46 protein-coding genes and 1 pseudogene are annotated in these 57,671 nt (G+C 70.5%); 31 read left to right on the top strand and 16 right to left on the bottom strand.

Translation table 11 applies throughout. The features are described from left to right. Nucleotides 1–26 precede the first annotated feature (26 nt). Nucleotides 27–1,397, top strand: coding sequence for a hypothetical protein (locus OO70_RS44890; RefSeq protein WP_234337085.1), 1,371 nt, complete (start codon nucleotides 27–29; stop codon nucleotides 1,395–1,397). A gap of 22 nt (nucleotides 1,398–1,419) precedes the next feature. Beyond that, a complete protein-coding gene (locus tag OO70_RS44885; protein ID WP_043685564.1) occupies nucleotides 1,420–2,145 on the top strand; it encodes a hypothetical protein in 726 nt (241 codons plus the stop codon). On the opposite strand, the gene OO70_RS44880 is transcribed toward OO70_RS44885, so the two are convergent. Beyond that, complete coding sequence (locus OO70_RS44880) at nucleotides 2,132–2,554, bottom strand: NUDIX hydrolase (RefSeq protein WP_199827525.1); 423 nt, start codon at nucleotides 2,552–2,554, stop codon at nucleotides 2,132–2,134. The two genes, OO70_RS44885 and OO70_RS44880, sit on opposite strands and share 14 nt — an antisense overlap. Nucleotides 2,555–2,754: 200 nt before the next feature. Between OO70_RS44880 and OO70_RS44875 the strand changes: the two genes are divergently transcribed. Next, nucleotides 2,755–4,332 (top strand): hypothetical protein, encoded by a 1,578-nt coding sequence (locus OO70_RS44875; RefSeq protein WP_043685559.1) that lies wholly within the window; start codon nucleotides 2,755–2,757, stop codon nucleotides 4,330–4,332. A 44-nt stretch (nucleotides 4,333–4,376) separates the two neighbouring features. Here the strand turns inward: OO70_RS44875 and OO70_RS44870 are convergent, their stop codons facing one another. The 4 genes from OO70_RS44870 to OO70_RS44855 form a co-directional block, all read right to left on the bottom strand. After that, a complete protein-coding gene (locus OO70_RS44870) occupies nucleotides 4,377–5,237 on the bottom strand; it encodes a hypothetical protein (RefSeq protein WP_043685555.1) in 861 nt (286 codons plus the stop codon). Beyond that, nucleotides 5,234–10,480 (bottom strand): caspase family protein, encoded by a 5,247-nt coding sequence (locus OO70_RS44865; protein ID WP_043685552.1) that lies wholly within the window; start codon nucleotides 10,478–10,480, stop codon nucleotides 5,234–5,236. Before OO70_RS44865 ends, OO70_RS44870 begins: the two co-directional genes overlap by 4 nt. A gap of 98 nt (nucleotides 10,481–10,578) precedes the next feature. Then, the gene (locus OO70_RS44860; RefSeq protein WP_043685549.1) at nucleotides 10,579–12,312 is read right to left on the bottom strand and encodes a DUF2264 domain-containing protein; all 1,734 of its coding nucleotides are present in this window, start codon (nucleotides 12,310–12,312) and stop codon (nucleotides 10,579–10,581) included. Between the two features lie 78 nt (nucleotides 12,313–12,390). Beyond that, nucleotides 12,391–13,434 (bottom strand): rhamnogalacturonan acetylesterase, encoded by a 1,044-nt coding sequence (locus tag OO70_RS44855; protein ID WP_043685547.1) that lies wholly within the window; start codon nucleotides 13,432–13,434, stop codon nucleotides 12,391–12,393. Between the two features lie 187 nt (nucleotides 13,435–13,621). On the opposite strand from OO70_RS44855, the gene OO70_RS44850 reads away from it, so the two are divergent. Beyond that, on the top strand, nucleotides 13,622–15,289 hold the full coding sequence (locus OO70_RS44850; RefSeq protein WP_043685544.1) for a rhamnogalacturonan lyase B N-terminal domain-containing protein: 1,668 nt from the start codon (nucleotides 13,622–13,624) through the stop codon (nucleotides 15,287–15,289). Nucleotides 15,290–15,296: 7 nt separating this feature from the next. Here OO70_RS44850 and OO70_RS44845 read toward each other — a convergent pair whose 3' ends face one another. Beyond that, a complete protein-coding gene (locus tag OO70_RS44845; RefSeq protein ID WP_043685542.1) occupies nucleotides 15,297–16,709 on the bottom strand; it encodes an RICIN domain-containing protein in 1,413 nt (470 codons plus the stop codon). Nucleotides 16,710–16,917: 208 nt separating this feature from the next. Here OO70_RS44845 and OO70_RS44840 point away from each other — a divergent pair, with 208 nt between their 5' ends. Next, nucleotides 16,918–19,020: an autotransporter gene (locus OO70_RS44840; RefSeq protein WP_043685539.1), complete on the top strand. Its 2,103-nt coding sequence runs from the start codon at nucleotides 16,918–16,920 to the stop codon at nucleotides 19,018–19,020. Between the two features lie 2 nt (nucleotides 19,021–19,022). Here OO70_RS44840 and OO70_RS44835 read toward each other — a convergent pair whose 3' ends face one another. Beyond that, nucleotides 19,023–20,132, bottom strand: coding sequence for a hypothetical protein (locus OO70_RS44835; protein ID WP_043685535.1), 1,110 nt, complete (start codon nucleotides 20,130–20,132; stop codon nucleotides 19,023–19,025). Nucleotides 20,133–20,199: 67 nt separating this feature from the next. On the opposite strand from OO70_RS44835, the gene mmuM reads away from it, so the two are divergent. Next, entirely contained in the window at nucleotides 20,200–21,120 is a 921-nt protein-coding gene (mmuM, locus tag OO70_RS44830; RefSeq protein WP_043685532.1) for a homocysteine S-methyltransferase, read from the top strand. A 15-nt stretch (nucleotides 21,121–21,135) separates the two neighbouring features. Here the strand turns inward: mmuM and OO70_RS44825 are convergent, their stop codons facing one another. From OO70_RS44825 to OO70_RS44810, 4 genes are all read right to left on the bottom strand, one after another. After that, nucleotides 21,136–21,702 carry a hypothetical protein gene (locus OO70_RS44825; RefSeq protein WP_043685527.1) on the bottom strand — a complete coding sequence of 189 codons (567 nt, stop codon included), beginning with the start codon at nucleotides 21,700–21,702 and terminating at the stop codon, nucleotides 21,136–21,138. Between the two features lie 34 nt (nucleotides 21,703–21,736). Further along, nucleotides 21,737–22,183: a hypothetical protein gene (locus OO70_RS44820; protein WP_407702894.1), complete on the bottom strand. Its 447-nt coding sequence runs from the start codon at nucleotides 22,181–22,183 to the stop codon at nucleotides 21,737–21,739. A gap of 94 nt (nucleotides 22,184–22,277) precedes the next feature. Then, nucleotides 22,278–23,336 carry a LacI family DNA-binding transcriptional regulator gene (locus OO70_RS44815; protein WP_043685522.1) on the bottom strand — a complete coding sequence of 353 codons (1,059 nt, stop codon included), beginning with the start codon at nucleotides 23,334–23,336 and terminating at the stop codon, nucleotides 22,278–22,280. Nucleotides 23,337–23,604: 268 nt separating this feature from the next. Continuing rightward, complete coding sequence (locus OO70_RS44810; RefSeq protein ID WP_043685520.1) at nucleotides 23,605–25,194, bottom strand: carboxylesterase/lipase family protein; 1,590 nt, start codon at nucleotides 25,192–25,194, stop codon at nucleotides 23,605–23,607. A 208-nt stretch (nucleotides 25,195–25,402) separates the two neighbouring features. Here OO70_RS44810 and OO70_RS44805 point away from each other — a divergent pair, with 208 nt between their 5' ends. From OO70_RS44805 to OO70_RS44775, 7 genes are all read left to right on the top strand, one after another. Continuing rightward, nucleotides 25,403–26,416 carry a hydroxyacid dehydrogenase gene (locus OO70_RS44805; RefSeq protein ID WP_199827524.1) on the top strand — a complete coding sequence of 338 codons (1,014 nt, stop codon included), beginning with the start codon at nucleotides 25,403–25,405 and terminating at the stop codon, nucleotides 26,414–26,416. A 120-nt stretch (nucleotides 26,417–26,536) separates the two neighbouring features. Then, on the top strand, nucleotides 26,537–27,628 hold the full coding sequence (locus OO70_RS44800; RefSeq protein WP_043685517.1) for a LacI family DNA-binding transcriptional regulator: 1,092 nt from the start codon (nucleotides 26,537–26,539) through the stop codon (nucleotides 27,626–27,628). 223 nt (nucleotides 27,629–27,851) lie between these two features. After that, entirely contained in the window at nucleotides 27,852–29,183 is a 1,332-nt protein-coding gene (locus tag OO70_RS44795) for an ABC transporter substrate-binding protein (RefSeq protein WP_043685515.1), read from the top strand. A 10-nt stretch (nucleotides 29,184–29,193) separates the two neighbouring features. Further along, nucleotides 29,194–30,078, top strand: a complete 885-nt coding sequence (locus OO70_RS44790) for a carbohydrate ABC transporter permease (protein WP_043685512.1) — start codon at nucleotides 29,194–29,196, stop codon at nucleotides 30,076–30,078. Then, nucleotides 30,078–30,983 carry a carbohydrate ABC transporter permease gene (locus OO70_RS44785; RefSeq protein ID WP_043685511.1) on the top strand — a complete coding sequence of 302 codons (906 nt, stop codon included), beginning with the start codon at nucleotides 30,078–30,080 and terminating at the stop codon, nucleotides 30,981–30,983. Before OO70_RS44790 ends, OO70_RS44785 begins: the two co-directional genes overlap by 1 nt. After that, nucleotides 30,980–32,578, top strand: a complete 1,599-nt coding sequence (locus OO70_RS44780) for a family 43 glycosylhydrolase (RefSeq protein WP_043685508.1) — start codon at nucleotides 30,980–30,982, stop codon at nucleotides 32,576–32,578. The genes OO70_RS44785 and OO70_RS44780 overlap by 4 nt, the downstream gene beginning before the upstream one ends. A 179-nt stretch (nucleotides 32,579–32,757) precedes the next feature. Further along, the gene (locus OO70_RS44775; protein ID WP_043685507.1) at nucleotides 32,758–33,801 is read left to right on the top strand and encodes a LacI family DNA-binding transcriptional regulator; all 1,044 of its coding nucleotides are present in this window, start codon (nucleotides 32,758–32,760) and stop codon (nucleotides 33,799–33,801) included. 63 nt (nucleotides 33,802–33,864) lie between these two features. Here OO70_RS44775 and OO70_RS44770 read toward each other — a convergent pair whose 3' ends face one another. Next, nucleotides 33,865–34,716 carry an alpha/beta hydrolase gene (locus OO70_RS44770; protein ID WP_043685504.1) on the bottom strand — a complete coding sequence of 284 codons (852 nt, stop codon included), beginning with the start codon at nucleotides 34,714–34,716 and terminating at the stop codon, nucleotides 33,865–33,867. Between the two features lie 189 nt (nucleotides 34,717–34,905). Next, complete coding sequence (locus tag OO70_RS44765; RefSeq protein ID WP_043685502.1) at nucleotides 34,906–35,559, bottom strand: ThuA domain-containing protein; 654 nt, start codon at nucleotides 35,557–35,559, stop codon at nucleotides 34,906–34,908. 75 nt (nucleotides 35,560–35,634) lie between these two features. On the opposite strand from OO70_RS44765, the gene OO70_RS44760 reads away from it, so the two are divergent. Next, on the top strand, nucleotides 35,635–36,267 hold the full coding sequence (locus OO70_RS44760; RefSeq protein WP_043685500.1) for a VOC family protein: 633 nt from the start codon (nucleotides 35,635–35,637) through the stop codon (nucleotides 36,265–36,267). 68 nt (nucleotides 36,268–36,335) lie between these two features. After that, the gene (locus OO70_RS44755) at nucleotides 36,336–36,737 is read left to right on the top strand and encodes a VOC family protein (protein WP_043685498.1); all 402 of its coding nucleotides are present in this window, start codon (nucleotides 36,336–36,338) and stop codon (nucleotides 36,735–36,737) included. Here the strand turns inward: OO70_RS44755 and OO70_RS44750 are convergent. Both OO70_RS44750 and OO70_RS44745 read right to left on the bottom strand, forming a co-directional pair. Then, nucleotides 36,734–37,432, bottom strand: coding sequence for a helix-turn-helix transcriptional regulator (locus OO70_RS44750; RefSeq protein WP_043685496.1), 699 nt, complete (start codon nucleotides 37,430–37,432; stop codon nucleotides 36,734–36,736). The genes OO70_RS44755 and OO70_RS44750 overlap by 4 nt on opposite strands. 24 nt (nucleotides 37,433–37,456) lie before the next feature. Further along, nucleotides 37,457–38,392: an AraC family transcriptional regulator gene (locus OO70_RS44745; RefSeq protein WP_043685493.1), complete on the bottom strand. Its 936-nt coding sequence runs from the start codon at nucleotides 38,390–38,392 to the stop codon at nucleotides 37,457–37,459. An 81-nt stretch (nucleotides 38,393–38,473) separates the two neighbouring features. Between OO70_RS44745 and OO70_RS44740 the strand changes: the two genes are divergently transcribed. Further along, nucleotides 38,474–39,316, top strand: a complete 843-nt coding sequence (locus OO70_RS44740; protein ID WP_043685490.1) for an NmrA family NAD(P)-binding protein — start codon at nucleotides 38,474–38,476, stop codon at nucleotides 39,314–39,316. A gap of 55 nt (nucleotides 39,317–39,371) precedes the next feature. Here OO70_RS44740 and OO70_RS44735 read toward each other — a convergent pair whose 3' ends face one another. Beyond that, a complete protein-coding gene (locus tag OO70_RS44735) occupies nucleotides 39,372–40,532 on the bottom strand; it encodes a YihY/virulence factor BrkB family protein (protein WP_043685488.1) in 1,161 nt (386 codons plus the stop codon). A 528-nt stretch (nucleotides 40,533–41,060) separates the two neighbouring features. On the opposite strand from OO70_RS44735, the gene OO70_RS44730 reads away from it, so the two are divergent. The 15 genes and pseudogenes from OO70_RS44730 to OO70_RS44665 all read left to right on the top strand — a co-directional run. After that, the gene (locus OO70_RS44730) at nucleotides 41,061–43,514 is read left to right on the top strand and encodes a Pls/PosA family non-ribosomal peptide synthetase (RefSeq protein WP_043685486.1); all 2,454 of its coding nucleotides are present in this window, start codon (nucleotides 41,061–41,063) and stop codon (nucleotides 43,512–43,514) included. A gap of 40 nt (nucleotides 43,515–43,554) precedes the next feature. After that, entirely contained in the window at nucleotides 43,555–45,642 is a 2,088-nt protein-coding gene (locus OO70_RS44725) for a non-ribosomal peptide synthetase (protein WP_043685483.1), read from the top strand. Nucleotides 45,643–45,697: 55 nt separating this feature from the next. Next, entirely contained in the window at nucleotides 45,698–46,702 is a 1,005-nt protein-coding gene (locus OO70_RS44720) for a TauD/TfdA family dioxygenase (RefSeq protein ID WP_199827523.1), read from the top strand. Further along, on the top strand, nucleotides 46,699–47,727 hold the full coding sequence (sbnB, locus tag OO70_RS44715; RefSeq protein WP_043685480.1) for a 2,3-diaminopropionate biosynthesis protein SbnB: 1,029 nt from the start codon (nucleotides 46,699–46,701) through the stop codon (nucleotides 47,725–47,727). Before OO70_RS44720 ends, sbnB begins: the two co-directional genes overlap by 4 nt. A 33-nt stretch (nucleotides 47,728–47,760) precedes the next feature. Then, the gene (gene sbnA, locus OO70_RS44710; protein WP_043685478.1) at nucleotides 47,761–48,735 is read left to right on the top strand and encodes a 2,3-diaminopropionate biosynthesis protein SbnA; all 975 of its coding nucleotides are present in this window, start codon (nucleotides 47,761–47,763) and stop codon (nucleotides 48,733–48,735) included. 92 nt (nucleotides 48,736–48,827) lie between these two features. Then, on the top strand, nucleotides 48,828–50,462 hold the full coding sequence (locus tag OO70_RS44705; RefSeq protein ID WP_043685475.1) for an acyl-CoA dehydrogenase family protein: 1,635 nt from the start codon (nucleotides 48,828–48,830) through the stop codon (nucleotides 50,460–50,462). 206 nt (nucleotides 50,463–50,668) lie between these two features. Continuing rightward, a complete protein-coding gene (locus OO70_RS44700; protein WP_043685473.1) occupies nucleotides 50,669–51,958 on the top strand; it encodes a GAF domain-containing protein in 1,290 nt (429 codons plus the stop codon). Nucleotides 51,959–52,127: 169 nt separating this feature from the next. Then, nucleotides 52,128–53,387, top strand: a complete 1,260-nt coding sequence (locus tag OO70_RS44695) for a hypothetical protein (RefSeq protein WP_043685471.1) — start codon at nucleotides 52,128–52,130, stop codon at nucleotides 53,385–53,387. Nucleotides 53,388–53,424: 37 nt separating this feature from the next. Beyond that, nucleotides 53,425–53,997, top strand: a complete 573-nt coding sequence (locus OO70_RS44690) for a GNAT family N-acetyltransferase (RefSeq protein WP_043685467.1) — start codon at nucleotides 53,425–53,427, stop codon at nucleotides 53,995–53,997. A 127-nt stretch (nucleotides 53,998–54,124) separates the two neighbouring features. Continuing rightward, the gene (locus OO70_RS56945) at nucleotides 54,125–54,208 is read left to right on the top strand and encodes a putative leader peptide (protein ID WP_309500612.1); all 84 of its coding nucleotides are present in this window, start codon (nucleotides 54,125–54,127) and stop codon (nucleotides 54,206–54,208) included. 128 nt (nucleotides 54,209–54,336) lie between these two features. Beyond that, nucleotides 54,337–56,034, top strand: coding sequence for a nitrite/sulfite reductase (locus tag OO70_RS44685; protein ID WP_043685465.1), 1,698 nt, complete (start codon nucleotides 54,337–54,339; stop codon nucleotides 56,032–56,034). Continuing rightward, nucleotides 56,031–56,210, top strand: coding sequence for a hypothetical protein (locus OO70_RS44680; protein WP_043685462.1), 180 nt, complete (start codon nucleotides 56,031–56,033; stop codon nucleotides 56,208–56,210). The genes OO70_RS44685 and OO70_RS44680 overlap by 4 nt, the downstream gene beginning before the upstream one ends. Next, entirely contained in the window at nucleotides 56,207–56,917 is a 711-nt protein-coding gene (locus OO70_RS44675; RefSeq protein WP_043685461.1) for a phosphoadenylyl-sulfate reductase, read from the top strand. The genes OO70_RS44680 and OO70_RS44675 overlap by 4 nt, the downstream gene beginning before the upstream one ends. Next, nucleotides 56,914–57,504, top strand: coding sequence for an adenylyl-sulfate kinase (cysC, locus tag OO70_RS44670; protein ID WP_078651810.1), 591 nt, complete (start codon nucleotides 56,914–56,916; stop codon nucleotides 57,502–57,504). The genes OO70_RS44675 and cysC overlap by 4 nt, the downstream gene beginning before the upstream one ends. Next, nucleotides 57,501–57,671: pseudogene (locus tag OO70_RS44665) on the top strand (sulfate adenylyltransferase subunit CysD); the annotation flags it as partial. The gene cysC and the pseudogene OO70_RS44665, both read left to right, overlap by 4 nt.

Genomic DNA, 57,671 nt, shown 5'->3' with positions numbered 1-57,671 from the left:
TGAGAACGCCGGGAGCGCCCGGCCCGATGCCGCCCGACGGGAGTCCGCCGGCCCGGTTCGTGGGCTGGCTCGGCCGGTTCGGGTGTGTGGCCGCCGGATACGCGGTGTTCCAGTTCCTGTTCGAGGTGCTGCCCGACTCGATCGACGGCGAGCCCGCCAAGTATCTGATCGCCGGGCTGAGCGGCCTCGCCACGGCCGGGATGACCTGGCTGGCGGCGGCCCTGCTCCGGGCCCGGACGGCCGGTCCCGCGCCGCTCACCGCGCCCGCTCCCCCGGCACCGAACGCCCCCGGCCCGCTGCCGCAGGTGTTCACTTCGGCCTACGACACGCTCGCCGCCCAGGTCGCCGTGGTCGACGACCCGGTGCGCGGCCGTCTCGTCGGCTGGCCGCACTCCCTCCAGGAGCTGGACGGCCCGGTCCGGCCGACCTCCCTGGCCACGGCGTACGGGCTGCACATCGTGCTGGACCTGGGCGTGGCGGACGGCCGGCTGCACACCGGCGACCTCATCGACACGCTGTGGCGGCTACGGCTGCAGGGCGGCGGCTGGTCGGCCCGTTCGCAGGGGTCGGTGGCCCGCCCGGAGGTCACCGCGATGGTGCTGGGCGCGCTGGCCCGGGCGGGGGCGTCGCGGGAGCGGCTGGCGGACGAGGTGGCGCGCTGCGAGGCCGGCTTCACTCCTGAACTCGACGCCACGGGGCGGGCGTTGACCCATGTCGTCACCACCGTGATGCGCGGTCTGCTGCGCGCGGCACCGGACGCGCCGATCCTTCCTCTGCTGCGGGAGGCCCTGGTCGACGGCGCGCTCTCCGACCCGCAGCGCCAGCACCGCCGCTGCTGGAGTCACCGGCTCTCCCCACTGCCCTGGGCCGCGCATCCCGCCCAGCCGTCCGCTCTGCACACCGCTCAGGCCGTGGTTGCCCTGGACCGGGCTGCCCGTGTGCTGGGCGAGGGGCCCGTGGAGCGTTCGGCGCGCGAGGACGGGGTGCGCTGGCTGCTGGCCTGCCCGGCGACCGCGCACGACAGCTGCGTCGACCTGGCGAATCTGCGGGAGGAGGTGCGCCGACGCCACCCGGACGACTCCTCGCACCACGAGGTGCTCAACGTCCGGCACTTCACCGCGAGTTGGATCGTGCGCGCCCTGCTCACCCCGGGCGCCCAGGAGATCGCGCGGCAGGACGGTCTGGAGGAGGCGTGGCGGGAGCAGTTGAACGGGGCGGCGGCCGCGGTGTGGGCGGCGCAGACCGACGGCATCTGGTCCTGGAGCCGGGACGGGTCCACGTTCACAACGACCGAGGAAATGCGCCAGCCCATCTGGATGACCTACCAAGGGCTTTCGGCGCTGCGCGCACATGCCGTATGGATGTATCAGCCGGATACGCGAACGCGGCTGCTGTGAGCCGCGGTTGGGGAGTGAGTGCATGGGTGGTCGGCAGGTCCTGGCGGCGCGGCGGCTGCTGACCGAGGCGCTGGACGGCGAACTGTCCGACCACGAGACGGTGGCCGCCGCCCGTGCGGTCGTCGCCGAACTCGGCTCCCCCGAGCGCCTGTTGGAGCTGGTGGCCGAACTCGCCTCCGGCGAGGGCGATCCGGAGCACTGCGCCCGGCTTTCGTACCGTCATGTCCTGGGTTTCGACAAGCTGTTGCTGATCGACGGCGGCCCGCGCCACATGCTGCGCGCCCATCTGTGGCATCCGGGCGCGAAGTCGATCGGCGATGAGGACATCCACAACCACCGTTCCCCGCTTGCCTCTTACGTGGTCCGGGGCCGGCTCGCCATGGAGTTGTACGACGCGCGGGGCGACGGCGGGATCACGGCGGACCGGTACGAGGAGTCGCTGGCCGAGCGCAGCGCCGACTGGCGGTTGCGGCCGACGGGTCCCGCGCGGCTGCGGCTGACGCATGTGGGGCAGTACGCGGCGGGCAGCGCCTACGCCCTGCCCGCGCACACCCTGCACCGAGCCTGGTGCGACACGGACGTACCCACGGTGACGCTGTTCCTAGAGACGGGTGCCGGCCGGCGGCGCCACACCGATGTGTTCACGGCGGCGGGCCCGCATCCGGGGGCGGTCGCGAAGGTGCCGCTCGACGCGCGGGACTACCTCGCCGCGCTGAACGGCCTGGCGGAGTCGCTCAGAAGTTCGTGAGGGCCTGTCGTACGACGTCCAGGTTGTACGCGTCGATGTCGATGCCCGCGCTCGTGAGCCCGGCCGGCGGGAGCCAGAGGTACGCCTGGTCGGGCTCGGGCAGGGTGATGTCCCGGGTCAGCGGCCTGACCAGGAAGTTGTCCTGCCAGTTCTTGATGTCGCGGCCTCGGTACTCACTCACGAAGGACGATTCACCGATCTTGCGGACGATCTCGCCGAGGAGCCCGGTCTCTTCCTTCAGCTCCCGCAGCGCACCGTCCTCGGGCAGCTCGTCCGGCTCCAGCTTTCCGCACGGAACGCCCCACACGCGCGGCAGGAACCTCTCGGTCACGCTGCGCCGCACCAGGAGCACACGCCCGTCGTCGTCCATCACGACGGCAGCCGCCAGTCGCTTGTCGCCGGGGTCCATGGTCATGGTTCCTCGGTCCCTCGCCGGTGATGAGTCCAAAGGGTCTGATACCCAGGAAAGCATCCAACGTACCAGGATCGGCCCGCCTCGGCTGTGGAGCCGGTCTCACCTCCGAACCCTCCGGACGTCTCCGGGGCGCGTCGGAAATATTGCGCCCGACACCACGGCAACCTCCCCCGCGCGAGCGGCGACTTGGGGACATGACCAACGCAAGACGCACCACGACGCACCGTCGCCGTTCCCGCCGCCGCATCGCCCGCAAGCCGCTCGCGGGCTCGCTCGCCGTCGCGGCCCTGCTGGGCGGCGCGTGGTACGCGACCGCGGCGACGAACAGCGGCGGCAGCGGCGACTCGACCGCGGCGAAGACATCCACGTCCGCCTCCGCGTCCACCACCGCCTCGGCTTCCTCCGAGGCCGCCGCCGACGGCTCCACGTCCGCCTCCGGTACGGCGACCGCGTCCGCCTCGGCGAAGACCACGCCCCAGGCCGCCGCGAAGACCGCGACGGCCGCCAAGGCCGCGACCGGCACGCTCTCCCCGACCAGCACCACGGTGACGCTCGCCGCCAAGTTCCCCTATCTGACGGCCGGTTACAACAACACCCGCGAGTGGACGCGGACGTCCACGGCCGTGGCCCCCAACGGCACCCTGCGCGTGGCCTGGCCCGCCGCCGACGGCGTCCATGTCACCCCGCTCACCGCCGCCGGAACCCGCTCCGGCGCCGACACGGTCGTCAAGGGCGCCAAGGAGGTCGGCGGTCTGGTCGCGCACAACGACGGCTTCGCGCTGCTCACCCGGGTGGCCGACACCAACAAGTGGAAGGAGACGGCCGCCGCGATCATCCGCTACACCAACGGCAAGCAGACCTTCCGCACCAAGCTCACCGGCACCGCCTCGAACGACACCTCCCCCGGTCTCGACGGCCAACTCACCTGGAACGGCACCAAGTACGGCGCGTACTTCGTCGTGCACGGCGCGGGCGGCTTCGCCGACGGCCACTTCGGCGACAAGTTGACGTACATCAGCTCCAAGGGCGCCAAGCTGAGCGGTGGTTGGAGCTGGGGCTGCAGCCACAACGAGGGCATCGCGCTGCACGCCGAGACGACCGGCGCCTTCACCTCGCTCTGCTTCGACGACTGGCGCTCGGGCCTGTTCGTCTCCACCGGGATCGGCGCCCCGGACGTCGCACCGGTCGTGCAGCGCGAACAGTGCTGGGCAGGGTACTGCGGTGGTACCTTCCCCGGCCGCACAGGTGACCTGGTGAAGTCGGCGACCGGCCGCTACGCCACCGCCTTCGCCTCCCGCGGCGCCGCCTCGGCCAAGAAGAACTCCGCCGACTCCAGCGGACGCGGCTGGACGGTGACCCCGAAGACGAGCACCCACCAGGTCGCCGTCGCCTTCATGGCCAACCGCAACTCCGGCCCCGGCAAAGCGATTTACCTCACGAGCGCGGCAGGCACCGAGAACGTCAACGTGCACATCGCCCCGTACGGCAAGGACCGCCTCCTGGTCTCCTGGGAGTCCCTGAAGGGTGCCAAGTGCAACGCCGGCACCTGCACCGGCACCTTCACGGGCACCCACCTACGGCTCATCGACTGGAACGGCAAGTTCCAGAGCACGGACAAGGTGGTGACCGCCCGGATCAGCGGCGACATAGCGGTCCTGAAGAACGGCACGCTGACCTGGGCGTACGCGCCGGTCACTCCGACCTATGCGACCGCGCTCGCCGGGGCGTCGCCGACCGCCACGAGCCTCCGGATCGCCCGGCTGACTCCGTGAACCGGTAGTTCGTCCCCTTGAGGGCGAGGGCATTCACTTTTCCCTCAACCACTCGGCGTTCCTCTGAGGGCCGAGGCGATCGCGCGCCCTGTCTCACGTGCGGTGAGATAGGGCCGCACGTCGTGAGCCTTGGCTCCGTTGTGCACGAGGAGGTCGGTGACGCGGTCGCCGAACACCGTTGCCAGTTCCTTGGTCAGGGCCACGACATCGCCCCGGTCGGCGATGTTGGTCCAGTCCTTGACGGGGGCCGGCCAGCGGGCACGTCCGTCGCGCGGAGCCGGGACCAACCGGTCGAGGACGAGGCCACGTACCGCGAGCGGCGAGCCGAGGGTGACCAGAGTCAGGTCAGGCAGCTCGGGGTGGGCGCACAACGCCTCGTAGGCGACGGCGGTGCCCAGCGAGTGGGCGACGACGACCTCGGTCCGTTCGGTCAGGGCGGCGAGGAAGCGTTCCTGGACGGCGCCGCGCAGGTCAGGTTCGGTGAAGTAGCGGCGGACCTGACGGGCGTCGGAGATCAGCAGCCGATCGCTGAGACCGGCGAAGAAGGCCGAGTGGCTGAGGGCGTTGAGGGCGCGCTGCACCAGGTAGGGGGTACGGCCGCGCGCCGCCGCGTCCGGTCCGGGCACCCGGCTCTCCGCCCGGGCCGCCGCCTCCCACCAGGCCAGCAGCAGGTCCCGTTCGAGCCCGTCCTCGACGTCGGAGGCGTCCAACTCGGGCTCGCCGAGGCCCCGGTGGCCCGCGGGTCGGAACACATCGCCGTAGAACGCCATGGTCACCTCCTGCCGTTCCAGCGTGGCGCCGGCGCGGGTGACGCCGTCGGCGAGGGCCGGGTACCAGTCGGCGAGGAGGGACTGGGGGCCCTTGTGCTGCTGGGCTATGCCGTGGAGGAGGACGAGGCGGGTCATCGGGCCGCTCCCCCGCGGGGCTCCAGGGCTTCGCCGACGTTGAGGCCGAGGACCACCACGCCCATCTCCGTCGCCAGGCAGACATGTCCGGAGGGGGCCGCGGCCACGGCGTTGATGCCGCCACCCACGTCGAGTTCGGCGGTCCAGCCCGGCTGTCGGGTGTCCCAGACGCGCACCCGTCCGTAGTCGTCACCGGCGATGAGGAGCGGGACTCCGCGGATGTCCGCCGCTCTGAGGGCCCTGGCCCTGGAGGGGAACGGCTCCAGTTCGGGCCCTGCGACGACCAGGGTCTCCAGGTCTCGAAAGACCAGCCGACCGTCACCGCAGCCCACGCCGAGGAGCCCGCTTCCGTGGCGCACGAAGTCCACGCTGAACGCCCCCCGTTCGTGCCCCGTCAACGGCTCGCCGACCAGTTCGCCGGTGCGCAGGTCCCACAGTCGTACCGTGCCGTCGAGGGAGGCGCTGGCCAGGAGTTCCCTCTCCCCCGCCCGGACCGCCCGCAGGTCCATGACCTGGGCGGTGTGACCGGGCATCGATGGGCAGACGGGGGCCTGGGTACGCATGTCCCAGGCGTGCAGGGTGAAGTCGCCCGCGACGGACACGACGAACGCCTTGCCGTCGATGGTGTGCAGGGAAGTCCGCCAGGACGTGCCGAACCGCTTGCCGAGACGGCGGCGCGGCAGCAGGGTCCAAGCGTCCGCTTCCACCCAACTGCTCATCACGACCACTGTCTCGTCGTTCAGGCGGGCACCGGAGGCATGGAACTGGTAGTTGCCCGAGGTGATGTGGGGGGCGATCTGTGCTCCGGTGTCGAGGTCGTGGAAACGGACGCCGCCGTACCGGCTCCCGGTCACGACCATCGCCCCTCCGTCGGGTGCCGTGACAAGGTCCGCGGAGACCAGGCTGCGGTCAACCCCGCACAACGGCTCGCCAACCGGACTCATGCTGGTGATGTCCCAGACACGTACCTCACGGGTGAAGGCGGTCACGACGACCGGCGCTCCATCGACCGTGCCGAGTGCGGGCGGGCAGAACCGTGTGACGTCGTTCGTCCTCGTCATGCCCTCCAGCGGTGGGTCCAGGGCCGAGGCCATGTCCAGGTCCCACACCCGCACGCTGTCGTCGTAGGCGAGGGAGGCGACCAGGGTGCGACCGCCGATCCGGGCGAGCGCGCCGCACAGCACCCCGTTGGTGTGTCCGACCAGCGGTCCGCCCACCGACGCGCGGGTCGCGATGTCGTGGACGTACACCCCGTTGCCCTCACGGCTGGACAGGACAACGGGACGGTCCCCGAGGAAGGCGACTCCCAGGGCGCGGGAGTACAGCGAGAGTTCCTCCAGATCCAGGTGGGCCTCCAGGGTTCGTGTGCCCTGCGAGTCCACATGCCAGACGTACGCGTGGTCGAGGGCGGTCGCGACCGCGATCTGGAGCCTGCGGCCCACGCTGCGGACGGCCAGGTGCTCGACACCGCCGATGTGGGTGTCCAGGGGTGGGGACAGGGGCTCGCCCGTGGTCTGCCGCCAGATCCGGACCGTTCCGTCCTCACTGCCGCTCACCAGGACGGCGGCGCCGTCCAGCGTGCCGAGCGCGACACAACGCACCACGTTCGTGTGACCGGCCAGCGCGGGCCCCAAGGGCCGACCGGTCACCGGGTCCCAGCATCTGACCTGGGTGTCCTCGCCTCCCGTGACGGCCACGGGCCGACCGCACACCGTGCCCAGAGCCACGGCGGGCACACGCCCCTGGTGCCCCTCCATCGTGCGGCCGATCTGCTCACGGGTCCGCAGGTCCCACAGGCGGGCCGTGCCGTCGGCTCCGCCTGTGAGCGCCAAGGGGGCGCCACGGATCTCCTGGACGGCGAGGGCGTCCACCTGCCCGCTGTGACCGTCGTTCGGCTGATCGGCGGACAGGTCCCAGACACGCGCGGTCCGGTCGTTGCTGACGGTCACCGCCAGGGACGTGTCCCCGCGGGTGGTGAGGGCCGCCGCCGAGATGTCGTCCATGTGGCCGCGCAGTGGTGGCACCAGTTGGCGCAGGCTCGGCAGATCCCACAGCCGTGTCTCCTGCCGGCCACAGGTCAGCGCCACCGTACGGCCGCCGAAGCTTCCCATGGCGGCGGACAGTACCCCGCTGCGCTCGAAGTAGCGGTGCGCGGCGACCGGTTCACCGATCTGCCGACGCTCGGCGAGATCCCACAGGCCTATCGTGCCGGTCGTGTCCCCGACGAGCAGGAGGGTGCGGCCGTCCACCTCCCCCGTGCACAAGGCCTTGACTCCGCCTGCGGGCCCGATCAGCGGACTGCCGTCGACCCGCGCGTCACCGCCGTTCAGGACATCGCCGAGTTCCCATATTCGTACGGCCTTGTCGTCCCCGCCGGTGACGGCCAACGCGCGTCCATCGACCTTCGCCAGGACCGCGTCCCACACCGTGCGCCTGTGCCCGGCCAGTGGCGCTCCGAGCTGTGCGCGCTCGGCGAGGTCCCACAGACGTGCCGTTCCGTCACCGCCGGCCGTCAGCACCACCGTCCGGCCGGCCAGAGTGCAGACACGGATGACCCGGATCACATTGGTGTGCCCGGTCAGCGGAGAACCGTACGGCTGACCCGCGGAGAGGTCCCAGACCCGGACCGTACCGTCGACGCCTCCGGCCAGGACCACGGTGTAGTCGCCCAGTTCACCGATGGCGACCGCGCTCACCGCGACCCCCATCGCCAGCGGTTCGCCGATCTGCCGCTGAGTGGTGAGGTCCCAGACCCGGACCGTGCCGTCCCAGCTGCCGGTCACGGTGACAGGGCGTTCGTCGAGGTGGCCCACGGAGACGCAGGCGACGCTCCTGGTGTGCCCGCTGAGCAGCCGGTGGGCGCCACTGGCGGACCACCATGCCCAGCGCGCGGTCCACGGCAAGTCCACGCCGAGGTGCTCGACGCGGTCCGCCAGGCCGTCGGCCTCGCAGCGCCGCGCGGACAGTTGGAGGTCGGCCGCGCGGGCGCCGAGTGAGCGGTCGGGGGTCAGCCGGTGCGCCACCTGCTCGTAGGCGGTGCGGATGCGCCGTGAGGAGTCGCCGTCGACCGACGTCAACGCGCGCAGCAGGCCCAGGGGTTCGCAGGCGAGCAGAAAGCCGGGGTCCTCGATGAGCTCGGCCAGCCGGCCGGCGGCCGCGGCGTGGGTGGCCAGGTGCTGACGGACGTAGGGTGCCGCGGCGAGCCAGTCCCGTCTGCCGTCGGTGACGGCCGGGACGACGGACACGAGGGCGTCGACGACGGCTCGCTGGATCTCGGCCGTCGCCCGACCGGCCGTCCTGCGCAGATGCTCCGCCAACGCCTTGTGGTAGAGCCGGTACACCGAGCGCCGGTCGTCGTCGACCACCTCCGCCACATACGCCTCGGCGACGTCGAGGGCCCAGGAGACGTCCGCCTCGGTGCACTCGACGCCCGAGATCACGCTGCTGAGCCTGGTCCAGATGCGCCCGCGTGGCAGGCCGGTGCCCTCGGAGAAGGCGAGGGCGAGCAGCATGCGGCGGACCCTTGGCTCGTCGGGGCCGAAACGGGCGAGGTAGTCGTCGAAGGCCTCGCCGATCTCGCTGGGCAACTCGTCCGCCCAGCCCGGGCGTCGAGTGTCGACGGCGACGCGGTCCGAGCGCAGGGTGCGGGCGGTGGTCCGGGCGTAGAGGTATACGCCGGCGGCCCTGGCGGCGACGCCCGCGGCGACCGCGTGGGCGAGGTCGGGACGGTCACGGTAGGGGCTGTGGACCTCGGGCTCCTCCGTGGCGAGGAGCATCTTGGTGACGTACCCGGCGACGTCGCCCTGCTCCGCGCGATACCCGAGGATGTCGAGGTCGATGCAGTGGAAGGTGGGGCCGAGCGGGGTGACCAGTTCGTGGCGGGTGCCCACCAGCAGTCGTACGCCCTGGATCTCGGACATGGGCCGCAGCAACTCGCGGGTGATCCGACGGGGTTCGCCGTGCCCGCCGGCGTCGGCGGCCGTGTCGGAGCCGGCCTCGTCGACCGCGTCGACGACGATGACGACTGGCGGGCCCTTACGGCCGCGCCGGGTGAGTTCCTGGAGGAGGGCGGCGGAGCCGTCGACACTCACGCCCAGGTTGTCCGCGATGCGTTCGACGATCTCGTCGAGCCGCTTGTGGCGGGCGTGCACCGCGGACGTCACACAGCCCTCGGGGACGACCGTCGCGGGGTCGAGCGCGCCGAGGTCGAAGCGGGGGCGGTAGCCGGGATCGGACAGGGCGACGACCCGGCCGAGGACGGCCGACTTGCCGCAGCCCGGCCGGCCGGTGACGACCCGGCCCCGGCCGTCGCCCTCCTCACCGGTCAGCCACGCGGTGAGTTCGGTCAGGACACGGGCGCGCCCGCTGAAGTACAGGCCGTGCTCGGACTCGAACTCGACCCCGCGCGAGCGCGGCCCGAAGTGCTCGGCGAGGTCCTGTCCGGCCACCCGGCGCTGAACCTCCAGATCGGTGCCGATGGGCGGAAGCGCCTCCCGGTAGCCGGAGTTGGGCAGGAAGGGGGCCAGGCCGGTGACCAGTCCGCTGGCGAGTTCGGCGCGCTGGCCGAGGCCGTCCGCCTCGAACCGCTCGTTCACGGCCTTCACCAGTTCGGCGAGGTCGAGGTACTGCTGCCGCTGCCCGGTCCGCCCGGTGGTGATCTCCACGGCGGAACTCAGCGCCGCGACGAATCGCCCTTCCTCGGCGATGTCCTTGCGGCGGGCGGAGGCAAGGAACCACAGGCCGCTGGAGGTTCCGTCACCGCCGTGCCGGTAGGCGATCGACTGCAACGCGAGCGCGGCGGCCTCCGCACCGCCCGCCCCGCCGGCACAGGTGTCCAGGACGAGCAGCAGATGGCGCAGCTCGCCCCGGCACAGGATGCGGACGAGGTCCTCGGTGGCCAGGGCCGTGGTCGCCGCGTCCTCGTCGGCCCGGGAGTCCCAGCACAACAGATAGTGCCGGTCACGGTCCTGGACCAGGCCATGTCCGGCGAAGTACAGGACGACCACGTCGTCGGCGGTGAGGGCGGCGTCGGTCGACCAGTGCCGCAGCTTCTGACGGATCTGCTCGGCGGTGTCGTACTCCCCGAGGCCGGCCAGGACGGGCCGGTAGCCGAGATCGGCGAACAGTTCACGCACGGCGCGTACGTCCGCGGGAACCTGCCCCAGTTGTTCGTGCGCCGGGAGGTGGCAATAGCGGCCCACACCCAGCGCAAGGAAGAATCGCCGACCGACTCGCAGCGCCATCGTTCGCCCCCCGCAGCACTCCCGTCCACTGTAGCGGCGCGGTCACGCTCCGGGACCGTCCTTGGCACATGCCCAACGGCCTTGTTCCCGGGCTTTGTTCAGCAGGAGACCGCGAACTGGCCCGCTTCCAGCCGCACTTCGTGCACATGTCCGTCCGGCCAGCGGACGACGAGTGCGTCCGGGCCGGTCACCTCGACGGCGACCGCTTCCCTCAGCGGTGTGTCCGCCTCGGCGGTGAGCCGGGCGAGCGCGACGAAGAGGCCCGGCCCGGCGCCGACGATGCCGGTCAACTCGCGGACCGCACCGGCCTGTTCGTCATCGACGGCGCCCGGTACGGCCTTCACCTCCACCAGCCCCGCGACAGGCAGGAGTTCGGAGCGCAGACCGGAACCCGCCGCCCAGCCGGTGACCCGGATCGCCGTCCCTTCTGCCACCCCGGTCACGCGGAACGCCCGTACCTCCACCGCGCCACGCGCCAGCAGGACGCTCGTCACCTCACCGCCGGAACCCGTCCGATGCCGCGAGGCCACCCACCCCTCCCCCACCCCCAACGGCACAATCCCCGTCCGGCTCGCATCGCCGCCCACGATCACACTGTTGTCGTACGACGCCGAAGGCACCGTAGCCGTGGAATACGCCAGGCGCGTGTAGTACGGGTCGTAGCGGACGTCCTCGCTGCCGTGGTTGTGGAGGCGGACCAGGCCGTCCGAACTGGTCGACTGGAGCAGCCAGTTGGCAGGGGCGATCGGCGTGACCGCGTCCGCTCGTTCCGCCGGGCCCGGTTCCTCCGTCGCCGTCCACACCTCGTGGTCCGGCGGGAGCAGCAGGCCCAGGAAACCCTTGCTGGCCCAGTACGGGGAGGCGGGGCCCGAATAGCCCTGCAGGACAGCCTCGTCGGGGCCGTGCCAGCCCAGACTCAACAGTCCACGGTCGTCCACCGCGCCCCGGTCGAGGAAATAGCGGAGCGCCCCGGAGGCCAGCCGTCGTGTCTCCCCCGGCGACAGTGGCGTACGGCCCGTCAGTGCGCCGAGCCACAGCGGAGCGGTCGTCGCGAAGCGATACGTGAGGGACCGGCCCTGGTGCATCGGCGCACCGTCGCCGCCGAACAGGCGGGCGTAGTCGGCGAGATGGCGTTCCAGGCGGCCGCCGTAGAGGTCGAGGAGGCGGGGGTCGTCGGCGAGCCAGGCGTGCAGCACCGGGTAGAGGTGCATCGCCCAGCCGTTGTAGTAGTCGAACTTGCGGCCGTCGCCGTCGGTGTACCAGCCGTCGCCGAGATACCACTCCTCGATGCGCTCCAGGCCGCGGTCGATCGCCTTGCGGGAGGCGTCGGGCTCGTATCCGATCTCCTGGAGGAAGCCGCCGACCGTGACCGGGAACAACTCCCAGTTGCAGGGCCAGGGTTGGGCGGTGAGCGCGTCGCCGAGCCAGGCCGCCGCGCGGTGCCGTACCGGCTCGTCGAGGCGGTCCCAGAGCAGCGGGCGGGTCAGGCGCAGTGCGAGGGCGATCGAGGCCGCCTCGACCAGGGGCTGGCTGCGGTCCTCGATCGTCGGCCAGACGCCCGCGACGCCTGCCGCCAAGCCGTCCGCGTAGCGCTCGAGCGCCGTCTCGTCCCGGCGGAAGGCGGCAAGGAGCAGGGTGCGGGCGTAGCCCTCCAGGCCGTCGGAGAGCCTGCCGGACCAGCTCGCACGGCCGCCCGGGAGGTGGTAGAGCGCGCGGTCCTCCGTCGCGTACGGCTCCACCGCGGCGAGGAGGGCATCGGCGGCCGTCTCCCAGTGGGCGCGGGTGTAGCCGGTGCGGGGGCTCAACTCACGGTCGTCGGCGGGCAGTTGCATCGGCTCACTCTCACACGCGGCGGGTGGAACCTGGGGCGCCCCGGTTCCGGTCGGAACGCCCCAGGGGTCTTTCGGGTCTCATCCCACCCGTACCCGATCCTCCGGCACCAGATGCCCGGCGACGAGTGCGTCGCGGACCAGGCCCGCGTACACCGTGGCACCGTGCACGGAAGTGTGCGTGTTGTCCTTCTTCTCGTTGTAGAGATAGATCGCCTTGGAGCCTTCCACTCCCAGCGACTCCACCAGCGTCTTGGTCTGCGCCGTGAGATCGATCAGCGTTACCCCCTCGGCGGCGGCCACCGACCGGACGACGCCCGGCAGATCCACGCCGAGTCCGTTCACCAGCAGCGCTGTGTTGTTGTTCAGTGTGCCGTCGGCATTGAACCAGCGTCGGACGATCGGTGTCACGAGGACGGGACGGCCGCCCTTCTCACGGATACCCGCTATGAGGGTTTCCAAATTCGCGCGATACGTCGTCTCGTCGGTCGTCTTGTCGTTGTGGGCGAGTTGGACGAGGACGAGGTCACCTGGGTTGATCAGCGGCTGAACCGTCCCCCAGAGCAAGGGGTTCGCCAAATAGGTGACCGTACTCTCCCCGGAATCGGCGTAGTTGGCGACGGAGACGCCCTTGCGCAGGAACTGCGGGAGCTGTTGGCCCCAGCCGGAATACGGGTCGCCCGGTTGGTCGCAGACCGTGGAGTCGCCGATCAGGATGATCCGGTGGGCGCGGCGGGCGGGCGTGACCCTGATGTCGGCGAGTGCGGGGGCGGTGCCGCCGAGGGTGAGGTCGAGGCCGGGGGTGCCGTCGGGGCCGGTGGGTTCGCCCTCGGGGGTGCGGACGTTCACGGTGAAGCTGCGGGTCACGGTGCGGCCGGCGGCGGTGGCCGTCTCGGGGAGCAGGGAGCGCCGGGTCTCGCCGGTCACGGCGGTGCTCGCGGCCGAGTCGCCGCCGAGGCGGACCGTGACGTCGTAGGTGCCGGGCGGGACGTCGAAGTGGCAGGCGGTCGCTGTGCAGTTGGCGATGCCGAGCGGTGGCGTGCGGTCGTGGGCCTGTGCGGGTGCGGCCGACAGGGCGGTGCTCAGCGTCATCGCGGCCAGCAGGGCGATGTTGAAACGTCTCATTCGCGGCTCCTCCGTCCGACGACAAGGCCTGGCGGTGGACCGTACCGCTACGGACAAGCGCTTTCTAGACCTGCGTCAGATTTCACGTCATCGCCAACTCCAAGGCCGCGAAAGCCCTTTCGCGAAATCGATTCAACTGCCACCCTCCAAAGCACCCGCACCCCCACCTCCCGAAGGAGGCACCCCCATGTCCGGTTCCGTGAACAGACCGGTTCGCCGCCGCACCTTCGTCCTCGGCGCAGCGGCTGCAGTCGGTACGGCGGCGCTCGCGGAGACAGCCTCGGCCGCGAGCTTCGGCTACACCGACGACGGCTCGAACTACGTCGTCGACACCGGCGCCAGCCTGGTCTTCAAGGTCAGCAAGACGAACGGCGACCTGACCTCGCTGGTCTACAAGGGCACCGAGTACCAGGGCTACGGCGGCAAGAACTCGCACGTCGAGTCCGGCCTCGGCACCTCCACCGTGACGATCGCGCAGTCCGGCACGACGATCCTGATCTCCGTCGCGTACGGCACGCTGAAGCACTACTACGCGGCCCGCAGCGGCGAGAACAACGTCTACCTGTGGACCAACAAGGCCGACGACTCCGTCAGCGCGACCCGCTACATCGTCCGCGTCAAGGCCGGCCTGTTCCTCAACGACGAGCCGGATTCCTACACTTACGCGCCGACCACCATCGAGTCCGCCGACGTCTTCGCGAAGTCCGACGGCCAGACCCGCTCCAAGCACTACTCGAAGAACCGGGTCGTCGACTACGACTACGTCGGCTGGACCACCGGCAGCGTCGGCCTGTGGGTGGTGCGCAGCAACCACGAGAAGGCGTCCGGCGGCCCGTTCTACCGCTCGCTGCTGCGCCACCAGAGCGCGGACGGCGGCGGGTTGTACGAGATCCTGTACTACGGCGAGAACCAGACGGAGGCGCAGCGGTTCGGTCTCCAGGGCCCGTACGTCATCGCGCTCACGGACGGCGGCGCACCCTCCTCCTCGCTCTACCACGCCAACCTCACCACCTCGTGGGCCGATTCGCTCGGCATCTCGGGCTATACGGCGGCGAGTTCGCGGGGCCGGGTCGCCGGCGTCGGGATCACCGGGCGCGACACGGCCTACGCGTACACGGTCGGACTCGCCAACTCGGCCGCGCAGTACTGGGGTTCGGCGCGGGCCTCGGACGGCTACTTCTCGATCACCGGGATCCTGCCGGGGACGTACACGCTGACCGTCTTCAAGGGTGAACTCGCCGTCTACACCGGGTCGGTGACGGTCACGGCGGGCGGCACGACCACGCTGAACAGCATCGCGATCCCCTCCTCGAACGACCCGTCCAACGCGAGCGCGATCTGGCGCATCGGCAACTGGGACGGTTCGCCGAGCGGGTTCAAGAACGCGGACCTGATGACGTACGCGCATCCCTCAGACGTAAGAGCCGCGTCCTGGACCGGCAACGTCGTCGTCGGCAGCGGGACGGAGACCTCGGGGTTCCCCTGCTATCTCTGGAAGGACGTCAACAGCGGCATCATCGTGTACTTCAAGCTGACGGCCGCTCAGCTCGCCGCCGCACACACCCTGCGCATCGGGGTGACGACGGCCTACGCGAACGGCCGGCCGCAGGTCGTCGTCAACGACACCTGGACCTCGGCCGTCCCGTCGCCGCCCACCCAGCCGAGCACGCGGTCGCTGACCGTGGGCTCGTACCGGGGCAACAACAACACGTTCACCTACAGCGTGCCCGCGTCCGCCTGGCTGACGGACGCGAGCGCGTACAACACGCTGAAGATCTATGTGGCGAGCGGCTCGGGGACGACGGCCTATCTCAGCGCGGGCACGTCGATCGACGCGATCGATCTGCTGACCTGAGGTGACGTCAGGTTCCGCGCGTCCACTGCTGGTTGGTCGCCCCGCTGCACGTGTAGGTGATGATCGCGGCGGAGTTGGCGGTGGACGCGCCGGACACATCCAGGCACTCGCCGCTCGTCCTGGCCTTCACGAGGACGTAACTGCCGGACGTGGTCAGGCTCCACTGCTGGGTGGTGGCACCCGTGCAGTTCTCCTGGGTGACGTTGGTGGAGTTCTCCTGGAGGCACAACGAGCTGCCCCTGCCCATGAGTTCGTAGTAGCCGGTACCGAGGTCCTTGAACCACCACTTCTGGTTGGTGCCGCTGTTGCAGGTGTACTGGCTGATCGCGATGCCCTGCCACAGCGACTGGTTGGGCACGTCCGCGCACTTGCCGCTGTTCCGGGCGATGAGCGTGTTGTAGGTCGCGCTCGTCCCGGTGATCGTGCCGGCGGCCGTGTCGATCGACACCTCCGGGTACCAGGACGCCATGGACATCGAGGTCGTGGTGGGGAAGGTCAACGGCAGCCAGACGTAACGGGAGTCGTTGACGGTGCCGCCGAAGGAGTTGCCCCAGCGGTCGCCCATGTAGAGGTACGAGGTGCCCGAAGTCCCCGTGATCGGGAGGACGTACGCCGTCTGCGAGTTGTATGCCGTCGAGTCGCCGACGTTCGTGAAGGCCGTCCAGGGGCCGGTGATGCTGGTGGCGGTGGCGTACTGCTGCTGGTTGGCGCTCCAGCCGGTGGCGGCCGAAGTCAGCATGAAGTAGACGCCGTTGCGCTTGAAGAGGGCCGGTGCCTCGCGGTGTCCGCCGACCCAGGGGTTGGCGACCAGGCTGTCGATGGCGGTGTAGTCGGCGGTGAGCTTGTAGATGTGCAGGTCGTAGTTCTCGTTGGCGGCGGAGACCATGTAGGCGGTGCCGTCGGTGTCGACGAACGTGGTGATGTCCCGGGACATGTTGTCGCCGAGCGGCTGGAAGCTGCCCTGGTAGGTGTAACTGCCGTCCACGGTCGAGGAGACGGCGACGGCGGCCTTCGCCTCGCTGTAGTCGACGCCGTTCTCCTTGTGCATCCACATCACGAACTGGCCGGTGGACGCGTTGTAGATGACCTTCGGCCGCTCGATGTAGGCGGTGGCCAGCTCGGAGGCGCTGGACTGGGTCAGGACGTGGTTGCGGAACTCCCAGTTCTTCAGGTCGGTGGAGCGGTAGGCGTCCACGTACTTGAAGGTGTTGTCGGAGTTGCGGTCCTCGCCGAACCAGTAGTAGTAGCTGCCGACCTTGATCACCCCGCCGCCGTGCGCGTGCACGGCGTTGCCCGAAGTGTCCGTGAACTGCGTGCCGTTGGTGATGGTCTGCGCCGCCGCCTGGGCCGGTCCCGCGGTCACCAGTGCCGCGGCGAGCACACAGCACAGGGCGACGAGGATTGCGTACACACGTCTCATCTGACGCCTCTCGGAGCTGGGGGGAGAACAGGAAACAGTGGGGGGTTCGAGGTACAACTCGGGAAGCGGTTCGGGATTTCGTACGCCATCTGTCATTACGAACGCCGAAAAGGTAAGGGTGTGTTACGGGAAGGTCAACGGGTCGCGCGTGACAAAGATGGACGCGAGATTTCTGTTATCGCCGTCGCCGACGCCCGTCTCCAGTGACGTGCGCAGCCATTCCCGCAAGACAGCAGCAGCCGTAGGCGCCCTCGCGACCGTCGCTCTCCTGGTCGGCAGTTCCCCGGCCTCGGCCGCCGGCGCCCGTGACGCGACCGCCGACGTCCTCGCGAACCGGGACGTCACGCTGACCGGCGACACGGTGGTCACCGTGCCGGCCGGGACGACGACGTACGACGGGGTGTTCCGCGGCCAGGGCACGCTGACCGTGCGCGGCGGCGGCACGCTGATCCTCACCAAGGACAGCGACTTCACGCTCCCGGCGGCCCGGCAGCGGCAGAAGGTGACCACCCAGGGCGGCAACCACCCGTACACCACCGTCAGCAACCCGGACCCGCCCGCGATCACGGTCGCGAGCGGCACAACTCTCCAGTACGGCACGGGTGGTGGCACCGGCCTGATCGGTCACTTCCCCTACAGCACACCCGGCTACCAGCTCAACGAGTTGAACGTCCGCGTCGACGGCACCCTGCGCCTCTCCCTGACCCGCACCTTCAACATCGGCACCATCAGCGGCTCGGGCCTGGTCACCCAGCCCCGCAACATGTGGGGCACCCTCGACCTCGCCGGAACTCACCCGTTCTCAGGGGTGATTGACAACGGCACGGGCATGGCGGTCGGCCGCCCCGAGTACCCGGTCGCGCTGCCCAACGCCCGCGCGATCCTCAACCAGGGCTCCTGGATCATCGACACCCCGCTGTACCAGACGATCACCCTGCGCCAGAACTTCTACCAGCGCGAGTACGGCAGCGACGTCAACGTCCACTCCCGGCCGGGCAGCAAGGTCGTCCTCACGGGCCAGTACAGCTACAGCGACCAGGGCGGCGACACCAACCCGTCGCTCAGCGACTCGAGTCTCAACTGGCGTGCCATCCCCCACCAGTTGAACAAGCGCGGCACCAACATCGAGGGCGCGAACGTCCAGTGGGGCGACGGCACCACCCACCGCATCTTCATGCCGGGCACCAAGGACACCGTCTACATCAACCTCCACGCGGCGAGCGGGGTCCGGTCCAGGCTGACCTTCGACTACGACGGTCCGGTCACCCTGGGCGCGCCGATCGGCGGCGGCCGGTACCACGACACGCTGGCCGCGCCCGGTGCCGGGGACATCGTCGTCGCGGGGACGCGCGGGAACGACGTGACCTTCGCGGCGCCGCAGTACTACGACGGGTCGACGACCGTGGAGAGGGGGGCGGTGCTGCGGCTGGGGTCCGGGCAGCGGGGCGGTGACGGCGGGCTGCTGACCGGCACGGAGGTGCGGCGGATCGTCGACGACGGGACCCTGGTGCTGCGGAATGTGGCACTCGGCATCCAACTGTCGCATCTCGGCGGCAAGGGCTCCCTCGTCCAGTCCGGCGCCGCGACGACGACACTGACGGGCACGGCGGTGACGTACACGGGGGCGACGACGGTCTCCAAGGGCACGCTGGCACTCAGGTCGGGGGCAACTCTCGCCCACAGCAAGGCGATCCGGCTCACCTCGGCGGGCGCACGGTTGGACGTGGGGACGCCGGGGCTGCAGGTGGGCACCGCGCTCACCGGCTCGGGCACGGTGAAGGGTTCGGTGACCAACGACGGTGTGATCGCGGGCGGCCTCACCGTCACCGGGAACTACACGCAGAGCGCGAAGGGCGAACTGGTCCTGGGCGCCAAGCCGTTGAAGGTGGCGGGCAAGGTCGGCCTCGCGGGCGACCTGGACCTCTCGGCCGCCGGGACGCACCCCGCGCGAACCATCACGATCCTCGACCACACGGGCAAGGGCTCAACAACGGGCGCGTTCAAGGGACTTCGCGAGGGCACCAAGCTCAAGCTCGCCGACACGACGTACCGCATCAGCTACCGGGGCGGCGACGGCAACGACGTCACACTGACCGCCGTCACCGCGAGCAGCCCCTCCCCCAGCGCCCGCCCCAAGTCGACGTCCGGGACGACGGTCACCGAGGCCCGCACGGCGAACACCGCCCGCAGTGACGCCTTCGGCTGGTGGCCGTACGCACTCGGACTCGGCCTGCTGGGCGGCCTGTTGGTCCCGGCGAGCAGGCGCACGCGGGGTGGCGGCCGGCGCGGGGGTGGGAGGCACGCGGCGTAGGGCTAACGGCCGCTCGGCGCCTCCGGGAAGCCCAGCAGCAGGGCCAGCGCACGCGCCTCGGCCGCCCACCCGGCGAGGAAGGCGAGGGTCAACCCCCGCTCCCGGTACCGGAGTTCGGCGGAGACGCTGCGCTCACCGCCGTAGTCCAGCTGCTGTTCCTCGCTCGCGCGGGCGAGCATGAGGGCGGTGAGCCAGTCGTACTTCACGGCGGAGGCGCACACCCCGAGCCGTACGAGGCGTTCGTCGACCCGGCTGCCCGACTCCCGCAGGCCGTGCAGATAGGCGTCGTAGGCCTGCGCCGCGTACCCGGGCAGGCGGGCGGCCGGGACGAACAGGTCGAAGACCGAGTCGGGGAGGTAGTTGCCGAGGTCCTCGCCGAGGGCGCCGTCACCGGCGAAAGCCCAGTCGAACAGGACGCTGTCCGGGCCGTCGGAACGGACGTTGGCGGGCCACTGGTCGAGATGGCTGAAGGCGCGCGGCAGCCCCTCCATGACATCGAGGAACCACTCGCGGTCGTGGTGCAGCCGGACCATGTCGTGGCGCAGTCCGGCGGGGAAGTGGTCGCGGACCAGGGGCTGTTGCCAGGCCTCGTCGTCTTCGAGGAGTTCCTCGCCGAGTGTGTTGCTGCTGATGTACTGGCGAAGGAAGCGGTGGGAGAGCCAGGGTTCTTCGGGTACAGGCGCGGCTCCCTGCGCGGCGCCGAGGCGGCGGGCGTGTTCGATGTGCCGGGCGAGCGGCCAGGCGGTGCCCGGCTCGCCCCGCACCTGCTCGAGCCACAACGCCACGTCCCCGTCGGCCCGTTCGACGCGGGCGAGCAGCCGGGGCGCGCGGATGCCGTACGACTGCCAGGTCTGCGCGAGCCCGGAGTCGTAGACGTTCGCCTCGCGCAGCCAGTAGTTCCAGTGGCGGGGGTCGTCCGAGGCCGCCCAGCGACCGGTGGCCTCCTTCGTGCGGGTGAGTACCTTGAGGACGGCCGTGCGGTCGCCGGCGGTGACCGTCCAGACGCCGGCGGTGACGCCGTTCTTGGGGTTGTGGGTGAGCGGTGCCGCGGAGACCGGTCCGGTGGAGTGGCCCAGGACCTCGCGTGCTTCGGCTTCCGTGACGTTCCACATGGTGGGCGATCCTTTCACCAGCTGGACGGAGACCGGTGCGCACCGCCGTATCGACTAGCGTCATGGCATGACCAGCAACATCCTCGCCGACGCCCTCGCCGCCGGGACGCTCGTCCTCGACGGCGGTCTGTCCAACCAGCTCGGGGCGGCCGGGCACGACCTGAGTGACGAGCTGTGGTCGGCGCGGCTGCTCGCGGACCGGCCCGAGGCAATCGCCGAAGCGCACCTCGCGTACTTCGAGGCGGGCGCCGATGTGGCGATCACCTCCAGCTACCAGGCCACCTTCGAGGGCTTCGCGAAACGAGGGATCAAGCACGACCGGGCGGCCGAACTCATCGCAGGGAGCGTGGAGTTGGCCGTCGACGCGGCGGTCGAGGCGGGGCGGCGGGGCATCGAGCGGCCCCTCTACGTGGCGGCCTCGGTCGGACCGTACGGCGCGATGCTCGCGGACGGTTCCGAGTACCGGGGCCGGTACGGGCTGAGCGTGGCCGAGCTGGAGGCGTTCCACCGGCCCCGCCTGGAGGTGCTGGACCTCGTCGGGCCGGACGTGCTGGCTTTCGAGACGATCCCGGACACCGTCGAGGCCGAGGCGCTGCTGCGGGCGGTGCGCGGGCTGCGGGTGCCCGCCTGGCTGTCGTACTCGATCGCCGGTGACCGCACCCGCGCCGGGCAGCCGCTGGAGGAGGCGTTCGCCCTGGCCGCCGACGCGGACGAGATCATCGCGGTCGGCGTCAACTGCTGCGCGCCCGAGGACGTCGACGGCGCGGTCGAGATCGCGGCCCGCGTGACCGGCAAGCCGGTCGTCGTCTACCCCAACAGCGGCGAGACCTGGGACGCCGGGGCCCGCGCCTGGACGGGCCGTTCCACCTTCACCGCCGAGCAGGTCGAGGGCTGGCGGGCCTCCGGCGCGCGGCTGATCGGCGGGTGCTGCCGGGTGGGGCCGGAGGCCATCGCCTCGATCGCGCGGACGCTGACGGCGGCCCCCTGACCCGGCCCCGGCCGCTCAGGGTTTCTTCGCGACGTCCTTCACCGAACTCGGCCCCAGCTGCTTGGCGCTGGCGTACTCCGGCATCGACATGGGCTTGTCGAACAGGAAGAACGACTGGTTCGTGCCGACGGTGAACTCCATGTACGCGTTCGTCGTGGCGTCGAAACCGTAGTAGGCGTTGCAGGTGGAACCCGACGTGTACGTGCCGTCCATGCCGGGCTGGGCGAGGACCGCGATGCCGTTGTCGGAGGACTCCACCTTCTCCGTCGGAGTGAGCATCTTGCAGCGCGGCACGGGCAGGCCCTTCATGATGAAGTACCCGTACTCGCCCTTGGCGTTCTGGATGTAGACGTACGAGAGTTTGCCCCGCTTCCCCCACGTCTTGATCCACTGGTTGATCGCTTCACGGGTCGGCGAGTACTCCATGCGGCCCGCCGGCTGCTGGGCCACGAGGTGGTCGTAGTTGTCCTGCTTGCGCTGGTTCTCCTTGTCCTGGCTGGTGTCGCTGGTGCAGGACGCCAGGGCGAGGCCCACCACGAGCGCGATGAAGGTGGCCGGGGCGATGCGTACGGACTTCTTCATGCGGTGCTGCCCTCTTCCCGGGACGAGATGGGGATCAGTTGGTGCACGTCGTGCGCTTGGCGGCTGCATCAAGCCGGTACGGCAGATCCTTGTCACGGAAGGGCGCGCGGTGTTCCTGGGCGGCCTTCGCGTTGTAGTCGTTGACCGACTCGATCCGGCCGGCCTTCAGCGCGGTGATCGACTGGTCGATCTGCGTGGTGCGCGTCTCCGAAGCGGTCTTCCGCTCCTCCTGGAGCGCCTGGATCGTCCCTTCGGCGTTCTGCACGGCCTCGCACAGATCGAAGAACGTCTCGTACGTGGTCTGCCGGAACTCGCCCGAGCCGACGGTGTTGTCGCGCTTGTCCTCCTCACCGCGGAACGGGGCCGTGATCCACCCCGCGGCACCGAAGGCGAACACCCCGACCACGTACAGCACCGCCAGGCCGATCACCCCGGCGACGGCCCAAGCCCCTATCCGTGCCCCCTCGCGTACCTGCCCCATCGCCATCCCCCTCACAGGTGGCTCCGCGACGTGGAACCACCCCCCGCGAAGGAGGACACGGCAACCCGGCGAAACGGTTCCGCCGGCACGGGCGTCAGGAAGAGGTCACCGCCGCGATCGAGTCCCGCACCACCACATGCGTGCCCAGCAGCAGGTGCTCGTCCGGGGACTCCGGCGTGCGACCCAGCGCGGTGCGCACGGCGAGGCGGCCCAGCTCCTCGTAGGGGACGTGGACCGTGGTCAGGGCGGGGTACAGATCGCGGGCGAACGGGATGTCGTCGTAACCGGCCAGGGAGACATCGCCGGGGACGTCCAGACCCGCCTCGTGCAGCGCGGTGAGCGCGCCCGCCGCGACCATGTCGGTGGCGGCGACCACGGCCGTGAACTCCAGTTTCCGGCTCAGGGCGAGGCGCATCAGCCGGTGGCCCGAGTCGCGGGTGAAGTCGCCGTGAAGCAGGAGTTCCGGGTCGGGTTCGAGGCCGCGGGCGCGGTGTGCGGCGAGGTAACCGCGTTCGCGGCCCTGCGCGGTCGCGTGGTCCGGCTTGCCGCCGAGGAACAGGACGCGCTGGTGGCCCTGGGACAGGACGTGCGCGACGAGGGCGTAGGCGCCGCCCTCGTTGTCGTACTCGATGACCGTGACCGGTGCGCCCGGGCCGAGGGGCGGTCGCCCGCAGAGCACGAGCCGCGAGCCGGCCGCCGCGAGTGAGTCGGCGATACGGCGGGTGCGCTCGCGGTACTCGGGGGTGTCGGCGGTGCCGCCGACCAGGATCACGGCGGCGGTGCGCTGGGCGCGCATCGTCTCGATGAAGTCCAGTTCGCGCTGGACGTCACCCTCGGTGCTGCACACCAGGCACAGATGCCCGAGCCGGGTCGCCTCGCGCTCCACGCCGTGCGCCATCAGCGCGAACGACGGTCCCGTGATGTCCTCCAGGACAAAGGCAAGGGTCGGTGTCCCGACGCCCGCCACGGCCTTGGCGCGGGCGTCGGCGACGTAGTCCAGTTCGCGTACGGCCCGCAGCACGCGCGTGCGGGTCGCCGTGCTCACCGGGTAGTCCCCGCCGAGCACCCGCGACACCGTGGACGCGGACACTCCGGCACGGGCCGCGACGTCCCGGATGGTGCTCCCGTTCGCGTCCTGGCTCTTCCTGGTCATGTCCCGCGCCACCCCTCCCCGGCCTGTGGCAACACTCCGGCAACCGGTTCCCTGCGCGGAGAGTAGCAGCGGGTGAGGGCGGGGAGGAGGGGCGCGCGTCGGCCAAGTTGTGTGCGCCGGTGGGGTGGATGCCGGAAACCGGTCGCCCTTGGGGGGCCGATCCGCCAACCGGTGGCCTCTGGGGCACGGTTCTTGGAACCGGTTGCTTTCTATGTGCCCGTATAGGGCAACCGGTTTCCATCCTCTACGCCCACTCGCACCCCCGCCCTCACGAAGACCGCCGCACATCCCCCGTCCGCCGCAGCCGCCGTACGACCGATCGCAGTTCGGTGGCACTCCGCGCGGGCGTGCCGTCGACCGGAACCGCCGGCGCTTCCTTCGCTTCCTTGGCCTCGGTGTCGGCCGCCCACAGGGCGAACTCGGGGTCGCGCGGGCCGTTCGCGACGTACGGCGCACCCTCTCCGAAGATCCGCACCGGATGCGAGTCGTCCCAGGCCTGCCAGCCCGGGTCGCCGTCCACGGCGAACCGCACCCAGGCCCCGTGCATGGCGTCGGCGAGTTCCTGGGGTGCGCCCGGCCCCGCGAGTTTGGCCGCCTCGGGGATGTCGCCCGTGTCGAAGACGAAGCCGAGTTCCAGGGCGTGGCAGGAGCCGAGGTCGGGGAGGTTGGAGGGCCAGGCGAACTCGTACACGTGGGAGTTTCCGGGGCGGGCGTCGGCGAGGCGGTGCAGCGGGTAGCGGAGCAGGTGGTCGGTGACGAGCTGGCCGACGGTCTCGGCGGTGCCGGCGCCGGGGTGCAGGGCGCGGTAGCCGCGCGGGACCTCGACACCGCAGTGGCAGCGGGCCATCGCGCCGGCCAGGGCGACCGCGCCGAGCCGGTCGACGCGCTCGTGGAGGCCGCCGGGGACCAGCCACAGCCGGTACTCGTCACGGGTCCAGCCCAGCATCAGGTCGACACCGCGGCCCACCTCGCCGTCGACGAGTGCCTCCAGCGGGTCGCGGGGCACGAGGTCGCCGTCGATGACGATCCCGAACGTGGGTCCGCCGAGCACCGGGCTGCTGAGTCGGCCCACGTCGGCCTGGGTGCGCAGCAGGAGTTCGCGGTCGACGGCGGCGAAGGCCTCGGCGGTGGCGGGGATCTTCAGCCGGGTCGCCATCCGGCGCACCATCCGCCGTACCTTGTCGCGGTCGAAGGCCTCCGGTGGCCCGCTCTGCAGGACGGCCCGCCGCACCAGCCCCTGGGCCTGCGGGGCGGCGAGCAGGGCGCCGATGCTGATCGCGCCGGCGGACTGGCCGAAGAGGGTGATCTTGTCGGGGTCGCCACCGAACTCCGCGATGGACTCGTGCACCCAGCGCAGCGCGGCGAGCTGGTCGCGCAGGCCGGGGTTGGCGGGGGCGTCCGGGAAGAGGCCGTAACCCTCCACGCCCAGGCGGTAGTTGACCGAGACGAACACGACTCCGTCGCGGGCGAAGGCGTGTCCGTCGTAGACGGGGACGGCCGAGGAGCCCCGGGTGAGCGCGCCGCCGTGCAACCAGACCATCACCGGCAGCCGGGCGCCGGGGCCGGGTTCCGGGGTCCACACGTTGAGGTTGAGACAGTCGTCGCCGGGCACAACGGGGTCGGAGAGCAGTTTGGCGAAGGCCTCGGAGTACGGCGGTTTCGGCGCGGTCGGGCCGAAGGCGAGCGCGTCGCGCACTCCGCTCCAGGGCTCGGGCGGGACGGGCGGGCGGAACCGGCGGGCGCCGAACGGGGGCGCCGCGTACGGGATGCCCCGGAAGACCGCGATCCCGTCCTCGTACCGGCCGCGTACCGCCCCGTACGGGGTGCCGACCACGGGGTTCTTCTGCTCTGCCGTCATCTGCCCACCAGCTCCTCACCGCGCTCGTGAACCATGCTCATCAGAGCATCACATCGCGCCCGGCTATTCCGGCGGACGAGCGCGGCTGGACGGGTCATGGAGTGTCTCCGATTTCTGCGCCCTCTCGCACCGATTGACCCCCGCTCCACAGCAGATCTACGGTAGAAGACGCTTTCAGAAAACGTTTCCCAACCCGTACTGGAGGGTCATGCCCAGCGCCCAGCCGCCGAGGGCCGTGTTCGCCATGGATCCGGTGCACCTGCCCCTGCTCTTCCCCCCGCCCCTGATGGCACGGCTCCGGCAGACCGCCGAGATCGACCCGGGGCTCGTCGTACAGGACTTCGCCGATCCCGGGGCCGCCGGGGCCCTGGCCGGGGCCGAGGTCCTGATCACCGGCTGGGGCTGCCCGCGCCTCGACGCCGACGCCCTGGCGGCGGCACCCCGGGTGCGCGCCGTGCTGCACGCGGCGGGCTCGGTCCGTTCGCTGGTCGGCGACGCCCTGTGGGAACGCGGGGTAACCGTCTCCAGCGCGGTGACCGGCAACGCGCTGCCGGTCGCCGAGTACACCCTCGCGATGATCCTGCTCGCCGGGAAGGACACCTTCGCCCAGCGGGAACGCTTCCGGCACGCGCACGCGTACCCGACGCCCGCCGAGACCGCGCCGATCGGCAACCTCGGCCGCCGCATCGGCGTCATCGGCGCCTCACGCGTGGGCCGCCGCCTGCTGGAACTGCTGCGGCCGTACGACTTCGAGGTGCTCCTGCACGACCCCTACGTCAGCGTCAGCGAGGCAGCCGCACTGGGAGCCGAACTCCTGCCGCTGGACGACCTGTTGAACCGTAGCGACATCGTCAGCCTGCACGCCCCCGACATCCCCGAGACACAGCGCATGCTGGACCGCGGGCGGCTCGCCCTGATCCGCGACGGCGGGGTGCTGATCAACACCTCGCGGGGCGCGCTGATCGACCACGACGCCCTCACCGACGAGCTGTTGTCCGGCCGGCTGACCGCGATCCTGGACGTCACCGAACCCGAGCCGCTGCCCCCCACGTCCCCGCTGTACAAGCTGCCCAACGTCTTCCTCACCCCGCACATCGCGGGCTCGCTCGGCAACGAGCTGGCGCGGCTCGGCGGCATCGTCGTCGACGAGCTGGAGCGGCTCGCCGCGGGCCTGCCACCGGCCCACGAGGTACGGCACGCGGACCTGGCCCGTGTCGCCTGATCCGCGCTGTCCACAGGCCGGCGCACCGGGAACGACCTTGGGATACGGTTTCCGGACCGGCGCGGGAGCAGGGGCTCGCGCGCCCGGTAGGAACGCGGTCACGGAGAAGGAGTCGCTACGGTGAGTCAGCGCAGGGCGTCGGGCGACGCCGGCCGGGCGACGATCCGGGACGTGGCGGAGCGCGCCGGCGTCTCCGTGGCGAGCGTCTCGCGCGTTCTGTCCGGCAACTACCCGGTGTCGGAGGAGCTGCGCCGCCGGGTGATGAAGGTGGTCGGCGACCTGGACTACGTGACCAACGCGCACGCCCGCTCCCTGGCCGGCGGCGGCACTCCCACCGTGGCCATCCTCATCAACAACATCACCGGCGCGGCATTCGCCCACGTGGCCAAGGGAGTTGAGGGCGCGGCCACGCTGCGCGGCTGGCTCTCCCTGGTCGGCACGACCGGCGACGACCCGGAGCGCGAGCTCGCGCTGGTCAACCTCATGCGCCAACAGGGCGTCGCCGCCGTGGTGTTGCTGGGCGGCGCGTACGACGTCGACGAGTACCAGCTGCGCATGGCCCGTTTCGCCCGCTCTCTCGACGCGGCCGGCTCGCACCTCGTACTCGTCGGCCGCCCGCCGCTGGAGGGCGACGTCCCGGCGACGACGGTCGACTACGACAACGAGGGCGGCGCCTACGCCATGGCCAGCCACCTTCTGTCGGCGGGTCACCGCCGGGTCCTGGTGCTGCCGGGGCCTGCCGAACTCACCACGGCGCAGGGCCGGTTGAGGGGTGCGCAGCGGGCCTTCGAGGCGTACGGCGTGCCGTTCGACCCGGGGACGGTGCGGCACGGTCCGTACGACTACGAGCACGGGTACGAGGCGGTGGAGGACACCCTGAAGGAGGGGCTGGACTTCACCGCGGTGCTCGCGGGGACCGACGTGGTCGCCGCGGGCGCCATGCAGGCACTGCGCGCGGCGGGCCTCAGGGTTCCCGAGGACGTGTCGATCGTCGGCTACGACGACATCCCGCTGGCCTCCCAGCTCACTCCCCAACTGACCACCGTGCACGTCCCGTACGAGGAGATGGGCCGGGTCGCGCTGCGCGCGGTGGCGGACCGGCGCGAGGGCGGCGGCACGGGCCGGCGCAGAGGCAACGACGGCGACCACCTGGTCCTGGGCACGCATGTCGTCGTACGGAACTCGGTACGACCGCCCGTCCGGCGGGACTAGCGCAGCACCCCCGCGGGACTGGCACAGCGCCTCTGCGGGACTGGCGCAGCACACGGAACCAAGGCGTTACGTAACCGGTTTCTCTTCAAATCCCCTGGCCAGATGGGGTCTGTCCGGGGCGATCGAAACAACTTGCTGCACACCTCTTGCTCCGACCAGGCCATCCTGCCTACCTTCCCAGCAACCGGTTTCTACCTCTTCTCTTCCGAAGGAACACGGTCTGATGAACTTCACCAGCCTCAGGAGAAGGTTCGCTCGTGCGGCCGTCACGGGCCTCGCCCTGACCGGTCTGCTCTCCGCCTGCGGCGGATCCGGCTCGGGGGACAAGGCGTCCTCCGGCCCGGTCACCCTCCCCTTCTGGGGCTGGGCCAACGGGCAGGACGCGGTCGTGAAGGCGTTCAACGCCGCGCACAAGGACATCAAGCTCAAGTACACCAAGGTCACCGACCAGTTGACGATGCAGAAGCAGCTGACCAACGCGGTCAAGGCCGGCAACGCGCCCTGCCTGGTGCAGAACACGGCGGAGTACGTGACCACCTGGGTCTCGCAGGGCGCACTCGCCGACATCTCGCAGTACGTCTCGGCCGACAAGGACAAGTTCAACGCGGGTTCGTGGGCGAGTGCGCAGGTGCAGGGCAAGTCCTATGGCGTGCCGACGAGTTCGGCGCCCGCGTTCACGATCTACCGCACGGACGTCTTCAAGAAGTACGGCCTGAAGGCGCCGACGACCTGGGACGAGTTCATCGCCGCCGGCAAGGTGCTCAAGAAGCACGGCATCAAGATCACGAACTACGCGGGTGAGGACCCGAGCACGCTGGAAGTCCTCTCCATGCAGGCCGGGGCGCACTGGTACGCCATCGACGGCAACTCCTGGAAGGTGGACTTCCAGGACACGGGCAGCCTCAAGGCGGCCGGGGTGATCCAGGACATCGTCGACAACGACCTCAACTCGAAGCTCTCCTTCGCGGATTACGCGGCCGTGCAGCGCAACTACGACAACGGCGGCACCGCGACCCGGCAGATCTCCACCTGGCAGATGGCGGGCATGGTGCAGAACTTCACCAAGTCCGACGGCAAGTGGGCGCTGTCACCCTGGCCCACGTTCCAGGGCGAGGCCGCCAAGACGCCCGCCGGGACCAACCAGAGCGGTGGCGTCACGCTGGTGACCAAGCAGTGCACGCACCAACAGCAGGCCGCGGAGGCCGCGTTGTGGATGTCCACCGACACCGGCGCGGTGAAGACGATGGCGAGCCCGACCACCGGCAACGGTGTGATGCCGGCGCTGGCCGACAGCAACGCGTACGTCGCCGAGGCGATCTCCGACAAGCTGCTCGGCACGAACTACGAGCCGGCGAAGAAGGTCGTCACCGACAGCCTGAACACCGTCACCTCGGACTGGGTGTTCGGCCCGGACTGGACCGCGATGTTCACCGAGCTGCAGACCGGCTGGGCGAAGGTGATGAACAAGGAGCAGAAGGTCACCGATCTGCTGGCGCACATGCAGGAGTGGACGGTCAAGGACCTGAAGTCCCGCGGTATCAGCGTCAAGGGCTGAGGCAGCGCCGATGATTCGCTCCCAGCGCTGGAAGGGTGCCGCCTTCACGGTGCCCTTCCAACTCGGCTTCGTGTTCCTGTACTTGATACCGATCGGGTACGCCGTCTACGAGTCTCTGTTCGTGGAGCACCAGTCCGGGCTCGGTCTCGGCGGCTCCACGGAGAAGTTCTCGGGCCTGGACAACTACCAACAGGGCCTGACGGACTCGGCGTTCATGAACTCGGTCCTGCGCGTGGTGCTGTTCGCATGCGTGCAGATCCCGGTGATGCTGCTCGTCAGCCTGCTGCTGGCGCTGTTCCTGGACGCGCTGTCCTCGAAGGCCGCCGGACGCTTTCGCATCCTGCTCCTTGTGCCGTACATGATCCCCGGGGTGGTAGCGGCGATCGTATGGATCAACCTCTACAGCCCGGACGTCGGGCCGTTGACCCCGCTGGGCAAGGTGTTCGGACTCTCCTGGAACTTCTTCGCGCCCTCGATGGTCTGGCCGTCCATCGGCAACCTGCTGACCTGGCACGGCATCGGCTACAACATGGTGATCATCTACGCGGCGCTCCAGGGCGTGCCCCGTGACCTCTTCGAGGCGGCCCGACTGGACGGCGCCTCCGAGTTCCAGGTCGCGCTGAGCATCAAAATCCCTTACGTGCGCGGTGCGTTGGTGCTGACCGGGATGCTCTCGATCATCCAGATGCTGCAGATCTTCAACGAACCGGCGCTGTTCCGGAACGTCACCCCGCAGACGGTGGACGACAGTTTCACCCCGATCATGGTCATCTACAACCAGGCGTTCAACGCGGGCAACTACCACTACGCCGCCGCCCTTTCGGTCCTCCTCGCCCTCGTCCTGGGCCTCGCCTCCTTCCTCTTCTACCGGCTCACCGCGAAGGAGGCCGACTGATGACCCTCACCGCAGAACACCGGAAGGCACAGCAGGTCCGGCGCCTCAACAAGCCCGATCCGGCGGCCCGTTCGCGCGGCGGCCAGCGCTTCCTGCTCGTCGGCCTGGTCCTGGCCAGCGCCTACAGCCTGTTCCCGGTGTGGTGGTTGCTCGTCGCCGCGACCAAGAACCGCACGGGGCTCTACCAGAGCAACGGCCTGTGGTTCTCCGGCATGCACCTGTGGGAGAACCTGCGTCAGGTCTTCACCTACGAGAACGGCATCTTCCTGCGCTGGACCGCCAACTCGTTCCTGTACGCGGGCGTCGGCTCCCTGGGCGGCACGCTCATCGCGCTCGCGACGGGCTACGGTCTCGCGCGCTTCGAATTTCCGGGCCGGGGCGCGGTGTTCGCGTGCGTGGTGGGATCGTTCCTGATCCCGATCGCGCTGCTCACGCTCCCGCTGTACCTGATGTTCTCGAAGATCGGCCTGGTCGACACCCCCTGGGCGATGCTGATCCCCTGCCTGATCAACCCGTTCAGCGTCTACCTCGCCAAGGTGTACACCGAGGCCACGGTCCCCTTCGAACTCCTGGAGGCCGCACGCCTCGACGGCGCGGGCGAGTTGCGGATCTTCTTCAGCATCGTGCTGCGGATGATGACGACGGGCGGCGCGACCGTGTTCCTGCTCGCGTTCGTGAACACCTGGAACGCCTTCTTCCTCCCGCTGACGGTCCTGCGCGGCGAGAAGAACTGGACCCTCAACATCGGCCTCTACAACTGGACGGGCAAACGCCTGGAGTCGGGCGTCGACCTCACCAGCCTGGTCCTGACCGGCGCGCTGCTGTCGATCGTGCCGATGGCCGTGATGATGGTCGCGATGCGTCGCTACTGGCGCACGGGGGTCACCCTGGGAGCCCTCAAGTGACCTTGCTGCACAACCCCGTTGTCCGCGGCTTCGCCCCCGACCCCTCCCTGGTCAGGGTCGGCGACTGGTACTACGTGGCGAACAGTTCCTTCGAGTGGTTCCCCACGATCCCGATCCACCGCTCACGGGACCTCGCCGACTGGCAGTACGCGGGCCATGTCCGGGGCGCGGTCCCCGGCGACTCCCTGGCGGGCGTCCCGGACTCGGGCGGCATCTGGGCACCCTCGCTCAGCTGGGACGGTGAGCGCTTCTGGGTGACGTACGCGATCGTCCGCTCGGTCGGCACGCCGTACTTCGACGCCGACACCTACGTCACTACGGCCGCGAGTGTCGACGGCAAGTGGGCGGCCCCCAGGCGGGTGGCGAGCCACGGTTTCGACCCGGCGCTGTTCCACGACGAGGGCAGGCTGTGGCTGCTCAACCTGCAGAACGACCACCGCCCCGGTGGCCGGCGCTTCGCGGGCATCGTCGCGACCGAGTTGGACCGGTCCACGCTCGCCCCGGCCGGCCCGACCCATCTCCTGCTCCAGCACGAACGGCTCGTAGAGGGACCGAAGTTGGTGCGCCGGGGCGGCTGGTACTACCTGCTGCTCGCGGAGGGCGGCACCGGGTTCGAGCACGGGGTACTGGTGGCGCGCAGCCGTACGGTCACCGGTCCGTACGAGCTCGACGACCGCCCCCTGCTGACGTCCCGGGACGACCCGTCGGTGCCGTTGCAGAAGGCGGGGCACGGCGAGTTGGTCGAACTGCCGGGCGGGGAGTGGGTGTTGAGCCATCTGGCGGCGCGCCCTGTCCCGACTCCCGCCGGACCGCGATGCACCCTGGGCCGGGAGACCGCGATCCAGGCCGTGACATGGGACGCGGACGGCTGGCCGAGGCTGCGGCACGGGGGTTGGCACCCGGCGGTGGAGGTGGACGTACCGACGCGCCCCGCCGCCCCACCCGATCAAGTCCCCGACGAAAGCGGTCCGTTGGACTGGCCCTGGAGCAGTCCGCGTGGCTACCCGGACCCATCCTGGGCCGATACGACCACGCGCCCCGGCTGGATCCGGTTGCGCGGGCGGCACGGGCCGGAGTCGCGCTGGGCACACAGTCTGCTCGCCCGGCGGATCACGGAGCATCGCGCGGAGGCCGAAGTCGCCGTGGGGGCACGGCCGTCGACGTTCACGCAGGCGGCGGGGCTGGTGCTCTGGTACGGCGCCGAGGCGTATCTGAGCCTGCACCTGACGTGGGCGGAGCCCGAGGGTGAGGGGCAGCGGGGGCAGCAGTGGCGGGGTGGTGGCCGTACGGTGCTGAGCCTGGTGGAGCGGGACGAGGACGGCACCCGTCAGGTGGCCGTCGTAGCGGTCGATGTCCGTGCTCCGGTGACGCTGGGGGTGACGGTCGAGGGGGCCGATGCCCGGTTCTGGTGGCTGCGGGCGGGAGTTCGGACGCCGGTCGGGCCGGTGCTGGACTTCAGTCGACTCTCGGACGACTACGGGTCGCGGCTGCGGTTCACCGGCGCGATGGCGGGCATCCACGCGTGGGATCCGGTCGACGCGGGGTTCACCGCCGACTTCACCGGGTTCCGCCTCGACTGCACGCCGCCCGGCTGACCTGTTCGGGGTTTCGAAAGGCCGGGTCGGCGTCATCAGGTGAATTCCCTGGTCTTCCCGCCGTGTTGACGCGCACCTATCGTAGGAAGCGCTTTCTGGACGGCTGATGGTCGGGCCGTGGAAGCAGCGCTGGTCGAAACTTTCGATGGCCCTCGGGCGGGCTGGAGAGGTGGTACCCGATGGTCCGTACGGGGAGCGCGAGCATGACGGCGGGGCCGACGCTGGCGGTCGTGGCGCGGGAGGCGGGCGTGTCCGTGCCGACGGCGTCCAAGGTGGTCAACGGCCGGGAGGACGTGGCGCCGGAGACGCGGCGGCGGGTGACGGAGGCGCTGGAGCGGCTCGGTTATGTGCGCAGGCCCAGGTTCGACGCGAGCAAGGCGCCGGGCCTTGTCGACCTGGTCGTGCACTCGTTGGAGAGTTCGTGGTCGGGGGCGGTGCTGCACGGGGTGGAGGAGGCCGCGTACGAGGCCGGACTTGAGGTGGTGGTGTCGGCCGGACTGACCCGGACGCGGGCCGACCGGCCCGAACGGGGCTGGCTGGACAAGCTGGTTGGGCGGGGTTCGTCCGGAGTCCTGTTCAATCTGGCCGAGTTGACCGCGTCGCAGTACTCCTGGCTCGACCAGCACCGCATCCCGTTCGTGATGATCGACCCCGTGCAGGAGCCACCGCCGGGCGTGGTGTCGGTCGGCGCGGCCAACTGGCACGGCGGGGTGATGGCGACCGAGCATCTGCTGTCCCTGGGCCATGAACGCATCGCCGTGATCGCCGGTCACCGGCACAAGATGTGCAGCAGCGCCCGCGTCGCCGGCTACCGCTCCGCGCTCGCCTCCGCCGGGGTGTCCGTGCGCCCCGACCACATCCGGCACGGCGGCTTCGACCAGGCCATGGCCCGCACCCGTATGCGTGAACTCCTCGACCTGCCCGAGCCGCCCACGGCGGTCTTCGTCTGCTCCGACCGGATGGCTCTGGGGGTCTACGAGGCCCTGGCGGAACGGCAGTTGACCGTCCCCGACGACATCAGCGTGGTCGGCTTCGACGACCTTCCCGAGGCCCGCTGGGTGACACCGGCCCTGACCACGATCCGGCAGCCCCTGTCGGAGATGGCCGCCACGGCCCTCCGTCTCCTGGTCCGGATGATGGACGGCGACCGCCCGGAGAGCACCCGGACGGAACTGTCGACCCGGCTGGTGGAACGGGGCAGCACGGGGGCGCCGCGCGGTTAGGGGCGCTCTCCCTTCCGGTCGGTCGACGGGGAGAGCGCCCCTGTCCGTGCTGGTGCCGCGAGGTCAGCTGACCGCCTCGGCGGCGTCCTTGATGAGACCGGCGACGGCCTTGGGGTGACTGATCATCACGACGTGGGAGGAGCGCGGCACTTCGACGACCTTGCGCGCGTTCGCACGGCTGTACATCCAGCGCTCGGCCGCCGGCGGGATCGCCTTGTCCTGGCCGGCGACCAGCCCCCACACCGGGATCGTCTTCCAGGCCGCGGCCGTGGTCGGGAAGATGAAGGAATCGGCGTCGAAGGGCCGCTGCGTGGCCTGCAGCACCGCGAAGTCGGCGGCGGAGATGTCGGCGGCGAAGGCCGCGTGGCCGTCCTTGCTCAGGTACAGATCGGTGCCGGTCGTGCCGTCGGCCTTCGTGTACGGCACCGGGACGCTCACCGGCCCGACCTCGCTGCCGGGGAACTTGGTGATGAGCTCGCCCTGCGTCTCGCCGACGTCGGGCACGAACGCGGCGATGTAGACCAGCGCCTTGACGTTGCTCTTCCCGGCGGCGGCGTTCGTGATGACCGTTCCACCCATGGAGTGCGCGACCAGCACGACCGGTCCGCTGATGGAGTCCAGCAGACTCGCGATGTACGGGGCGTCGGTCGGAATGCCCCGCAGCGGGTTCGACCCGGCGATCGTGGTGTAGCCCTTGTGCTGCAGCTCCTTGATGGTGGCGTTCCAGCAGGACGAGTCGGCGTAGCCGCCGTGCACCAGGACGATCGTGGGCTTCACCTTCGACTTCTCCTCACCGGTACCGGTCGTGGCCGTCGCCGCGCCGGCCGTTCCTTCTGCGCCGGCCACCAGCGCTGCCGACCCGGCCAGCGCCGCTCCGGCGGCCAGCACCTTGCGGCGGGAAACATCGGTACTCATGGGGCTCCTCACACAGCGGGAAAAGGGAACAGGCAGCCGTCAGAACTCCGGGTCGGTCGACGGGCTCAGCCACACAGGCGGCTTGATCGGTGCCGCATGCCATGGACCCTATGAGGAGCGCTTTTGCGCTGGCATCCGCAATATGACCTAGATTCCGGGGCGGGCGACCCACCGGCTCCGGAGGGCCCGCTACCCCAGCCCCGCCGCCCAGGTGATCCCACCGAGCAGATGCGCGCGGAAGTCCGGGTCCTCGTAGGCCTCCGAGGCGTGGCCCAGGGCCGTGTAGAAGACCCGGCCGGCGCCCTTCTCGTGGCACCACGCCAGGGGGTGGTCGGCGCCCATCCGGCCGCCCTCGTAGGAGGATTCGTCGGCGGAGACGAGGACGTGCGTCGAACTCCTCGGACTGGTGCGGAAGTCGTACCACTCGTCCGTGAACTGCCATACGGCGGGCAGGTGTCGGGTGGACGGGTGGGTGCGGTCCTCGATCACCGCCTTGCCCGGCTGGTGGGCGGGGTGCTGATCGAAGCGGGCTCCGAGGAGCTCGCCGTAGTACGGCCAGTCGTACTCCGTGCAGGCCGCCGCGTGGACGCCGACGAAGCCTCCGCCGGACTCGACGTAGGAGGTGAGGTGTTCGCGGCCCGTCGGCGTCAGTATCTCGCCGCTGGTGGAGAGGAAGACGACGGCCGCGTAGCCGTCGAGGGGGTGCTCGAAGGCGGCCGGGTCCTCCGTGGCGGTCACCTCGAAGGGGCCGAGGGTGCGTAGGGCGGTCACCGCCGCCGGTATGGAGTCGTGGCGGTAGGCCGTGGTGCGGGTGCAGACGAGGAGGCGGGGAGCAACAGCCATGCGGAGAAGCCTATTTCACCCCCCATACCCTCAGCCGCTCATGCGGTGCGGTCCCGCCGCGTAGCCTAGGTGGGGATGAATGCCATTCCCGCACTCCTCGACCACCTCGTCCTCGCGACCCCCGATCTCGCGGCGACGGTTGCCGACTTCACCGCGCGCACGGGCATCGCACCGGTCGCGGGCGGAGCCCATGTCGGGCTCGGCACCCGCAACTGCCTTGTGTCGCTGGGTGGTTCGCGTTACCTGGAGATCCTCGGCCCGGACCCGGAGCAGCCCGAGCCGTCAGGTCCCCGCCCCTTCGGTGTCGACGGGCTGGCCGTCGCCCGGACGGTGACCTGGGCGGTCAGCCCGCCCGATCTGGACGCGGCGGTCGCGGCGGCCCGTGCTCAGAGGTACGACCCCGGGCCCGTGCGGGCGATGAGTCGGCGCCGGCCCGACGGCACGCTGCTGGAGTGGCGGCTCACCGACGGGGACACGGCGCACCCCTCCGGTCTGGTGCCGTTCCTCATCGACTGGAGTTCCTCGCCCCACCCGACCGCCTCGGGCCTGCCCGTCGCACCCCTGCTGGAGCTGACCGCGACCGCCCCGGACCCCGACGAGATCCGCCCGCTGCTGTCCGCCGTGGGCGCGGAGCTGCCCTTGACCGAGGGCCCGGTGCGCCTCTCTTTCACGTTGGACACGCCACGCGGGCCGGTGGCCTTCGACTGAGCAATCCATCAGGCTCGGTGTCCGATTCCTTCAAGACCAGCGCCCCTACGTCTGCCTACCGTGGCCCCATGACTCCACGATTCGACGCGATCGGCCTGGTCGTCTCCGACATGGCCGCCTCTGTCGCCTTCTACCGTCGGCTCGGCTTCGCCTTCCCCGAGGATGCCGAGACACAGCCGCACACCGAGGCCCAACTGCCCGGCGGGCTGCGCCTGTTGCTGGACACGGAGGACACCATCCGCTCGTTCCACGCGGGTTGGCAGCCACCCACCGGAGGCAGTGCTCGCGCCGCGCTCGCCCTGCTCTGCGAGGACCCCGCCGAAGTCGACCGGGTCTACGAGGAGTTGGTCGGCGCCGGGCACCACGGCGAGCTCAAGCCCTGGGACGCATTCTGGGGCCAGCGGTACGCCGTCGTGCACGATCCCGACGGCAACGGCGTGGACCTGTTCGCCCCGCTCCCGTCTGCCTAGCCGGCGCGGCCGAGCAGCTCCCCCAGCGGCATCCCCGCCAACTCCTTGACGTCCCGGGCGAGATGGGCCTGGTCCGCGTAACCGGACCGGGCCGCCGTCTCCGCGAACGGCACTCCGTCGCGGGCCAGTACGAGGGCCCGCTGGAGGCGCAGCACCCGGGCCAGTGTCTTGGGGCCGTAGCCGAACGCGGCCAGCGAGCGGCGGTGCAACTGGCGGGCTCCGAGGCCGAGTTCGTCGGCGGTGGCGGCGACGGGGCGACCGGTGTCGAGGGCCGCCACGAGGTGTCGTAGCAGCGGATCGGGTGGGGGCGCGTCCGCCGCGCGTTCCAGTGCCGTTTCCTCCAGCGCGGTCACGGGGTCGGGGGCCGCGTCGATGCGGGCGGTCAGGTGGCGTACCCCGGCGGCGGGCCACAGGTCGGCGAGGTCGACGCGGCGGTCCCGGAGTTCGTGCGCGGGGACGCCCAGGAAGGTGGGCGCGGTGCCGGGGAAGAAGCGGATGCCGGCCCAGCGCGAGGGTGCGCCCTCGGGGACGTACGCACGTGTGTCGGGGCCCGCGACCAGCAGGCGGCCCTCGTTCCAGAGGAGGTCCATGCAGCCGTCGGGGAGGACCGGCTGGACCGGGCCGGCCGCGGGGTCCTCGACGGTCCGGCTCCAGACCACCGCGCCCGGCAGCCGCGACGCCCTCTCCACGTACACGGCGAAAAGGCTACGCCGACCCTGCTACGCCGACCGCGTCCGGTGCTCTTGCGGGCTTCGTCCGTAGACCCGTTTGAAGGCGCTGGAGAGGGCGAACGCGCTGCCGTAGCCGACCTGCCTCGCTATCGCGCCGATGGTGTCCTCCGTGTCGCGGAGGCGGTCCGCGGCGAGGGCGAGGCGCCAGGCCGTGAGGTACGACATCGGGGGTTCGCCGACGAGTTCGGTGAAGCGGCGGGCCAGGGCCGCGCGGGAGACGCCCGCCTTGGCGGCGAGGGAGGCGACCGTCCAGGGGTGGGCGGGGTCGTCCTGGAGGAGGCGCAGGACCCTGCCCACGACGGGGTCCGCCAGTGCGCGGTACCAGGCCGGGGCCTCCGCCTCCGGGCGGGAGAACCAGGCCCTGAGCGCGGCGATGACCAGGAGGTCGAGGAGGCGGTCCAGGACGACCTCCTGGGCGGGTTCGTCGCGGACGATCTCCTCCATGAGGAGCGGGGTCAGCGGGCACTCCCACACCTCGGAGGGGAGGGAGAGCAGCGGTGGGAGGGCGTCCAGGAGGCGGCCGTTGATCTCGCCGCGCATGAGGTAGGTGCCGATGAGCATCACCGTGGAGCCGTCGAGGCGGTCGCCCCAGGTGCGGACGCCGAGGTCCATGGTGCCCTTGAGGGAGCCGCCGTCGGGGTAGCGGCACTCGCCGCCGGGCAGGATCAGGGCCTGCGGGGTCGTGTCCGGGGCGTCTCCGCAGGTGTACGGGTCGGGGCCGCGCGCGATGGCGAGGTCGCCGGCCCGCAGTCGTATCCGCTCCCCCGTCTCCGGGGTGATCCAGGCGTCGCCGCGGACCATGAGCATGACCGTCAGCGGGGCGCGGTCCTCGACGCGTACCGCCCACGGCGGGTCGAAGCACGCGCGGATCATGAAGGCGCCACGCGCGCGTGGACCCTCAAGAAGGCCTGCAAGGGCGTCCATGCGGCCAGCGTAGACGCGTGCTTATGGGAATGAGCCGTTCAGCGATGGCCGGTGCGCGCACACGGCGGTTGACTGAACGGCATGACACAGAATGCACCGAACATGACGGTTGTGGTGACGGGCGCTTCGGGTCGTACGGGGCGTCGGGTGGCGGAGGCGGCGCGGGCGGCGGGGCTGACCGTGCGGGCGGCCTCGCGGGCGCAGGGCTTCGACTGGGCGGACCGGTCGACGTGGGCGGACACCTTGCGGGGCGCCGATGCCGCGTATCTCGTCTATCCCTCGGACGTCGGGGCGCCGGACGCGGGCCGCGCGGTGGGGCTGCTCGCGCAGGAGGCGGTCGGGCTGGGCGTACGGCGGCTCGTGCTGCTGTCGTCGCGGGGTGAGGAGCGGGCGCGGCCGACCGAGGAGGCGCTGCGGGGGTCGGGGGCGGACTGGACGGTCGTACGTGCCGCGTGGTTCGCGCAGAACTTCAGCGAGGGGCCGCTGGTGGAGGGGTTTCGGGAGAGTGGGGAACTGGTGTTCCCCGGGGGTTCGGTTCGGGAGCCGTTCGTCGATGTGCGGGACATCGCGGATGTGGTCGTCGCTGCGTTGGCGGGTGGGGACCGGTATGTCGGGCAGGCGATCACGGTGTCCGGGGCGCGGTTGCTGACGTTCGGGGAGGCGGTCGCGGAGATCGCGGCGGTGACGGGGCGGGAGTTGACGTACCGGGCGGTGTCTGCCCGTCAGTACGGGGGGATCCTCTCGGGGTTCGGGGTGCCGGCCGAGGAGGTCGAGTTCCTGGTGGAGTTGTTCGAGTCGTTGCTGGACGGGCGTAACTCGTATCTCTCGGACGGGGTTCAGGAGGTGTTGGGGCGGGAGCCGCGTGACTTTGGGGAGTTCGTGCGGGAGGCGGCGTCTGTGGGGGTCTGGAAGGCCGGTGGTTAACTGCCGCGCCGTTGTGGCTGGTCGCGCAGTTCCCCGCGCCCCTGCGGGGCGCGCTTCACTTGTCCGGTGATTGGGAGTTGCCGGTTCCCTTGTGGGTGCTCTTCGCGTGGGTGCGCAGGCGGGAACCCACGTCCTCCGGAGGTAGGAAGCGGGACCAGCGTTCCGGGAATTCGGAGGGCATGTCGGGGTCGTCGGGGTCGTCGTCCTCGTCGTCGCGGGAGCGGACCGCGGCCATCCTCGCGACGTACTCGGCGGCCTGTTCCTCCTGTCGGCGTTCGTTGGCGGCGCGGGCTGCGGCGGTGGCGGCGGCCGGCCAGACGCGGTCGATGGCCGCGTTGACGGCGGCGCCTACGAGTACGGCGAACGCGGAGACGCCGATCCAGAGCAGGACGGCGACGGGCGCGGCGAGGGAGCCGTAGATGGTGGGGCCCTCGACCGTGCTGGTGAGGTAGATGCGCAGCAGGTAGCTGCCGAGCACCCACATGGCGAGGGCGACCAGGGCGCCCGGCACGTCCTCGATCCACGGGGAGCGGACGGGGACGGACACGTGGTACAGCGTCGTCAGGAAGACGACGGACAGGACGATGACAACCGGCCAGTACAGGACCTGTACGACCGTCTCCGACCACGGCACCACGTTCACCACGGCGTCCGGTCCCGCGACCATCAGGGGCAGTGCGACCGAGCCGATCAGCAGGGCCGCGATGAACAGGGCGAAGGACACGATCCGGGTCTTGACGATGCCGCGTACGCCGTCGAGGCCGTACATGACGGTGATGGTGTCGATGAAGACGTTGACCGCGCGGGAGCCCGACCACAGGGCGAACAGGAAGCCTATGGAGATGACGTCGGGCCGGCCGCCCTTCATCACGTCGTGCAGGATCGGCTGGGCGATCTCGTGCACGCCCTTGTCGGTCAGGACGGTGCGGGACGCCTCCAGGATGTTGTTCTCCAGGCCGGCGATGCTGTGGGCGCCGGTCCAGCTGTCGACGTAGCCGAGCAGGCCGATGAGGCTCAGCAGGAGCGGCGGCACGGACAGCAGCGTGAAGAACGCGGCCTCGGCCGCGAGGCCCAGGATGCGGTACTCCATGCAGGAGTTGACGGTGTCCTTGACCAGCAGCCAGGCGGTCCTGCGCTTGGAGACGTTCCGGTAGAGGGCACGCGCCCGGTGGAACCGGCCGGTGGGCCGCTCGGGGGTTTCACTTGCTGACTGCACGCCCTAAAGGTATCCGCCGCGCCGGGATGCACTCATCCCCCGGGGGCGTCGGCCGGGCGGGACGTCCTCCGGCCAGTCCTGTCATGCTCGCGCTGGCCGAAAACATTCGCCCCTGAAATCGAATTGGCATGCGAAATTTTAATGGTTGTTTCGGAAAGTGACCCGGTGAGGACTTCGACCGTCAATTTATGTTGACCAAACCCTCATCCGGCGAAGACGAAAAAGCGCCATTGACCAAAATGGCCTTGACCCGTTCCAGAATGTCCAGAAATAATCCGGACTGCATTCGTTGCGCGCGTTGGGACGACGTCAGCGCACACGACTCGGGGGAAACAAATGGCCCATGACCGGGGCCTCGTCCACATGGTAACTCTGTACACAATGCGGAACTCCATTCTCACGAATTCCCATTTACCTCACCCGTTTCGCGTGCCTTTCAATTTCCCCCTGCCGTGAACAACGGGCGCGACTCCGCCGTATTCGTCTTTGGTAATTCAAAGACAGCGATCAGCACCAAGGAGCCACGTGGTGGGAAACCCCGGCACCGTCACCGAGACCGTCCTCGCAGAGGTCCTGGCCGGTGTCGTCAGCAAGGAAGTCATACCGCTCGACAGTCACTTCTTCGATGATCTGGGCGCCAACTCGCTGGTGATGGCGCACTTCTGCGCACGGGTCAGGAAGCGGGACGATCTGCCGTCGGTGTCGATGCGGGACGTCTACGGCCATCCGACGATCCGCAGTCTGGCGGCAGCGCTCGCCGAAACACCCGAAACTTCCGCACCGGTGGCGGCGACGGAGGCACCGCCGGCCGGCAGCACGGCGCGCTATCTGTTGTGCGGAACACTTCAATTCCTCGTATTCGCGGTGTACTGCGCGCTCGCCGGACTGGTCACCGGACGCGGCTACGAATGGATTTCCAGCGGTGACGGAGTGGTCCAGGTATATCTGCGGTCCGCGATATTCGGCGGCGCCGTGTTCATCGGCGTGTGCACGGTGCCCGTGGTGGCCAAGTGGGTGCTCGTCGGCCGCTGGAAGGAGACCGAATTCCCTGTCTGGGGCCTCGCCTACGTCCGGTTCTGGACGGTCAAGGCGCTGCTGCACGCCAACCCGATGATCCTGTTCGCCGGCAACCCGGTCTACGTCCTCTACCTGCGCGCCCTCGGCGCCCGGATCGGCAAGGGCGTCACGATCCTGTCCCACTCCGTACCGGTCTGCACCGACCTGCTGACCATCGGTGCCGGAACGGTCATCCGCAAGGACACCTTCTTCCTCTGCTACCAGGCACACGCCGGCCGCATCCGCACCGGCAGCGTCACGCTCGGCAGCGAGGTCTACGTGGGCGAGAAGACGGTCCTCGACATCGGCACGACCATGGGCGACGGGTCCCAACTCGGCCACTCCAGCGCGCTGTACGACGGCGCGCAGGTCCCGGCCGGCGAGCGCGTGCACGGCTCCCCGGCCCAGCGCACGGACGTCGACTACGTCCGCGTCCCGGCGGCGGACTGCTCCACACTGCGTCGCTTCGGCTACGGCCTGGCCGCGATCCTGCAGATGGTGCTGGTCTACGTCCCGCTCGCGGTCGGCGGTACCTACATGCTTCTGACCGTGGTGCCGGCCCTGGACCACCTGCTCGACCCGAACACGAAGGACCTCAACTCGGCCGGTTTCTACGGCGAGGCGCTGGGCCTGTCGCTCGTGGCGTTCGTGGGGTTCGTCGTCCTCGGCTTCGCCGCGGTGTCGCTGCTGCCCAGGCTGCTGCGTCCGCTGGTGCGCCCCGACCGGGTGTATCCGCTGTACGGCTTCCACTACTCGGTGCAGCGCGCGGTGGCGCGGATGACCAACCTGAAGTTCTTCAAGTGGCTGTGCGGGGACAGCTCGTACATCGTCGGCTATCTGAAGGCCATCGGCTACGACCTCGGCGAGGTGGAGCAGACCGGCTCCAACTTCGGTACGGAGGTGCAGCACGAGACGCCGTATCTGGCCACCGTGGGAACGGGCACGATGGTCGCGGACGGTCTGTCGATCGTCAACGCGGACTTCTCCAGTACGTCGTTCCGTGTGTCGCGCGCCACGATCGGGCCGCGCAACTTCCTCGGCAACAACATCGCCTACCCCTCGGGGGGCCGCACCGGCGACAACTGCCTGCTCGCCACGAAGGTGATGGTCCCGCTCGACGGCGAAGTCCGGGAGGGCGTGGGCCTGTTGGGCTCGCCGTGCTTCGAGATCCCGCGCTCGGTGGAACGCGACAGCCGCTTCGACCACCTGCGCGAGGGCGACGAACTGGAACGCCGGCTGCGCGCGAAGAACCGCTCCAACCTGCGCTCGATGGGCCTGTACCTGTTCGTGCGCTGGCTGCACTGGTTCGTGCTCACCGTGCTCGGCTTCGCCGCCGTCGACCTGTACGGGGGCGAGGGCATCGGCGGGGGGCTGCTGATCGGCGCGTCCCTGATGCTCGGGCTCGGTTTCACCGCCGGGTACTACGTGCTGGTGGAGCGTCTGGTCGGCGGATTCCGGCCGCTGGAGCCCAAGTTGTGCTCGATCTACGACCCGTACTTCTGGTGGCACGAGCGGCTGTGGAAGGTGCCGGACCACTACATCCAGGTGTTCAACGGGACGCCCTTCAAGAACCTCATCTGGCGGCTGCTGGGCGTACGGATCGGACGCCGGGTCTTCGACGACGGCGCCTACATCACCGAGCGCACGCTGACCGCTATCGGCGACGACTGCACGCTGTCGGCGCACACCAAGGTGCAGTCCCACTCGCAGGAGGACGGCACCTTCAAGTCCGAACACATCACCATCGGCGCGGGCTGCACCCTCGGGGTGGGGGCGCTCGTTCACTACGGCGTGTCGATGGGTGACGGGGCCGTACTGGCCGCCGACTCCTTCCTGATGAAGGGCGAGGAGATGCCGGCGCTGGCGCGGTGGGGCGGGAATCCGGCGGTGGCGCCACGGCGCGCCGGACGGCACATGACTCCCTGACGGCTCGTGCCGTAGGGGGAAGGAAACAGGGGGAAGAACGATGGAGATCATTCCGCGGTGGACGCTCGCTCCGGTGCCCGGTGTGGCGGAGCACGAAGTGTCCCTGCCCGACGGGCTGTCGATCGAGCCCGCCGCACTGAAAATCGCCCACGCCAGGGTCCTCGCCGCACTGTCCGGCGAACCCGCCGAGGAGGACCCGGCGTTGCAGGTGAGCGTCACCGACCGCACGCTGCGGCTGCGGTACCGCACCGACGTCCTGGACGCCGAGGCCGCCGCCCGTGTCGCGGGCTATCACGTCACCGTCCTCACCGATCCGAGGCGGACGAGCCTGCTGTCCGAGGCCGAAGTCCGCTTCCAGCTGGAGGAGTTGGCGGGCCCGCACCGCGAGCTGCCCGACCGGCGGGTGCACGAGCTGTTCGAGGAGCGGGTGTTGCTGCACCCGGACGCGGTCGCCGCCGTGCAGGGCGACCGGCAGTGGACCTACCGGGAGCTCAACTCCCGGGCGAACCAGCTGAGTCGGGCACTGCTCTCGCGCGGCCTGACCCGCGAGGGTGTCGTCGCCGTGGTGCTGGAGCGCAACCTCGACTGGATGGCCGCCGTGCTCGCCGTGTTCAAGGCGGGCGGGGTGTATCTGCCCGTCGAGCCGCACTTCCCGGCCGACCGGGTCGCGCGGGTACTGGAGCGCGCCGGGTGCCAGCTGGTCCTGACCGAGCACGGCAGCGACGGCGCGCTGGACCCGACGTCCGAGCGCACGCTCTATGTCCACGAGGCCTACGCCGAGGAGCACTCGGACGGCGACCTCGGGATCCCGGTCCGGCCGGGCCAACTCGCCTACATCTACTTCACGTCCGGATCCACCGGTGAGCCCAAGGGCGCCATGTGCGAGCACGCGGGTTTCCTCAACCACGTGTTCGCCAAGCTCGACGACCTGGGGATCGGGGCCGGGCAGGTGGTGGCGCAGACCGCGCCCCAGTGCTTCGACATCTCGCTGTGGCAGCTCGTCTGCGCGCCGCTCGTGGGCGGGCGGACGCTGCTGGTGGAGCAGGACGTGATCCTGGACGTGGCGCGGTTCGTCGACACGATCGAGGCGGGGCGCGTCAATGTGCTCCAGGTCGTGCCGTCGTATCTGGAGGCCGTCCTGGCCGAGTTGGAGCGGCAGCCGCGTGAACTGCCCGATCTGCGCTGTGTGTCGGTGACCGGGGAGGCCGTGAAGAAGGAACTCGTGGAGCGCTGGTTCGCGGCGCGGCCCGGAGTGCGGCTAGTCAACGCCTATGGCCTGACGGAGACTTCGGACGACACCAACCACGAGGTGATGGACCGGGCGCCGGACGGGCCCCGGGTCCCGCTCGGCCGCCCTGTCGGCAATGTGCGGGTGTACGTCGTCGACGAGGATCTGGTGCCCGTGCCGCTGGGGGCGCCCGGCGAGATCGTGTTCTCCGGTGTGTGCGTCGGCCGGGGGTACGTCAACGATCCGGAACGGACGGCGGCGGCGTTCACCGAGGACCCGTACCGGCCCGGTGAGCGGCTGTACCGCAGCGGTGACCACGGGCGCTGGCGGCCCGACGGCAAGCTGGAGTTCCTGGGGCGCCGGGACAGCCAGGTGAAGATCCGCGGCTTCCGTATCGAGATCGGCGAGATCGAGAACGCGCTGCTGCGGGTGGACGGGGTGCGGGACGGCGCGGTGGTCGTCGTACGCGGGACGCAGCTGGTGGCGTTCTGCACGGGTGCACGGCCTGTCGAGGCCGCCGCCGTGCGCGAGCGGCTCGCCGAGTCGCTGCCCGCGTACATGGTGCCGTCGGTCGTGCACTGGCGGGCGTCGCTGCCGTTGACCGCCAACGGCAAGACCGACCGCAGGACCCTCACCGCGCTCGCCGGTGACCTGGACGCCGTGGGCGACGGGCCCGACACGCCGGCCGAGCGCCGGCTGGCGGCGGCCTGGGCGGTGGTCCTTGGCATCCCGGCCGACCGGATCGGCCGCCAGGACCACTTCTTCGACCGCGGCGGCACCTCGCTGGCCGCGGTGAAGCTGGCGGTCGCCCTCGACCGGGCGATCAGCCTGAAGGACGTCACCCGTCACCCGGTCCTCGCGGACCTGGCCGGACTGCTGGACCCGCCGGTCTCCTCCTGAGCCCAGCCGCACCCCCGGTCGAACGCTCAACAGCACCACCGAAAGGATCACCGAGATGTCGCTGTCATCCGCGACCCTTCTCCACTCCGTCTCTGTCAGCCCGGACAGTCCGCCGCTGCTGCACGCCGACGTCGGCGCGGACCCGGTCGGCTGGGCCGCCCGGCACCGTGAGGCGCTGCGTGCCGTCGTCGCCGAGCACGGCTGCGTCCTGGTCCGCGGTCTCGGGCTCGCCGACCCGGCCGGGGCCGAGGCCGTCTTCCGGCGGCTCACCCATTCCCTGATGGCCGACCGGGAGCCCTTCGCGCCCCGCCGTACCTATGCGGAGGGCGTGTACTCCGCCACCAAGTGGCCGACCGACCAACAGATGTGCCAGCACCACGAGTTGAGCTACGCCCTGGAGTTCCCCGGGCTGCTGCTCTTCGCCTGCCTCGACGCGCCGACGCGGGGCGGCGCGACCCCGGTCGCCGACGCCGAGGCCGTACTGAAGTCGCTGCCCGCGCCGCTCGTGGAGCGGTTCGAGCGGGAGGGCTGGCAGTTGACGCGGTCGTACCACGAGGAGATCGGGGCGTCGGTCGCCGAGGCCTTCGGCACCGACGACCGTTCCGTCGTGGAGCGCTACTGCCGCGCCCAGGGCATCGAGTTCGCCTGGCAGCGCGACGGTTCGCTGCGCACCCGGCAGCACCGCGCCGCCGTGCTCCGGCACCCGGTCACCGGCCGGCGCTGCTGGTTCAACCAGATCGCGTTCCTGAACGAGTGGACGATGGAGCCCGAGGTGCGCGAGTACCTGATCGACGTCTACGGTGCCGACGCGCTGCCCTTCAACACCCGCTTCGGCAACGGCGATCCGGTCGGCGCCGAGGTCGTGGCGGCCATCAACGAGGCCTACGAGCAGCACATCAGGCGCGAGCCGTGGAGCTCGGGCGACCTGCTGCTGGTGGACAACATCCGTACCGCGCACGGCAGGGAGCCGTTCGAGGGACCGCGCGAGGTCCTCGCGGGGCTCGGCGATCCGGTGCGGCCGGGGGACCTCGCCCCGTCGGCCGGCGGGAGGGCGGCATGAGCGTCGACACACCGTCGTTCGCGGTCATCAGCGGCGAACAGGTCCAACAGGCCCTGACCGGGCGGGAGTCGGAGATCGGCGCCCTCGTGGAGGCCACCTACCGGCTGCACGGCGCGGGCGATTCGGTGAACCCGCCGTCGTACTTCCTGCGGTTCCCGGACCGCCCCTCGTCCCGCATCATCGCGCTGCCCGCCTCGCTGGGCGGGCCGTTGCGGGTGGACGGCCTGAAGTGGATCTCCAGTTTCCCGGGGAACACCGGGTCGGGGCTGCCCAGGGCCTCGGCGGTGCTGATCCTCAACGACCCGGACACCGGCTATCCGTACGCCTGTCTGGAGAGTTCGGTGATCAGCGCCACCCGTACGGCGAGCTCGGCGGCCCTCGCGGCCGACAAGCTCAGCCAGGGGCGGACGCGGCCGCTGCGGGTCGGGTTCGTCGGGACGGGTCTGATCGCCCGCTACATCCACACCCATCTCCGGGCCACCGGCTGGGAGTTCGAGGAGACGGGCGTGCACGACCTGTCCGCGGACAGCGCGGAGGGGTTCCGGGGTTATCTGGAGCGGTCGGGGGTGCCGGGGCGGGTCACGGTGCACGACAAGATCGAAGGCCTGGTGCGCTCCAGCGACTTGTTGGTCTTCGCGACGATCGCCGGCTCGCCCCATGTGCACGATCCGGCGTGGTTCGACCACCATCCGCTGGTCCTGCACGTGTCGTTGCGGGATCTCGACCCGGCGATCCTGCTCGCGTCCGCGAACTTCGTGGACGACGTCGAGCACTGCCTGAAGGCCGACACCTCGCCGCATCTCGCCGAACAGGCCACCGGGGGGCGGGAGTTCATCGACGGCACGCTGGACGACGTACTGACCGGGCGGGTGAGCGTGCCGACCGACCGGACGGTGGTGTTCTCGCCCTTCGGTCTCGGGGTGCTCGACCTCGCGGTCGGCAGGTTCGTCCATGACGAAGTGGTTCGACGGGGCGAACTCCGCGTCGTCGACGGGTTCTTCCACGAGCTGCGCCGGTACGGCTGACGGCGATCGTGGCGCACCAATTGGGGGGAAAGCATGGCTGTCATTTCTGATCCCGCGGAGTTCAACGAGGACGACCTCTACGTCGACCTGCGGGCCGCACTGGAACTGCCGCTCTATCTGAAGTGCGAGGGATTCAACTTCGCCGGCTCGATCAAGCTGAAGGCCGCCACCGAGATGGTGAACGCGGCCGAGCGCGCCGGTGTCCTGCGGCCCGGGTCGGTGCTGGTCGAGTCGTCGTCCGGCAACCTGGGGGTGGCGCTGAGCATACTCGCGGCGAGCCGCGGCTACGGGTTCCTGTGCATCACCGACAGACGCTGCAACGTGCCGACGGTGCAGCTGATGGAGGCGCTCGGCAGCCGGGTCCACGTCATCGACCAGCCGGACGTGCACGGCGGTTTCCTGGGCGCCCGGATCGCCTACGTGCGGGCGCTGTGCGCCTCCGACGAGCGGTATGTGTGGCTCAACCAGTACACCAACCAAGGGAATTGGCGGGCGCACTACCGCACCACGGCACCCGCGATCGCCCGCCGGTTCCCGCAGCTGGACGTGCTGTTCGTGGGGGCGGGCACCACCGGGACGCTGATGGGCTGCGCGCGCTGGTTCTGGGAGTGGCGGCGCCGGGTGCGGATCGTCGCCGTGGACGCGGTCGGCTCGGTCACCTTCGGCGGGGAGGCGAGGCCCCGGATGATCCCGGGGCTCGGCACCAGCGTGGGGTCGGCCTTCCTCGACGCGTCGTACATCGACGACGTGATCCATGTCGAGGAGGGGGACACCGTGCAGGCCTGCCGTCGGCTGGCCGCGCGGGGCTTCCTGTTCGGCGGATCCACCGGCACGGTCGTCAGCGGTGCCGAGCAGTGGCTCGCGCGGAACGGACGGCACGGCACCACGGCCGTGGCGATCGCCCCTGACCTCGGTGAACGCTATCTCGACACCGTCTACCGCACGGGCTGGCTGGAGGAGGAGGCGCCCGAACCCGAGATGCTGGCGGCGATGTCCCGCTCGGCCTGACGTCCGCGGCGGCGGCTGTGTCAGGGTGGAGATCCACAGCACCGCAGGGTGGAGATCCAGACCACCGCCGTCCCCACGGGTAGGTTCCAGCCATGGCACGCACCACCCACACCGTGACGAACCAGACTCCCCCGCTGGTTGGATACGACGTCTTCACCGCCGACCGCGTCCTCACGGCGGCGGTCGAGCGCCACACGGCACCCGGACTGCTGGACGAGGTCCGGGACGACCTCTCCGCACTGGGCCGCGCCGCCGGTTCGGCCCAGGTGCAGGAGTGGGGTGCGCAGGCCAACGACAACCCCCCGGGCCTGCGCACCCACGACCGCCATGGCAACCGGATCGACGAGGTCGAGTTCCATCCGGCCTGGCACCGGCTGCTCGGCAAGGGCGTGGCGGCCGGGCTGACCGCCGCCTGGAACCGCCCGGCCGGACATGTGCGGAGGGCCGCCGGGTTCCTCGTCTGGACCCAGGCCGAGGCGGGCAACTGCTGTCCCCTGTCGATGACCCACGCGGCGGTGCCCGCCCTGCGCGCCGACCCCGCGCTCGCCGCCGAGTGGGAGCCCCGGCTCACCTCCATGGTCTACGACCGTGAGCTGCGGCCCGCCCACCTCAAGGCCGGGGTGGTCTTCGGGATGGGCATGACGGAGAAGCAGGGCGGCAGCGACGTCCGCGCGAACACGACGGCCGCGCGCCCGCTCGCCGAGGACGGGACGTACGAGCTGACCGGCCACAAGTGGTTCTGTTCCGCGCCCATGTCCGACGGTTTCCTCGTGCTGGCGCAGGCACCGGGCGGGCTCACCTGCTTCCTGGTGCCCCGGGTGCTGGCGGACGGCACCCGCAACGTGTTCCTCCTCCAGCGGCTCAAGGACAAGCTGGGCAACCGCTCGAACGCCTCCGCCGAGGTCGAGTTCGACGGCACCTGGGCACGCCGGGTCGGGGACGAGGGCGACGGGGTGCGCACCATCATCGGGATGGTCGCGGCGACCCGGCTCGACTGTGTGCTCGGCTCGGCCGGTCTGATGCGGCAGGCCGTCGCACAGGCCGTCCATCACGCGGCCCACCGCGAGGCGTTCGGCGGCAAGCTCGTCGACAAGCCGCTGATGCGCAACGTGCTGGCGGATCTCGCCCTGGAGTCGGAGGCGGCCACCACGCTCGCGCTGCGGCTCGCGGCGGCCTACGACGACGGTGGCGAACAGGAGCTGGCGTTCCTGCGGTTGGCGGTCCCGGCCGCCAAGTACTGGGTGACCAAGCGCTGTTCACCGGTCGCGATCGAGGCCGCCGAGTGCCTGGGCGGCAACGGATACGTGGAGGAGTCCGGACTGCCGCGCCTGGTACGGGAGTCGCCGCTCAACTCGGTCTGGGAGGGCGCCGGCAACATCCAGGCCCTCGACGTCCTGCGCGCGCTGCAACGCGAGCCGCAGGCACTGAACGCCTTCCTGATCGAGGTCGGCCAGGTGCGCGGCGCCGATCACCGGCTGGACGGCGCGATGAAGAACCTGCTCGTCGAACTCGCCGACCTGGAGGGCATCGAGGGCCGCGCCCGGCGCCTGGTCGAGCGGATGGCGCTCGTCCTTCAGGGCGCGCTGCTCGTGCGGCACGCGCCACCGGAGGTCGCCGACGCGTTCTGCGCCTCCCGGCTGGGCGGCGACTGGGGCGCGGCCTTCGGCACCCTGCCGCCGACCCTGGACCTCACGTCGATCGTGGAACGCGCCAGGCCGACGGCCTGAACCACGCCGGTACATCGCGAGGGTGGTGCTGCGCCGACACGGCACCACCCTCGCAGCGTGGGACAAGTTTCAGACACCGTACGGCTGTTCACCAGGGTTGCAGAGGGTTGCAACTTGGCGGCTTCTGTGTCCGGACTGTCTCCCTCCGTCACCGCGGAACGGCACTATGAGACCAACAGTCGATACGGGACCGGAGAGAAGGACCCATGGCGAAGCCGCCGGCCGGCGTGCCGCAGCGCACCACCGTCGAGGCGGCGCGGACGGCACGGATGCTGAGCGACGCCCGGCACGGCACGCTCTCCGGACAGCGCGCCCGCACCCCACCGCGCCCGGTGATCGAGGAGTCCTGGGAGCGCGCGTTACGCGGCGGGACCCACCCCGACCACGATCTGCGCACCGGACTGCTCTCCCGCGAGGAGGTCGAACGGCGGCGCGGCGCCAGCCCGTTGCGGCACGTCCTGCCGGTGCTGCGGGAGGGCCTGGTGTCGGTCGCGGACGCCGCGCACCACATCGTGCTGGTCGCCGACGACGAGGGCCGGGCGCTGTGGCGCGAGGGCAGCGCCGCCGTACTGCGCAAGGCCGACGAGGTCGGCATCGAGGTCGGCACCGACTGGCGCGAGGACGTCGTCGGCACCAACGGCGTGGGCACCCCGGCGGTCGTACGGCGGCCCGTGCAGGTCTTCGCCGGCGAGCATCTCTCGCGCGCACTGGCCGCGTTCACCTGCGCGGGCGCCCCGATCACCGACCCCAGGGACGGCCGGCTGATCGGGGTCGTCGATGTCAGCGGCCCGCTGGAGACGATGCATCCGGCGACCCTCGCCTGGGTCGACTCGGTGGCCAAACTCGCCGAGGCTCGGCTGCGGGAGCTGCATCTGACCTCGCTGGAGCGGCTGCGCGCGGTGGCGGCGCCGATCCTGCCCCGGCTCGGCGGCCAGGCGCTGGTGGTGGACCGGGACGGCTGGACGGCCGCGGTCACCGGAATGCCGTACGTGAAGCGGATCGCGTTGCCCAAGTCGCCGTCGGGGGGCTGTCGTTGGCTGCCCTCGCTCGGGCTGTGCTCGCTGGAGCCGTTGGCCGGGGGCTGGTTGGTCCGCGTCGCCGACGAGCCGGGGCCGCGCGGCGCCACCCGGATCGTCCTCGACCTCGCCCATCCGCGCCGCTGGTCGGTGACGGTGTCCGGCAGCGCGGGCTCCTGGACCCATGAACTGAGCCCCCGGCACGCCGAGTTGCTCTACCTCCTGGCCCTGCACCGGACCGGCCGCAGCGCCTCGGGCCTGGCCGAGGACATGTTCGGCGACCCGTGCCGCACGGTGACGGTCCGGGCCGAGATGTCGCGGGTACGGCGCTATCTCGGGGCGTTCCTGGAGCACCGGCCGTACCGCTTCGGCGAGGACGCGGAGGTCGAGGTGCTGCTGCCGGACGACCCGCGCGAGTTGCTGCCGCACTCCACGGCGCCGGGGGTGGCGAGGGGGCGGACGTCGGTCCACACGGCGTAGCGGACAGGTGGCGCAAATGACACGTCCGGCAGCATCTTCCGCATATTTGCAGGGTCTTACCCATGGGGCGGCCACGACTGCCGTAGCATCCCCCTACGGGCCACCCCACCTGCTCCCTGGTCAACGCACGGATCACCAGGCGCAGTTGGCTCGCCTCGGGAGGACACTTATGGGTGCACGTGGGCGACACCGTCGGCGCAAGCGGGGCAGGGCGCTGCGCGCCGTGCTGACCGGAGCCGCGCTCGGCCTCACGGCGGCCGCGACGATGATCAGCGCCTCGCAGGCGACGGTCGGTTCCGATCCCGGGGCGTTGAAGCCGCTCACCTCGGCTTCCGAGCTGGGGAAGTCGGAGCTGCGGGAGACTCTGGAGCCGCAGAAGTCCCTGGACCGGCTCGCCAGGGCGATGGGCCACCCGGTGGGTGTCGACGCCGTCCTGAAGAGCGCCGACCACACTCTGCGCGACGCCGCCGACTGCACGACCGACGAGAAGGCGACGCTGCCCGTCGAACCGGCGGCCACGCGCGCGTACTGCTGGGACAGCGGCGACGCGGCCGACCCGGCGTGGACACCCCGCTCGGTGACCACCTCGGGCGACGCCGACGAGGACGGCTGGTGGGGCTCGAACCGGGTGATCCTCTCCGGCTGGACCGCGAACACCCGCGGCCTGGCCAAGGTCGCCTTCGTGAACGCCGCGGATCCGGCCCGCCTCACCTACACCTGGGCCCTCCTCGCCGTACCGACGGACGGCGGACGCGACTACCGCGGGCTCGTCTCCAAGGTCTCCGGCATGGTCTGGTACGAGGACAAACTCCTGGTCACCACCACGAGCGGGGCCCGCGACGCCCTGTACGTGTACGACATGAACCGCATCCAGCGCACCACGGTGACCGCCTCCGCGGTCGGCCGAGTGCGGGACGGCTGGTCGGCGGCCGGGTACCAGTACGTGCTGCCGGCGGTCGGGTCGTACCGACTGGCCGGCGGCAGTTCGGCCGTACGGCCCGTGGGTCTCTCCCTGGACCGCAGCTCGGTTCCGGACAGTCTGGTCGCGAGCGGGGCCAAGCGGCTGTGGCGCTATCCCTTCAGCCGCGATCCCGCGCGGCCGGGGCTGCTCGCCACCGACTCGGCGGGGCGCGCGGTGCCCGAGGAGGCGTACGCGACGAAGGTCAGCGGCACCGGGGGCGTGCTCGCGAACGGGTCCTCCTGGTACCTGGGCGGCGCGGCCGGGACGGACGGCGGGCGCGGCTCGATGTGGCGCCAGGACACGAGTGACGCGAAGGCCACCGAGTGCGGGGCCGACGAGACGCACCGGTGCTGGAGCACGCAGAGCGACTCCCTCTCGTACTGGCAGGAGACCGGCGAGGTCTGGTCGGTGTCCGGTCGGATGCTGTTCGCGCTCCCGCTGACCTCGATCGACAGATCCCTGGGCTGATCGACAGATCGCCGGGCCGGATGATTCCCTGGCGGGCATGACGAACATCCCCGTGACCACATGGTCCCTGGAGCAGACCGACCCGAGCGACCTCCTGCCGGCCATCGCGCCGGACGGGGACGTACGGATCGCCCGCTCCGAGGTGCCCTCCCCCGAGTTCAGCCGTTATCTGTACGCGTCGGTGGGCGGGGACATCCTCTGGATAGACCGGCTCGGCTGGACGTTCGCGCAGTGGCAGGAGCACCTGGACCGGCCGGGCGTGGAGACCTGGGTCGTGTACGACCGGGGCACGCCCGCCGGGTACGTGGAACTGGAGCCGCAGGACGACGGCGTCGTCGAGATCGTCTACTTCGGCCTCATCCCCGCCTTCCGCGGCCGCCGCCTCGGCGGCCACCTCCTCTCCTACGGCGCCGCCCGCGCCTGGGACCTCGCGGACCGCTGGCCTCAGCTGGCCCCCACCAAGCGGGTCTGGCTGCATACGTGCAGCCTGGACGGTGTGCATGCAATGGACAACTACCAGCGCCGGGGCTTCAAGCTCTTCGACACCAAGGTCGAGGAGGTGACCGTGGTGGCCACGCCGGGCCCGTGGCCAGGGGCCTACCCGGTCTGACCTGCGCCGACAAGACGTCGTGCGCGCCTTGTGACCGATGACACCCTCGTCTCGCATGTCGAGACCAGGGTGTCCGCATGACGGACGAAGCTGGACTGTGTCCAGAACGCCGTGACACGCTTCCGTCATGTCCGGAACTGGAATTGCCTTGGTGAGTCGGCGGCACGTCGACCTCGGCCGCATGTCCAGCGCCATCTGTCCGGCGGGCTAGTCGAGCCGCAGTACCGCCGGTTTTCCCGTATCAGCCTCATACTGCGCAAAGACGCGCGCGTATGCCCGCATGCGCCCGTACGCGCAGGTCAGAGCCGATCACCCGCCTGTCCCGGAGGACGTAGAACCATGGCCGCCACGCCTGAGAACCCTGCTGCCGCAGCGCCCCGCCGCAAGGTGAGCCGTCACCGCGGCGAGGGTCAGTGGGCAGCCGGACACTTCACCCCCCTCAACGGCAACGAGCAGTTCAAGAAGGACGACGACGGTCTCAATGTGCGGACACGCATTGAGACGATCTACTCCAAGCGCGGGTTCGACTCGATCGACCCGAACGACCTCCGCGGCCGTATGCGCTGGTGGGGGCTGTACACCCAGCGCAAGCCCGGGATCGACGGCGGCAAGACCGCGATCCTGGAGCCGGAGGAGCTGGACGACAAGTACTTCATGCTGCGCGTCCGGATCGACGGCGGCCGGCTGACCACGGACCAGCTCCGCGTGATCGGCGAGATCTCGCAGGAGTTCGCGCGCGGCACGGCCGACCTCACCGACCGGCAGAACGTGCAGTACCACTGGATCCGCATCGAGGACGTGCCCGAGATCTGGAACCGCCTGGAGGCGGTCGGTCTCTCCACCACCGAGGCCTGCGGCGACACGCCCCGCGTGATCCTCGGCTCGCCCGTGGCGGGCATCGCCGAGGACGAGATCATCGACGGCACCCCGGCGATCGACGAGATCCACCGCCGGATCATCGGCAACAAGGACTTCTCGAACCTGCCCCGCAAGTTCAAGTCCGCGATCTCCGGCTCGCCGCTGCTGGACGTGGCGCACGAGATCAACGACATCGCCTTCGTCGGCGTGAACCACCCCGAGCACGGCCCCGGCTTCGACGTCTGGGTCGGCGGCGGCCTCTCCACCAACCCGAAGATCGGCCAACGCCTCGGCGCCTGGGTCCCGTTGGACGAGGTCCCGGACGTCTACGAGGGCGTCATCTCGATCTTCCGCGACCACGGCTACCGGCGACTGCGCACCCGCGCCCGCCTGAAGTTCCTGGTCGCCGACTGGGGCATCGAGAAGTTCCGCCAGATCCTCGAGGACGACTACCTGAAGCGCAAGCTCGTCGACGGCCCGGCCCCCGACCAGCCGGTCGCCCGCTGGCGCGACCACGTCGGCGTCCACCGCCAGCAGGACGGCCTGTTCTACGTCGGTTTCGCCCCGCGCGTCGGCCGCGTCGACGGCACCACGCTCACGAAGATCGCCGAGCTGGCCCAGGCGCACGGCTCGGGCCGGCTGCGCACGACGGTCGAGCAGAAGATGATCGTGCTCGATGTGGAGGAAGGGCGGATCGAGTCCCTTGTGGAGGGCCTCGAAGCGCTCGGCCTGACCGCCAAGCCGTCTCCCTTCCGGCGCGGCACCATGGCCTGCACCGGCATCGAGTACTGCAAGCTCGCGATCGTCGAGACCAAGCAGCGCGGCATCACGCTCATCGACGAACTCGAGCGCCGCATCCCCGAGTTCGACGAGCCGATCACCATCAACATCAACGGCTGCCCGAACGCCTGCGCCCGTATCCAGGTCGCGGACATCGGTCTCAAGGGCCAGTTGGTCCTCAACGACCAGGGCGAGCAGGTCGAGGGCTTCCAGGTGCACCTGGGCGGCGCCCTCGGTCTGGAGGCCGGCTTCGGCCGCAAGGTCCGTGGCCTGAAGGTCACTTCGGAGGAACTGCCCGACTACGTCGAGCGCGTCCTCACCCGGTTCCAGCAGGAGCGCGAGGACGGCGAGCGCTTCGCCACGTGGGCCACGCGCGCCAGCGAGGAGTCACTGTCGTGAGCGAGCGGGCTGCCCCCTTCTACTGCCCCTACTGCGGCGACGAGGACCTGCGTCCCAACGAGCAGGGCCATGGCGCATGGGAATGCGCGGCATGCAATCGGGCCTTTCAGCTGAAGTTCCTCGGGCTCCTCGCCCGGGGTCTCCAGCAGACCGAAGCAGGGGAAGACAAGATATGACGACGACTCAGAAAGCGCGCCCCACCGACGACTTGAAAGCCCTCGCCGAGCAGGCGGGCCGCGACCTGGAGGACGCCTCCGCGCTGGAGATCCTCCAGTGGGCGGTGAAGACCTTCGGCAAGCAGTTCTGCGTGACCTCCTCGATGGAGGACGCGGTGGTGGCCCACCTCGCCTCCCGCGCCATGCCCGGCGTGGACGTGGTGTTCCTCGACACCGGCTACCACTTCCCCGAGACCATCGGCACGCGTGACGCGGTCGAGGCCGTGATGGACGTCAACGTCATCACGCTCACCCCGCGCCAGTCGGTCGCCGAGCAGGACGCCGAGTACGGCCCCAAGCTGCACGACCGCGACCCGGACCTGTGCTGCAAGCTGCGCAAGGTCCAGCCGCTGGAGCAGGGCCTGACCAAGTACGCGGCCTGGGCGACCGGGCTGCGCCGCGACGAGTCCCCGACCCGGGCGAACACCCCGGTCGTCGGCTGGGACGAGAAGCGCCAGAAGGTCAAGGTCTCCCCCATCGCCCGCTGGACGCAGGACGACGTGGACGCCTACGTCGCCGAACACGGCGTCCTCACCAACCCGTTGCTGATGGACGGCTACGCGTCCGTCGGCTGCGCGCCCTGCACCCGTCGGGTGCTGGAGGGCGAGGACGCACGCGCCGGCCGCTGGGCGGGGCGCGGGAAGACCGAGTGCGGGCTGCACGAATGACCGCCCCCTCCACAGAAGAGACCGCCTCCACCGAAGAGCAGGAGATTCACGTGACGACCGGAGCCACCGTCTGGCTCACGGGTCTGCCGAGTGCCGGCAAGACCACCATCGCGTACGAGCTGGCCGGCCGGCTGCGCGAGGAGGGCCACCTCGTCGAGGTGCTCGACGGCGACGAGATCCGCGAGTTCATCTCGGCGGGCCTCGGCTTCAGCCGCGAGGACCGGCACACCAACGTGCAGCGCATCGGCTTCCTCGCCGAACTGCTCGCCCGCAACGGCGTCAAGGCGCTCGTCCCGGTCATCGCCCCGTACACCGACAGCCGCGAGGCCGTCCGCAAGCGGCACCAGGAGAGCGGCGCCGCCTATATCGAGGTGCATGTGGCGACCCCGGTCGACGTGTGCTCCGTACGCGACGTGAAGGGTCTCTACGCCAAGCAGGCCGCCGGTGAACTGACCGGGCTCACCGGGGTCGACGACCCGTACGAGGAGCCCGAGTCGCCGGACCTGCGGATCGAGTCGCAGCACCAGACCGTGCAGGAGTCGGCGGCGGCACTTCACGCGCTGCTCACCGAGAGGGGACTGGCATGACGGCGACCGTCGCCAAGACCGACGAGGGTACGGACACGCCGTACGCCCTCTCGCACCTGGACGCTCTGGAGTCCGAGGCGGTGCACATCTTCCGTGAGGTGGCGGGTGAGTTCGAGCGGCCGGTGATTCTCTTCTCCGGCGGCAAGGACTCCATCGTCATGCTGCAC

Source organism: Streptomyces xylophagus, from assembly GCF_000716435.1.
Taxonomy (GTDB): domain Bacteria; phylum Actinomycetota; class Actinomycetes; order Streptomycetales; family Streptomycetaceae; genus Streptomyces; species Streptomyces xylophagus.
Note: the sequence above shows the minus strand (reverse complement) of the source record. Positions and strands in the feature narration are given on the sequence as shown.

Bases quoted from the DNA above. Each gene is read 5' to 3' on its own strand.
- OO70_RS44890 (WP_234337085.1), top strand. From the start codon at position 27: ATGCCGCCCGACGGGAGTCCGCCGGCCCGGTTCGTGGGCTGGCTCGGC.
- OO70_RS44885 (WP_043685564.1), top strand. From the start codon at position 1,420: ATGGGTGGTCGGCAGGTCCTGGCGGCGCGGCGGCTGCTGACCGAGGCG.
- OO70_RS44880 (WP_199827525.1), bottom strand. From the start codon at position 2,554: ATGGACCCCGGCGACAAGCGACTGGCGGCTGCCGTCGTGATGGACGAC.
- OO70_RS44875 (WP_043685559.1), top strand. From the start codon at position 2,755: ATGACCAACGCAAGACGCACCACGACGCACCGTCGCCGTTCCCGCCGC.
- OO70_RS44870 (WP_043685555.1), bottom strand. From the start codon at position 5,237: ATGACCCGCCTCGTCCTCCTCCACGGCATAGCCCAGCAGCACAAGGGC.
- OO70_RS44865 (WP_043685552.1), bottom strand. From the start codon at position 10,480: ATGGCGCTGCGAGTCGGTCGGCGATTCTTCCTTGCGCTGGGTGTGGGC.
- OO70_RS44860 (WP_043685549.1), bottom strand. From the start codon at position 12,312: ATGCAACTGCCCGCCGACGACCGTGAGTTGAGCCCCCGCACCGGCTAC.
- OO70_RS44855 (WP_043685547.1), bottom strand. From the start codon at position 13,434: ATGAGACGTTTCAACATCGCCCTGCTGGCCGCGATGACGCTGAGCACC.
- OO70_RS44850 (WP_043685544.1), top strand. From the start codon at position 13,622: ATGTCCGGTTCCGTGAACAGACCGGTTCGCCGCCGCACCTTCGTCCTC.
- OO70_RS44845 (WP_043685542.1), bottom strand. From the start codon at position 16,709: ATGAGACGTGTGTACGCAATCCTCGTCGCCCTGTGCTGTGTGCTCGCC.
- OO70_RS44835 (WP_043685535.1), bottom strand. From the start codon at position 20,132: ATGTGGAACGTCACGGAAGCCGAAGCACGCGAGGTCCTGGGCCACTCC.
- mmuM (WP_043685532.1), top strand. From the start codon at position 20,200: ATGACCAGCAACATCCTCGCCGACGCCCTCGCCGCCGGGACGCTCGTC.
- OO70_RS44825 (WP_043685527.1), bottom strand. From the start codon at position 21,702: ATGAAGAAGTCCGTACGCATCGCCCCGGCCACCTTCATCGCGCTCGTG.
- OO70_RS44820 (WP_407702894.1), bottom strand. From the start codon at position 22,183: ATGGGGCAGGTACGCGAGGGGGCACGGATAGGGGCTTGGGCCGTCGCC.
- OO70_RS44815 (WP_043685522.1), bottom strand. From the start codon at position 23,336: ATGACCAGGAAGAGCCAGGACGCGAACGGGAGCACCATCCGGGACGTC.
- OO70_RS44810 (WP_043685520.1), bottom strand. From the start codon at position 25,194: ATGACGGCAGAGCAGAAGAACCCCGTGGTCGGCACCCCGTACGGGGCG.
- OO70_RS44805 (WP_199827524.1), top strand. From the start codon at position 25,403: ATGCCCAGCGCCCAGCCGCCGAGGGCCGTGTTCGCCATGGATCCGGTG.
- OO70_RS44795 (WP_043685515.1), top strand. From the start codon at position 27,852: ATGAACTTCACCAGCCTCAGGAGAAGGTTCGCTCGTGCGGCCGTCACG.
- OO70_RS44790 (WP_043685512.1), top strand. From the start codon at position 29,194: ATGATTCGCTCCCAGCGCTGGAAGGGTGCCGCCTTCACGGTGCCCTTC.
- OO70_RS44785 (WP_043685511.1), top strand. From the start codon at position 30,078: ATGACCCTCACCGCAGAACACCGGAAGGCACAGCAGGTCCGGCGCCTC.
- OO70_RS44775 (WP_043685507.1), top strand. From the start codon at position 32,758: ATGGTCCGTACGGGGAGCGCGAGCATGACGGCGGGGCCGACGCTGGCG.
- OO70_RS44770 (WP_043685504.1), bottom strand. From the start codon at position 34,716: ATGAGTACCGATGTTTCCCGCCGCAAGGTGCTGGCCGCCGGAGCGGCG.
- OO70_RS44765 (WP_043685502.1), bottom strand. From the start codon at position 35,559: ATGGCTGTTGCTCCCCGCCTCCTCGTCTGCACCCGCACCACGGCCTAC.
- OO70_RS44760 (WP_043685500.1), top strand. From the start codon at position 35,635: ATGAATGCCATTCCCGCACTCCTCGACCACCTCGTCCTCGCGACCCCC.
- OO70_RS44755 (WP_043685498.1), top strand. From the start codon at position 36,336: ATGACTCCACGATTCGACGCGATCGGCCTGGTCGTCTCCGACATGGCC.
- OO70_RS44745 (WP_043685493.1), bottom strand. From the start codon at position 38,392: ATGGACGCCCTTGCAGGCCTTCTTGAGGGTCCACGCGCGCGTGGCGCC.
- OO70_RS44740 (WP_043685490.1), top strand. From the start codon at position 38,474: ATGACACAGAATGCACCGAACATGACGGTTGTGGTGACGGGCGCTTCG.
- OO70_RS44725 (WP_043685483.1), top strand. From the start codon at position 43,555: ATGGAGATCATTCCGCGGTGGACGCTCGCTCCGGTGCCCGGTGTGGCG.
- OO70_RS44720 (WP_199827523.1), top strand. From the start codon at position 45,698: ATGTCGCTGTCATCCGCGACCCTTCTCCACTCCGTCTCTGTCAGCCCG.
- sbnB (WP_043685480.1), top strand. From the start codon at position 46,699: ATGAGCGTCGACACACCGTCGTTCGCGGTCATCAGCGGCGAACAGGTC.
- sbnA (WP_043685478.1), top strand. From the start codon at position 47,761: ATGGCTGTCATTTCTGATCCCGCGGAGTTCAACGAGGACGACCTCTAC.
- OO70_RS44705 (WP_043685475.1), top strand. From the start codon at position 48,828: ATGGCACGCACCACCCACACCGTGACGAACCAGACTCCCCCGCTGGTT.
- OO70_RS44700 (WP_043685473.1), top strand. From the start codon at position 50,669: ATGGCGAAGCCGCCGGCCGGCGTGCCGCAGCGCACCACCGTCGAGGCG.
- OO70_RS44695 (WP_043685471.1), top strand. From the start codon at position 52,128: ATGGGTGCACGTGGGCGACACCGTCGGCGCAAGCGGGGCAGGGCGCTG.
- OO70_RS44690 (WP_043685467.1), top strand. From the start codon at position 53,425: ATGACGAACATCCCCGTGACCACATGGTCCCTGGAGCAGACCGACCCG.
- OO70_RS56945 (WP_309500612.1), top strand. From the start codon at position 54,125: ATGTCCGGAACTGGAATTGCCTTGGTGAGTCGGCGGCACGTCGACCTC.
- OO70_RS44685 (WP_043685465.1), top strand. From the start codon at position 54,337: ATGGCCGCCACGCCTGAGAACCCTGCTGCCGCAGCGCCCCGCCGCAAG.
- OO70_RS44675 (WP_043685461.1), top strand. From the start codon at position 56,207: ATGACGACGACTCAGAAAGCGCGCCCCACCGACGACTTGAAAGCCCTC.
- cysC (WP_078651810.1), top strand. From the start codon at position 56,914: ATGACCGCCCCCTCCACAGAAGAGACCGCCTCCACCGAAGAGCAGGAG.